Raw genomic sequence first — 57,671 nt, 5'->3', positions numbered from 1 at the left:
AGTTTTTCCATAATTGCATCTGCACCGATATGATCTATTTTTAAAAGTACGTGGTCTTTTTTAGGACCAACACCACGTCCAGCTAAAACTTCTTTAACCATTGAGCGGGAAACGATATCTCTTGGTGCAAGGTCTTTAATAGTTGGTGCATACTTTTCCATAAATCTTTCGCCGTTAGCGTTAAGAAGAATACCACCTTCACCTCTAACACCTTCTGTAATAAGGTTTCCAGCAATATAAATCCCTGTGGGGTGGAACTGTATAAATTCAGGGTCAGACCAGGAGAAACCCTTTCTCATTGCAAGAGTAAGACCATCACCGGTATTAATGTGTGCATTGGATGTGGTTTTATAAAATCTTGAACAACCACCGGTAGCAAATACAACAGATTTGGCATGAAAAAGATGGAATCCGCCATTTTGAATATCCCAGCATAATACACCATTTACGGCACCATCATTTACGAGAAGCTCTAATGCATAAAATTCACTAAAAAATTGAGTCTTTTGTGCAACAGCCTTCTCATAAAGAGTCTGAAGCATTACGTGACCTGTTCTGTCAGCTGCATAGCAAGCCCTCTTTACAGGTCTCTTACCGAACTCCGCAGTGTGGCCTCCAAATGGCCTTTGAGCAATTTTCCCATCAGGAGTTCTACTGAATGGAACACCTATGTGTTCAAGCTCAATTACATATTGTGGAGCAAGTTTAGTCATATACTCACATGAATCTTGGTCAGCAAGATAATCACTACCTTTTACAGTGTCATACATATGCCAATGCCAGTGATCCTCTTCCAAGTTACCAAGTGCAGCAGAAATACCGCCTTGTGCAGAAATGGTATGGCTACGTGTAGGATATACTTCTGAAATTACTGCAGTACTACAATATTGAGATGCTACTTGAGCTGCATTAAGTCCAGCCCCACCAGCACCAAGGACGACAACATCAAATTTATGATACTCTACTTTTACAGACATATCTTAACCTCTCTTTATTTTTTATAAACTTGAAACTACACTGAGAGCTAATACTGCAAGAGTAACTCCGACTATCCAATATATTGCAAGAATAATAGCTCTCCAAGTTGTGCTTGCTACATAATCGTCGGTAATCATTTTAAACCCGTTAAGGGTATGGAATATACCGAAAGCAAAAAGAGGTCCTAATACAATCTTTTTAAGCCCCCAATCACCAGACTTAATCATTGAGAAGAAGTGGATAAAAATAACTAATATTAAAATAACACCGGACACTCTCTGAAGCAGCCATTCAAAAACACCGCTATCACTTGAACCGTTAAACTTAAATTGTTTCATGTGGTCCCTCCTCTAAGAAAAAATTGGAAAAGCGCCAATAATAAGCACTACTACGGTTAAGAAAAGAACAACCATAAACTGTTTTGAGAATACTTCTTTTTCAGAACCTGTGGCAAAATCGATTAACACAATCCTGAAGCCATTAAAAGCATGGAAAGTAAAAGCTAAGAGAACAATTATCCTCGCAACAGGATTTGCCGTAAGAGAGGTAAACCACTCTGCAACCCCTGATTTCCCAAGTATGTGGAAAATCAAGTAAAGGCCTATGATTACTCCAGAGATTCTGTGAAGCAACCAGGCCACCATTCCTGTGTGTTTCCTGTAGGAAACTTTTTTTGGATAGGTGACTAAATCTTTTCTTGGCATCTTACACCTCGACTAATTTTATTGACAAACAAACAGCGTTAAAATTTAACTAATAAAGGGATAACACAAAATATTAGAACTGTCAATGATATTGTATACAATATACACAGGTAATAAATACTTGCCTTGTTCAGCCTATTAATTGCTGAAAAGTATAGTATTCGTAAACCGAATACTATACAAATAACGTAACTTATTTTTTGTAAACGCTGTTTTACAATGAATAGGTATTTACTTGTTTAGTTTAGTGCAAAGATAAAGTGAGTATTTTCTTTGGTTAAAATAATTTTTGCAACTAAAACCAAATTTTGACATATCATTAATATTACCTGCTTTTGTGACAACAAAGAGTGTTTTTTGAGTGTCTAAAAAATCTGAAAGTTCAGTCATATTTTTTATGTAATACTTTTTGTAACTATCGTCGTATTGAAATTGTGTTTCTCTCTCTTTTCCTAAAGCCGCAACAGTTATTTTTTGACGGTAGAAGGAGATGGAAGGGATAAATGTTTTATAGGTAAGCACTTCAAATCTTTTATCTTTGTCTAATTTGTTAATTTCTTCGGTCATTTCTTTGAAACCTTTTATTTCAGGACCTAATATCGGCAATGTTGAGTAGATACAAAAAGATATAAAAATAATATACACACTAAAGTTTAAAAGATTAAAACGTTTGTAAAGATTTATAAAAAGCAATAGTGTCAAAATAAAGAAAATCAGTATAGTTAGTAAGTAACCTTTAAGGACAGGATAAACAAATATTGCAGCAATAAAGGCAAACGGTAGTAATCCTGCGAAGATTAATGTTGGGATTCTAAAATATTTGGTGTTAAAAATCTTAGCGTCTATAGAGTCCGCCACAATGATGCCGGCGATAGGGTAAAAAGGCAAAATGTAAGTTGCAAGCTTACTTTTGGCAAGTGAGAAAATTATAAAGGGCACAATTACATAAAAATAAGGGGCCAATTTTTCAGTAACTGGTTTTACATGTTTGATTAAATCTTTGACAAAAATAATTATAAAAGGGAAAAAAGTCCCGGCAAATGTAAGTATAAAAAAGTAAAATGGTTTGTTGCGATGGAATCTGTTGGTTACAACTCTATCGACTGTTTGTACTTTTAAAAAGTAATTGAGCAGTTCAGGATTTTTAATAATTACGGCGATATACCAAGGCAGTGAAATAATTAGAAATGTCAAAATACCAAAAGCGATATCCTTTAAAGTAAAAACCTTTCTATGAGATTTGAAGAATACTTTTCCAACTAAAAAAGGGAGCAGTGTAAAAAGAAAAATTATCGGCCCTTTTGTTATAAAGCCAAACCCCAAAAATAAGCCATACCATACAGCATTCAATGATGATTTTTTTCCATAAATCTGGTTAAAAAGGAAGTACTGAGATAAGACTGTAAAAAGTGTCAGATATATGTCCGTAGAGACTATTCTTGAAACAGCTATAAACAAAAGTGAAGCTGAAAGTATATAAACGGAATTTTCAGCTTTGACTTTATCTTTTAATAAAATATTAGCTAATTTGTAAGTTATAAAGAGTATTAAAGCGGAAGCAAGCACTCCAAAGATTCTAACGCCAAAGCCGTTAACGCCAAATAGCTTTATCCCAAGCGCATTAATCCAGTAGGTAAAAGGTGGTTTATGAAAATGCTTTATCCCGTTAAAATGAGGCTCCAAATAATTTCCTGAAGCAGCCATCTCCCATGCAATTTCAGCATATCTGGCTTCGGTAGTTTCAAAAAGAGGTATGTTGTTAATTGGGAATGCCGCAATAATAAAATAAATAATGATGAACCAATAAATATTTTTATTACGCATTTAATTTTGCTCTTTCTTTTTTGATAAAATATAAGTTTCTGATATAAATTATAAATCCTGTGGATTGGCCAACTATAAAGACTATGTCCTTTCGCAAAATGGCATAAGTTAAAAGGCATACACTGCCGAGTAAGCTAAAATACCAAAAGGCTACCGGAATCACACTCTTTCTTTGTTTTTCAGAGTATATCCATTGCACAAAAAATCTCATGAAAAAGAAAAATTGTCCTGTAAAACCTATTACCAAAAGTGTTGTTTCCGTTAAATTCATCTCTCTTCCTTTATCTTAATATCAAGGTAACGTTTAATCATCCACCTTACTGCAATTAAATCGTAAAAACCTTCTATAGCTCTGTTAAGATTATTATATTTAGATACGCCGACTTCCCGTTTTCTGTGATTGACCGGGACTTCTACCACCTTAGCACCTTCAAGCCGCATAAGCGTTGGCAAAAACCTATGCAATCCTCTAAACATCTTAATTTTTTTCAAAATGCTTGCTTTCATAATCTTTAAAGCACAACCGGTATCGTGAATAGTTTCATTTGTCATTTTATTCCTGACAAAATTTCCTATTTTACTCCCAATCTTTTTTGAAATAGTATCCTGTCTGTTTTTTCTCCAGCCATTAACCATATCATATTGTCCATATAGCTTTATCATTTCAATCAAGTCTTTTGGATCATTTTGTAAGTCCGCATCCATTGTAATTATTACTTCTTTTTCGGCTTTTTGAAATCCTGCATAAAGTGCTGCAGATTGCCCTCTATTTTCTAGAAATGAAATATACTTTACACATTTGTCAACCAAAGCAATGTCTTTGATTTCATCGAAACTGTTATCAGTGCTGGCATCATCAACAAAAATTATCTCATATGAGGATGCAATGGTATCTGCAATATTTTTTACTTCCTTATAAAGAGGTTTGATATTTCCCTCTTCATTATAAACCGGTATAACAAATGATATCTCGTGCATTTTTACTCCAAAGTTTAAATTTTAACAGTAGGGAGCATTATTGTCACAGTTGTCCCTAAACCAACTTTTGACTCGATTTTAAGTTTACCATTATGCTGTTCAAGCAAATCTTTTGCAATAGGCAAACCAAGGCCTGTACCACTCTTTTTTGTTGTATAAAATTCGTTAAATATTTTATCTAATTGTTCATCAGGTATCCCTACACCGTCATCAATAATTTTAAACACAACATACTCATGGTCTGTGGAGCAAGATACATTAAGTATAATATTACCATGACTGTTTTCCGGTATACTTTCCATAGCATTTTTAAGAATATTTATAAAGACCTGTTCAATATTCGTTTTGTTTATGTTTAAAAGACAGTCACCTTTTTCTGAAGTCTTTTCCAACTTAAAATTAACCTTTTCGTAATCAAATAGTATTCTTTTTACATAAATATTTATACTTTCAAGGAATGAGTTGACAGATACTATCTGTTTCTGCTCCATGTTAAGCCTTGAAAAATTAAGAGTCTGGTCAATTATGTTTTTTATACGAAGTGTGTCATTAATGATGTTATCTATATGCTTTAACGTGTCATCAATATTTACAGATTTGCCGTTTTTAGCCATTTCGCACTTCATGGCAAGAAGGTCAGATGTTATCATAATTGAGTTTAAAGGATTTTTTATTTCATGGCTTAATGATGCAGTCAATTGACCAATTGTAGTTAATCTGTCTGAATGTATTAAGTTTTTGTGCATGTTGTCTATTGTCTCATTTACCAGTTTTAAAGATGATACCATATTGTTGAAATAGTTCGATATCAGCTCAAATTCATCTCTTGAGTTAATAGTTACTTTGCTGTTAAAGTCATTCTCACTTACCTTATGCATACCTTCTTCAAGCTTTTTCAGAGGGTTTACTACCAGTTTGTTTATTAAAATTGACAAGAGAATACTGACAATTAGTGAAGATATCAACATAATGATATTGACGGTCTTTATTTCACTGCTTAGCATTTCTGAAATACCCGCAGTGCTTACATTTATATTCAACACCCCTATAATATTGCCACTATCTGTATGACACTTTTTACATTCAGGTTTATTTTCATAAGGTCTGTAATAGGACAGCATTTTAACATCTTTAGTATTAATTTCCTGTAATTTTTCAGTAAGGCTAAAGTACTGGTATACAAGGTTGATATATTTTGAAGGTGCTTCAGTTTTAAAGTTGGAATAGTTGCACGAAATATCACCCGATGGATTGAAAATATGAATCCCTATAACATTTTCAACATTTGAAAGCTCCAATATGAGTTTTCTCACAATCTCCTTGTCACCGGCAGTCATAAAATTGTTGATAGAGCTGTCTATAATCGACGGTATAGTTTTGATGTATGATTTTGCCATTTCCATAGCCTTTTTTTCAGCATTGTATGTAAGATATCCTGAAACGATAAAGGATATGGAAATCATTACAGCAAATATAAGAATATTTATTTTTAATTTTAAACTAAAGTATTTAGGTTTTTTTCTGAGAAGATTTACCATTACTCTTTTATATCCTTGAGCTTAAGTATGGAAAAGATATCATTATTGTTACTTTTGTCAATAATTACTCCGATGCCAGATATCTCGCAACCGGCTTTTTCAATAAGCTTTTTTGCTGAGGCGGACGTGCTACCATTTGCATAAAAATCATCGACAAAAAGAAGTTTTTCCCCTTTTTCTACAACTGTTTTTGAAAGGAATAGCTCAGTTTCGGCTTGCTTGGTAAATGAGTAGCTCCTCTCACTGTAGTATTCATTCATTGTTAGAGGCTTTTTTTTCTTTAAAAAGATAAAGTCTTTTTGAGATTTAGCTGCAATAAAACTTGCTAAAATTATGCCACTTGACTCTACGGTCAATATTTTATCAAAAGAGTCGGTAGGGAAATGCTCGATAAAAGCATTCGCAATTTTATCATAAAGTAAATAAGATACCTTATGATTAATAAATCTTTCCACATTTATTACGCTTCCTTTAACACTCCCCTCATCTTTAATTAGCTTAAGGAGCATCTCTTTTGCTGTCATTTTATTTCCTGTCCTCTCTGTCATAAACAAGCCCCAAAGACTCAGGTTGACTTGAAGAACCTTTTTCTATTTTAATGGTCGCAATAATAAGTACAATTATTGTAAATATGTAGGGGAGCATTTGTAAAATATGAGCAGAAATGGTTGTCCCCATCGCTTGAAATCGTAGTTGAATGGCACTTATGCCGCCGAAGAAATAGGCTCCAAAAAGTGCCCTTTTACATGACCATGATGAAAATATTACTAATGCAACTGCAATCCAGCCACGCCCCGCTGTCATATTTTCTATCCATAAAGGGGTATATGCAAGTGAAAGGTAAGCACCCCCGAGCCCTGCAAGTCCTGAGCCTATAAAGGTAGCTACAAGGCGATATTTGTATGTGTCTATTCCTGACACATCAGCAGCATAAGGGTTTTCACCTACAGTTCTTAAGTTTAATCCCCATACTGTTCTGTAAAGAAAAAATGAGATTAAAAATACAAGAAGAATACTTAGGTATACTAAAATATCTTGGTTAAAAAGGGAGTTACCTATGATTGGTATTTTTGAAAGCACAGGTATTTCTATTCTCTTAAAACCAACAATGGTTTGCCCCACCATGCTTTTTCCTAAAACCGCCGTAATCCCGACTCCAAACATTGTGAGAGCAAGTCCACTTACTATTTGGTTACCTTTGAAATATGTGCAAAGTATACCATGAATTAGACCGGCAAGTCCTGCCGCAAATACAGCCGCAAAAACACCCAGAATAAGACTTTGAGTGGTGTAAGTAGTATAAAATCCGGCAAGGGCGCCTATTAACATAAGCCCTTCTATCCCTAAATTTATGATTCCTGAGCGCTCTATAATAATTTCACCGAGAGTAGCATAAAGTATGGAAGTTCCGGCTCTGATAGTTGCATCGATTATTATTGAAATCATTACTCTTTCACCATGACAATTTTATGTTCTTTAAAAAATTCAGCAACAATAAGGGAGAAAAGTATGAGCCCTTGAAATACACTTACCATTGCTACAGGCAACTGATAATATATTTGCATAGAGTCGCTGCCTACAAAAAGCATCCCCATAAGAAAGGAAACTATTACCACTCCAAAGGCACTCCTTTTTGCAAGCCATGCAATTATAATTGCCGTATAACCGTAGCCCGGAGAGATTGCATGCTGAAGCCTATGCTGTACCCCTGCAAGCTCAGAAAATCCTGCAATTGCACTTAACGCACCGCTTATAAACATTACCAGTATTATATTCTTTTTTATATTTATACCAGCATACATAGCGGCCTTTGGGTTACTCCCTATTACTTTAATTTCATAACCCCAGACAGTTTTTTCTATAATAATGAAAACCAGTAATGCACATAATAGAGCAAGGAAAAAACCTGAGTGCAGTCTTGAATCAAAATATTCACTCAATCTTGCTGCACTTGTAAATTCGGCTGAGATTGGGAAGTTAAACCCTTTGGGGTCTTTCCATGCTCCATAGATTAAAAAGTCCACCCACAAGATTGCAATATAATTCATTAAAAGCGTTACAATTGTTTCATTTACATTGTATATGGCTTTTAAAGCTCCGGGGATTAGTGCCCAAAGTCCGCCAAAAAATATTGCCGAAATAAACATCAATGTAATCATTACAAAATGGCTGTCGGTATTGAGGTGTAGTGCTACTAAAGATGCACCAAAAGCACCCATGTAAAGCTGCCCTTCAGCACCGATATTCCACAGATGCATTCTAAAAGCAACTGCTACACCAAGCCCGCAAAAAATAAGCGGTGTAGTTTTTACAAGGGTTTCGGTAATGCCGTAAACAGAGCCGACTGACTCTATAAGCATATCCTTGTAAGCACTAATAGGATTTATATCAGCAAATGTGAGAAAAATACCACTTATCAAAAGAGCTATGAATATAGATAGCAGGGTTGTTAAAATAGATTTTATGCCACTTACAGGCGATTTCTTAACTAATTTAAATTTCATCTTTTCCCACTCATCAAAAGTCCGATTTCTGTTTTAGATGTTTTGTCAGGTTCAAGATACCCCATATTTTTACCTCTAAACATAACTGCTATTCTGTCGGATATTTTTAACAGCTCATCTAAATCTTCAGATATAAGTATCGTGCTCATCCCTTTTTCCCGGGCGTCCAATAACACTTTATATACATACTCAGCAGAGCCTATATCAAGGCCCCTTGTGGGGTAAAGGGCAACCAATATGAGAGGATTTTCAGATAACTCCCTTGCTATGATTACTTTTTGTATATTACCTCCGGAAAGCAGTCTTACAGGTATCCCATCATAGCCAGTTTTTATGGAATATTTCTTTATTTGCTCTATTGCATTTTCCCTTATCTTTGATTTGCTGAGAAAGAACATATTGGTAAACTTATTGGATGAATAATTTTTAAGAATAAGATTTTCATCAATTGACAAATCAGGAGCAATCCCCATTGTTTTTCTGTCCTCAGGTATATGTGCAATCCCTGAGATATATTTTGACTTAGATGTCGAATAGGTTAAATCTTCACCTTTGACTAAAATTTTACCTGAATTAGGTTTTTTAAGCCCAGTCAGCACCTCAGCCAAAGCTTTCTGACCGTTCCCTGTAATCCCTGCGATGCCTAAAATTTCCCCTTCGTAAAGATTTAAGGAAAAGTCTGTTAAATCGGAAAGCCCTTTATCGTTTTTAACATTGAGATTTTGAATTTCAAGAATGTGATTATTAAAGACTTTATTTATTTTGTTAAGTTGAACGGGCTCAGTGCTGCTTATCATAAGTTCAGCAAGCTTTTGTTCGTCAAATTCCCCTTTTTTTAGGGTTGCTACTGTTCTCCCTTTTTTCAAAATGGTGACTTTATCAGATAGGCTCATAACCTCTTTCATTTTGTGTGAGATAAATATAATTGCTTTCCCTTGCTCTTTTAATTTGGACAAAAAAGTGAACAAAAACTCTGATTCCTGAGGGGTCAAAACCGCAGTTGGCTCATCAAGAATAAGAATTTGTGAATCTCTTACTAAAAGCTTTATTAGCTCTATCCACTGCTGCTGACCAATGGAAAGTTTCCAGACCGGTTGCTCTATATCAATATTCAACTCAAACTCTTCAATAAATTTTAGTACTTTTGATTTTAATGTGTTTTTATTAATAATAAATGAATCAAGCTTAATACTTAACAAAATATTTTCAAAAACAGAATGGTTGTTTACAAGCATAAAATGTTGATGAACCATCCCTATTTTGTAGTTTAGTGCATCTTTTGGTGATTTTATTGTGACTTTTTTATTGTCAATATAAATCTCACCGGAATCAGGTTTGTAAAGTCCCGTTAGAATATTCATCAGTGTGCTTTTGCCTGCACCATTTTCGCCTAAGATTGTATGTATTTCACCTTTGAATATTTCAAGAGATATATTCTCATTGGCAACAAACCCTGCGAAAGACTTAGAAATATTTTGGACTTTTAAAATACAGGATGACATATAACCTCAAAAAAAACACCCTGGATTTCCAGGGTGTTAAGATTTTTAATTGTTTAAGTTTCCTTGAACACCTTCTACAAAGAAGTTCATACCCAAAAGTTCGCTGTCTGTAAAGGTTTTTCCTTTCTCAAGGATAAGTTTACCTGACTGATCTTTTATAGGTCCGCTGAATATTTTAAATTTCCCCTGCACAATTTCATCCTTTACTTTCATAACCTTACTTTTTATTTCTGCAGGGACAGTATCACTAATAGGTGCAAGTGCAATAGCACCTTTATCCATACCCCACCAAATCTGCTCTGATTTCCATGTTCCGTTGTGCACATTTTCAGCAATATATTTATATATTGCACCCCAATTCCAAACGGGAGCTGTTAAAAATCCCTTCGGAGCATAGCTTCTCATGTCTGAGTTGTAACCAATAACATATTTTCCCCTATTTTCAGCAGCTTGAAGGGTAGCAGGTGTATCTTGGTGCATAGCAAGCACATCGGCACCAACATCAAGTAAACTTTCAGCAGCGTTTCGTTCTGTCCCCGGGTCAAACCAGGTTTGAGTCCATACTACCTTGACAACCGCATTTTTGTTTACAGATCTTACACCGAGTGTAAAGGCATTGATACCTCTGATAACTTCAGGAATAGGGAAAGCTGCAACATAGCCGATAATATTGCTTTTTGTCATACTGCCGGCAATGATACCGCTGAGGTATCTTGGTTCATACATCCTTCCAAAATATGTGCCAACATTTTCAGCTGTCTTATAACCTGAACAGTGCATAAAAATGACATCTTTAAATCTTTTTGCAACGTTGATAGTAGGGTCCATAAATCCAAAACTGGTAGTAAAAATAACATTATGCCCTTTTTTTACAAGATTAGTGATTACCCTTGCGGCATCGCTCCCTTCAGGGACTGACTCAATGTAGGTAGATGGCTTTACATAAGGGAGCTTTTCCATCTCTTTTCTACCTAAATCATGAGCATATGTCCAACCACCATCACCAACAGGACCAACATAGACGAAACCTGCTTTAATGTCCTTTGCAAAAACATTAAAGCTTAAACTTAAAAAAACTGCCATTACAAAAATAGTTAACAACCTTTTCATTTACTCCTCCAAACTTTTATTTAAGTTCAAAACGATTTTTACCGTTTTTCTTTGCCTTATACAGTCTGTCATCAGCTAAATGTATTATTTCTTCAAACGAAGTGCATTCCGTTGAATCAGCAATACCAATACTTACTGTAATAGGATTGTCTGTAAACTCATATTTGATATTTCTTGCGATATTTAAAATTTTTTCTGCAACAACAGAAGCCTGACCCTTGTCACTATTTGGCAACAGCATAATAAACTCTTCCCCGCCAAATCGTGCAAGGGTGTCAAATTTTCTTATACACTTTTTCAATTCATCAGCCAGACTAACAAGCACCTTATCACCATTTAAGTGTCCATATTTGTCATTAACAAGCTTAAAGTTATCAATATCAAACATCAAAATTGAATAAGGCTGTTTTGCCCTTTTTGCTCTATTGTCCTCTCTGATTAAAGTTTCCCAAAAGAAGCGTCTGTTAAAAAGTCCTGTTAATTCATCGGTAATGGCCTTAATAGATAGTAGCTTATTTTTAGCATCAAGCATATCCATCAGGCTTTTTATCCTTAGATGACTTCTTATTCTGAGGAAAAATTCGCTTGGGTCAAATGGCTTTTGAACAAAATCATTTACCCCTAACAGAAACAAATCGTATTTTTTATCTTTTTCCTCCAAAACTGTGGTTACAATTATAGGCACTTTATCATAAAATTTATTTTTTCTTATTTTTTCAATCAAGCCTTCGCAAGTTTGGTCATTAAGGTAATAGTCTACTATTATTAAGTCGATATTATTATCATTGGAGAAAAAGTCCAATGAACTTTTGACATCATTAAAAGATATAACACTTATATTTGCAAAGTCAAAAAGACTTTTTATATATTTACTTTGAAATTCGCTATCTTCTATGAGCACTACCGGGTTTGCGGAGCTTGTAATGATTTGTGCCATAGAAATTGTGGTTTTTAAAAATTTTCTTAGATTTCCTCCAACATAGTCTTTATGAAAATAGCTAAAAGCACCTGCATCAAAACTTGCTTTTTTAAGTAAATCATCATCTTCTGAAGATATTATGATGATTTGAGATTTATATAACTGATTGTTTTGTTTTAATTCTCTACAAAAATCAAGCCCGTTACCATCAGGGAGGTTAACATCCATTGTTATAAAGTCAAAATAGTTATCTTGTAAAAGTTTTTTGGCTTCTTTAATGTTAGATGCGACAAAAGGTTTAAGATTTAGATCTTCGAGCTCTTTTGTCAAAACTTCTTGAAAGAAATTACTATCCTCTACTACCAAAACTTTTTTCATGATTTATACTCTATTATATATAAAATATCTGTCCAGTTTGTTTTTAATTGCACCGTTTACAACCTTAAAAGGTCCCACAGGTATGTCTTTGTAATATAATACACCATTTTTAATGTTTTTAGAAATGTGATTTATATCATAACCATCCAAATATTCAATACTTTCTTTGTAATCAATCTCTAATCTGTAATTATCTTTTATTTTTGCTCCAAACTCCCATGATGCTTCAGTGGAAATAGAAAATTCTTTTAAATTTTGGCCCATAAAGAAGTCATTATTTTGAAATCTAATTTTTTTAAAAATTTTGTCGCCGAAGTTAGCGATAATGTCCATATATATTTTGCTATTTCTTTCGTAAAATTTATAATTTTTAAAATAATCATCTTGAAAGATATCGAGTTTAGTACCAAATAAATTTTTATTTTTAGTAATTAAATTATTGCTACACTCACCAACTTTTTGAATAAGTGCGATGAAGAAACCGTCATACTCCATTATGTGTGGTAATACTCTTATTACTCTATTGTCTATTGTTTTATTTCCAGATATTCCGGCAGGGAAATTACCATTGTTTATATCGACTAATCTGGCATCTGGATGTTTAGATAAAAAATCTTCTAAAACCATTTCGTTTTCTTCGATTGAAAAAGTGCATGTTGAATAGGCGATTAACCCTCCAGGCTTGATAAGATTAAAAGCATTATATAACAAGTCTTTTTGGATGCTTTGCATATTTAATATAAACTCTTCTGACCAAAAGTTTTTAACTGTGTCGTTTTTGAGAATTTTGTTTTCATTGCTGCAAGGGGCATCAAGCATGACAGCATCAAAAACTGCAGGTAACTTTTTAGAGGCAAGTCTGCCGTCCAAACTGACTGTCTTTACGTTGTAAGCGCCATATTTTGAAATATTAAAGTTGAGTGCCTTAAGCCTTTTTGAAGAGATTTCATTGGCAATAATTAGGCCCTTCCTGTCTAATAATTCACTTAGATATGTGGTTTTTCCGCCGGGTGCAGCACACATATCAAGTATTATAGGATTATCTTTATTTGTTAAATTGTCGTATAATATTTTGGGCGGAAAGAGGGAAGATATATTTTGAATGTAAAGTCCACCCGTTAAAAATCCGATAGACTTGACAATGTTTGTTTGGTTTTCATTGTATTGATATGCGTTGAAGTCCTTAACTTTTTCAATATTCGAACTTTCTTCAAATTCTTTAATATAGTTTACACCACGCGCTACATTCAGCCTAAAGTATTTTTTATCTGTCTTTTCAAGTGATTTAAAGAAAATATCGAAGTCTTTTTGGAAAATACTTTTATATTTTGATATAAAATCTTCTAACATCTCTATATCGTGTTAAATAGAGCAAGAGTATCTGTCTATTTTATCAACTTTTTCCAAATCTTCTTTTATGATTTTATCATCTTTTACTTTTTCGTAGAGGAAGTTAACGATTTCTCTTACATGTTTGTTTTCAGTCAGTTTGTACACTACCCATCTGCCATCTTTTGAGTCTTCAATTACGCCGGTATACTTTAAGTTTTTAAGATGAGCAGATATTGTAGATAAGGCGATATGAAGCACTTCATTAATTTCACATACACACAAGTCCCGCTTAAGAAGCATTATGGTAATTCGCAATCTGTTCTCTTCTGAGAGAGATTTTAATACTTTTGATACCTCTTTTAGGTTGTGCATTATCCCACCGTAATTAGTTTTTATTGTATGTAAATGTTATTATACAAACTAAAATTTATCAACCAAAATATGAGGTGCCGTCACACGATTTTTGGCATCTTTATATAAAAAGTTCAATGTTAGACGTTTAAGGTTCAAAGTTAGTATTAAGTGTTAAGTGCTAAGTTTATAAAACCTTAACAACCTATACAATCTTTATAGAAGTTATCATTTATCTACAATCCACCGCTTACAATTCACAAATTCCTTCTTACTCTGTGTGCTGTCAGGTAAAACATTTAAAATAAAACTAAACTCAATTATTTGTACTTTTTAAATATTCCCCATAAATAGCACTTGCACAAATAGTCAAAAACTTTGTCATATCACTGTCGCTTCTTGAGGTAAGTATTATTGGAACGGTAGCTCCCAAAACAATATTTGCGACTTCTGCTCCCATTGTCATTACCCACGCCTTATAAAGGAAGTTTCCACCTTCTATGTGAGGCACCACAATAATATCGGCTTTTCCTGCTACCGGGTTATCTGTTAACCCCTTCTTTTTAACTGCTTCCTCATAGAGTGCAAGGTCATATGAAAGTGGTCCGTAAACATCCGCATCTTCCCAATCCATTTTAGACAGTTTATCTTCATGCAGTGTGGTTGGTAATTTTGCTGAAGGGACTTCATTAGCATCAAGAAGTGCAACCTTTGGTCTTGTTACCCCCATAGATTTGGCAACATCAATGGCATTTTTAATGATTTCTATACTTGCATTTAAATCATTTTCTACAAAAAGTGTCGGGTTTATGCCGGGGTCCGTAAGGAATATCAGCCTGTTAACATTTGGCACTTCAAAAATGCTTACCAGCGACATCCTTCTCCCTGATGCAATGCCTCGCTCTTTATCCAAAATTGCTTTTACAAAGTTTGCAGTGTTGATTTTACCCTTCATTATCAAAGTCGCTTCTTTATTCTTAATTATTTCGACCCCTTTTCTGGCACAGTCTGTTTCATATATATCAGATTGGGGTATATCCACTAAAATTACCTTTTTTTCATTTATGCGGGTATCTTTCAAAAGGGCTTCTGATATTTTTTTATCCCCCACAAACACAACTTTATCTATTATATTCTCATCTATTGCCACCTTGCAGGCTCCGGCAGATGTCTTGTCAGGACAGATTAAACAAATAGATTGCTTCTTAAGTAATTTGGCTGCCTGAATTAAATCTCTCATTTTTGAACCTTTAGTTAGTTGCGACATTGAGCTGCTATTGTATATCGTAGCAAGTATTCTTGATTTTTCAGTTATGGAATTGATGCTATGTGCAACAGATGAGTCAAAATAGAGGCTATCTCCTTCATCAAGTATAAACTCTTCTTCACCCACTGTTATTTTTAGTTTTCCTGCTAAAACATAATGAAACTCTTCACCTGAATGGATGCTTATTTCGGGATTCTCCTTTTTTTCAATTTCTACAATAAACGGTTCAATATGTTTTCCGGGGTAAAGAGGGGCAAGACTTTCATAAGAGTAAGCATCTTTACGACTTATTTTTACTCTTGTAGCAGGTGTAGTTTTTTGAGCCTTTTTCCCTTCAAACTCTTGACCGTATATGAAGGAGTATATATCGGTATCAAGGCAAGATGCTATTTTCAACAGGTCTGATACGGAGGGGCTGGATTTTTCATTTATGTAATCTGATAGTTGATATACGTCGATTCCTGTAAATTTAGATAGGTTTTCAATTGTTATGTTTTTTTCGGATAAAACTTTTTTGATGTTATTACCAATACTCATAACTACCCCCGATACTCCTTTACTTGGATTTTATTTTGAAGAGCAAGTTTTGCACTCATCAAAAGTGATTCAATTTCATTTTCACCCGGCTCCACATATATTTTACCTAAAAAAGACACCCTTTTGGATATCAAGTCAATTAGGTATTTACTATGAGCAAGGCCACCTGTGAGAATTATTCCATCTATCTGTCCATTTACTGCAGCAGTAAGAGAGCAAATTTCTTTTGCAATTTGATACGCCATCGCACTAATAACTTCTTCCTTGTATTTATCAGAATTTTTTATATCTTCCTCTATTTTTATCATATCTACGCTACCGATGTAGGACATCAGCCCAGCTTGTTTTGACACAATTTTAGTGAGCTCACCAATAGATATATTGTTTTTTGAGAGATAATCCTTTATTCCAGATACAGGCAAGCCCCCGGCTCTTTCAGGGGAGAATGGACCGTCACCATCAAGCGCATTGTTTACGTCGATAACTTTCCCTTTGCTGTGAATACCAATTGATATACCGCCACCCAAATGAGCTACTATAAAGTTTACCTCTTCATAAGATTTGCCTATTTTTTCTGCAACTTTTCTTGCAGTTGCTTTATGGTTTAAAGCATGGAAAATACTTTTTCTTTCTATCCCTTTAAGTCCAGAATATTTTGCAAGAGGCATCATTTCATCAACCACTACCGGGTCAGCTATAAATGCCTCACAATTATATTGCTCAGCAAATTTTTTTGCTATTATTCCACCAAGGTTTGAGGCGTGTTGACCATTTATTCCGGCTTTCAAGTCTTCCAACATTTTATCATTAACCCTATAAACACCCCCTTCAACAGGGTGAATCAGTCCACCTCTGCCGATGACAGCGCTAAATGATAGGGAAGGGTGGTTGTTTTGTATAAAATGTTTAATAATATTAAACCTGTAATTAAGCTGGTCTATAATCGTTTTAAACTGTTCAATTTCACTTCTATCATGTTTAAAATTTTCTTTTATTAATTGGTTGTCATTAAATATTCCAACCTTAGTAGATGTGGAGCCAGGGTCTATTATTAATATGTTCATACTATACCCCCAAGTTTAGTAAAATTAAAATATTAGAAAATAGGCAAAAAATCAAATGTTTTTTAATTGCAAAACTTATGAGTGGGTTCAAAATGATGAAAGTTTAGTTTAATTTTTTGGAAGGTTTGTCAGAGTGGCGGATCAGGGACTTGAACCCCGGACACTGCGGATATGAGCCGCATGCTCTAACCACCTGAGCTAATCCGCCATTTATATTAACAAGATAAAAAGCAATTGGTTGCGGGGGCCGGATTTGAACCGACGACCTTCGGGTTATGAGCCCGACGAGCTACCAAGCTGCTCTACCCCGCGTCAGGAGTTAATGAATATATCTATAAAAAGTGAAAAGTCAAGCAAAAATTTTTAGATTGTATCCAATTTTTCATATGTTATTGTTATAAAAAGTTTATTTCTTTTTTTGACAACTTTTAAAGATTTTATCCAAAATTTTGCATTATGCCGATAAAACCTTCTCTAATGTATCTTACCGATATTGCAGCTAAAATAAGCCCGATAACTTTTGTAATTACATCAGTAATATCTTTACCCAGTATACTAAAAAGTTTTTTACCAAAATACAGCACAAGGTATGCAAGTAAAAAAGCAACTGCTCCGGCTATGAGTGTTTTAAAGATGCCTACTGTTCCGCTTAATACAATTGTTGCAGTTACTACCCCGGGGCCTACCATTAATGGGGTAGCAAAAGGGACGACACCGGGTTTTGAATTGCTTAAATCCTTTTCTTGGTTAGTAAAGACTATTTGAAGACTAACTATCAAAAGTAAAAAACCACCTGCTACCCTGAAATCATGTACATCTATACCAAAAAGCCATAAAATCGTACTGCCGAATATTGTAAAAATTATCAGTAATACAAATCCTACAACTATAGATTTGTTTAGAAGGCTAAGCCTTTCTTTTTCTGTCATCCCTTTTGTTATAGCAAGAAAAACAGGGATAAGTCCCGGCGGGTCTATAACAAGAAAGAAGGTAACTATTGCTTGTGTATAAATAAGTACCAAATCACTCAATCTATTTCCTCCATGTTGTAAGTATTACACCGATAATAATCAGAATTATACCTAATATATTTGTAAGGCTTATGTTAAGCTTTATAACATTCATAGGGTCAAATTTATCAAGAATAATACCTACTAAAAGCTGAACTCCAATGGTTATTGCAAGCGCTGTTGTTACCCCTGTAATGTGTATTGAATATGTTATGCTGTAAACAAAAATTGCTCCAAGTAAGCCCCCTGTAAGGTAAATTGCAGGTACTTCTGTTATATTTTTTAAATTGTTTTCCCCTTTGAAGAGCATGATTATTAAAAGTGTTAGGGTGCCTATAAAAAAAGATATAAATGCACTTTCTAAAAATCCGACATGCTTTGCAAGTCTGGCATTTATGCTTGCTTGAAGCGATACAAATGAACCAGCCAACACTAAAAGGAGTATTACAAAAAGTTTATGCATTATTCCCCTCAATGACAACAGCAAAAGGTGCTTTAGTGAGCAAATCCCTTTTCTTTTCTATCTCCTTGTAAAAGCCCCGTAAAAAAGTTTCTTCTTTGAATCCAATATTTTGATGTATGAAGATTCTATTTTTTACAACCTTAAGCTCATCAGTAATTTTTTTTATAGAATAGGGCCTTTCAAGGAAAATAGTCGTCATGTTATTTATTGGCAGATTTTTAAAAAAATTCTTTCTTTCATCCCCTTTTATCGGTGGAAAACCTGCATAAACAAACTTTTCAGCATAAAATCCGGAGGCGGATAATGCAGCCATTATTGATGATTCAAAGCAAAGAGTCTTTACTTTGATATTAAGGCTATAACAAAGGTCAATAAAGTCATATCCCGGGTCGCTTACACAAGGTGTCCCGGCGTCGCTGAAAAGCACAGCAGAATTTGACTCAGAAACTTTTTTTGCAAGCTTAAATTTTTCATCATAATCTGTATGCTCGTTAAGAAGGTAAAAATCTTTACCACGAAGGTCAATACCGGCAAGAAATCTTAATGTGTTTTTTCTTTCTTCTCCAATAACAAAATCAGAAGATTTTAATATATCTTTAACTTTCCTTCCTATAAACTCTAAATCTGAATTTATAGGATTTGGCATTAAAAAAATTGTTGCCATTTTATTTAATAATTTCTATTCCCATATAAGGTCTTAGCGCTTCGGGAATAACAACACTGCCGTCTTTTTGCTGATAATTTTCCAATATTGCCAAGAATGTCCTTCCTACTGCAAGACCGGAGCCGTTTAATGTATGGGCAAACTCAACCTTTTTGTTTTTATTTCTAAATTTAATATTTGCCCTTCTTGCTTGGAAGTCTTTAAAATTACTACAAGAGGATATCTCTCTGTAACAATTTTGTCCGGGTAGCCATACCTCTATGTCGTAAGTTTTGGCAGATGAAAAACCTAAATCCCCTGTGCAAAGTGTCATGACACGGTAATGTAGACCGAGCTTCTGCAATATTTTCTCTGCATCTTCAAGCAAAAGTTCCAATTCTTCCATAGAGTTTTCAGGGTGTGCTATTTTTACTATTTCTACTTTGTTAAATTGGTGTTGCCTTATAAGTCCCCTTACATCTTTTCCGTAACTGCCGGCCTCTCTTCTAAAGCAAGGGGTATAAGCAGTAACTTTTATGGGCAATTCTTCTTCATTAAGTATTGTGTCAGCATAAATATTTGTAAGAGGGACTTCTGCTGTAGGTATAAGATATAGCTCATCCCTTTCACATTTAAAAAGTTCTTCTTCAAATTTTGGTAATTGCCCGGTTCCTGTCATAGTCTTAGCGTTTACAAGAAGAGGTGGTATTATTTCTTTGTAACCGTTTTCAGATTGAACATCCAACATAAAATTAATAAGAGCTCTTTCGAGCTTTGCTCCAAGCCCAGTGTAAACTGAAAATCTTGATTTTGCAAGTGTAGCACCTTTTTCAAAGTCTACAAGTTGTAAGCTTTCAGCTATTTCCCAGTGTGGTTTTGGTTCAAAATCAAATGCTGGTTTCTGTCCACTTGATTTGTAGAAAACGTTGTTTTCTTCATTTGACCCGACAGGAGTAGTTTCATCCGGTAAATTTGGAATGGTTAGCAAAATATCTTTTATTTTTTCTTCGATTTCTTTAATAGCATTATCCATTTCAGAAATATCATCTGAAACTTTTTTCATCTTAGCGGAAATTTCAGTTATATCTCCGCCAGATTTTTTAATCTTACCTATCTCTTTTGAAGTGTCATTTCTTAGTTTTTTTAACTCTTCAACATTTTTTATTAAATTTCGTCTTTTTTCATCAAGCTCAAGAATTGAATCTATATCTATCTCGGCATTTCTCCTTTTTAAACCCTCTTTTACGAGCTCGGGGTTACCTGTAATAAGTTTCAAATCGAGCATTAATCTACCTCCTTAGCAGCTTCAACAAGATAAAGAAATGTATTTAATAATTTGTTGTTTTTGTTTAATTCAAACCCTTTTTTCCATGCAGAAATAGCAAAACCGATGTAGCCAATTTTGTAGTAAGTAATACCAAGTTGAACGTATGCATCTACAAAACTTTCCATTTCCATAATAATGTTTTCCAGAACAAATATTGCTCTTTCAAAATCACCATACTCACGCAGGGCTATTGCGTATTTTAGCCTGATATCCGGAAAGCCCGGATTAAGCTCAAGGGCCTTTTCATACTCATCTATTGCATTTTTGTAAAGAAAAAGGCTTACGTAAGCATCTGCAATCTCCGCATGCATATTGGAAATTTTCCCAAGGCAGTGTTTGTCCGCTATACCTTCAAGGTATGTAACACTTTTTAGTTGATTCATATATTTAAGTGCTTCGTCATTTTCCCCTACATATTGTAAAGAAGTGGCAAGATTTATTAATGCTTCCGTATACGAAGGGTTAATTTCTACAGCTTGCTTAAAAAAATCTATTGCTTTATGGTATTCATCTTTGACAAAATAGATGTAGCCTAACTTACAATAGACGTCAGCAAAGTTTTTGTTGTGCTCAATAAACTCTTCAAAATATTTTTTGGCTTCTTCATATTTTCCCGAATCAAAGGCGATTTTACCTTTTTCCATTAGATGAAAAATGCTTTCTCTTTGCATTTTAATACCTTATTAATTTACTTTTAATTCTTCTTGTAACTTGCCTAAAAGGTTGCTAACGCTTTTTAAATATTTCTTACCGTTTTCATTTTTTAGAGCTTGGGTAAGTATTGCTATAGCTTCAGTTTTGTTGTTTGAATGTTCAACAATATATTCTGCGTAATCAATTGCTGCTTTTGGGAATATCTCGGTGTCAGGGTATTTCTCAAGCACAGTTTTAAATCTCATTTCTGCCGCTCTAAACTTTTTAGTCCTCAAATAAAATTTTGCTACATAGTATTCCCTTTCCGCAAGCATCTCTCTCAGCTCTTTAATTTTAGCGTTGGTTTCTACCGTCTTTGCATATTCCGGGAATCTATCTTTAAGCTTTTGAAAATTTTCAAGGGCTTTGATTGTGTTTGTTTGATCTCTGTCTATTGTGTCAATCTGTTTGTAATAACAAAGTGCAAGTCTATATAAGGCCTGCTTAGCATATTCATTATCAGGATATATATCTAAATACTCCTCGTAAGATGGAATCGCTTCATCAAACTGATTTAGAAAAAAATATGAGTCAGCAAGGAAAAGCTGAGCCTGTGCGGCAATTTCCGGGTTGTCAGCCTCTAAAATAGACTGTTCGAAAGCCTCTGCTGCTTTCTTGTATTTCCCCTTCTCAAAATATGTTAAACCCTCTTTTAGCCAAACGTCTGCGGATTTATTGGGCTCCGGTTTTTTCCCGCAACCAACAATGATTAAAAGAGTCAATGCCATAACTAAAAAAATCTTATTCATAATTTCCCCTAAATTTCAGTTTATCTTTAAATTTGCCATTATAACAGTCAATTTAATATTTGACAATATATATCGGGATATACAATTTTTTTTATCTTACAAGTGTAGGGTCCTACACCTTTGTCTGCAATTCCATCAATAAAATATGCTTTCCCGTCAATTTCAGGTGCTTGAAAAAGAGCTCTGCCTTCCAAAATAAATTCAAAATCATCATTTGTTTTTTCAACATAACATTGGATTGTTCCTCTTTTCAGCTTTTTAAGCGTATTCATTGTATTCTTTTTTTGCAACTTTTTTATTCTTGAGAGTCTGTTGTTTACAACTCTTTTGCTATTTGGATTTTCCATGGTGGCAGCTTTTGTTCCATCTTCTTTATAGTATGGGAAAAAACCTGCAAAATCAGGTTTATAGTCTTCAATAAAATTATACAATTTTAGAAAATCCTCTTCTGTTTCCTGCGGAAAACCTATGATTGCAGTTGTCCTGATGATGGATGAGCTATCTTTATCCCTGATATATTCAAAAACCTGTTTTATCTTATTCGAGTCAGATTTTCTGTTCATAAGATTAAGGATTTTATCGCTAAAATGTTGTATCGGTATTTCAAAATAATTTAAAATTTTATCATTGCCTATAACAAAATCTATAAAAGAATTATCTATACCGTCAGGGTTAAGGTATAACAACCTGACTTTAAAGTCCCCTTCAATTTTTGTTATCTCGGTTAAAAGCTCTTTTATTTGAGGTTTTTTATAAATATCAATTCCATATTTGGTAGTGTCCTGTGATATTATGATAATTTCTTTTACATTATTTTTTATCAGATTTTTTGCTTCTTCTACAATTTCATTAAAGTTTCTGCTTGCAAGCCTCCCCCTTATGGAAGGGATTGTGCAGTAGGAGCAGTTATTGTTGCACCCTTCGGAGATTTTTAAAAAGGCGTAATATGGGGTATTGAGGAGCAATCTGTTATTGCTGTAAAATCTTTTCTCTTCACCCTTACTGTCTTTACTTTGAAGAAAATCTTTCACTTTATAAAGGGTTCCGACCCCTGTGAAAAAATCAACTTCCGGAAACTCTTTTGAAAATTCATCCTTGTATCTTTCTACCATGCACCCTGTTACAATCAACTTTGCATCTTTTTTCTTTTCTCTGCTTACTTGTAAAATATTTTCAATCGCTTCATTTACCGCAGGTTCAATGAATCCGCATGTGTTTACTATTACTGCATCGGCTTCAGGTATGCTGTTTGTTATTTCAAAACTTTCTTCCTTTAAATCCCCTACAAGATATTCGAGATCTGTTTGATTTTTAGGACATCCTAAACTAACTAAAGCTATTTTCATTTTAATTTAAAAAACTCCTTGGCAATTTTTACATCTTCGTCAATTTTCATTTTCAATTGGTTAAAAGAGTCAAACTTCATCTCTTCCCTTAAGTATTTGAGAAAGGATATTTTGACATTTTTACCATAAATATCTTTGTCAAAGTTAAGGATGTATGTTTCTATCCTTAGTTCGTTTTTATCCACGATTGTCGGCCTAATTCCTACATTTGTTAGAGAAGGGTATTCCTGCTGCCCGATAAATGTTTTTGTGATATAGACCCCATACTTGGGGATTATATAATTGTTATGATTGATATTTGCCGTTGGGTATCCTATTAGTTTTCCAAGATTGTCTCCATCGGTAACGACCCCTTCCATATCAAATTCTCTTCCGAGCATTTTATTGGCAAGCTCAATATTACCTTCCTTTATGAGCTTTCTGATATTGGTGCTTGAAACGGTTATGTTGTCTATTTCAACTTTATCGATTTTTATGGCGTTATAACCATATTTTGCCGAAAGCATATGAAGCAGGTTAAAATCGCCCTGTCTTTTTTTGCCAAATCTGTAATCGTATCCTACGACGATATATCTGGCTTTTAATTTCTTAACGAGCAGTTCTCTGACAAAAAGCTCCGCAGGCATGCTTGCAAATTCATCCGTAAAATCTATGCTTATAAGATGTTTTATCCCTTTATCAAAGATTAGCTGCATTTTTTTGCTTTCAGGCATAATCAGCTCTATATCTGCACCAAAATGGCTCATGGGATGATTGTTAAATGTAAACAACACAGGCTCAAAACTATATTTCTTAGAAAGCTCTACAACTTTACCGATAATTTTTTGATGGCCTATGTGGACACCGTCAAAGTTTCCTATGGTTATAACAGTATCTGTTGTAGTGTTAAATTTTTCAAGGTCTCTATACAGTTTCATCTTGCAGGAATATATTACAAAGACTATAAGTTTACAATAAAAAATTAAAATATAAGACAAGTGATATGATTATTTTAGCGGAAGAAGGTTTTGCGGAAATAGAAGTAAAAAAATCAAAGTTTTTGTCATATGCCGTTCATGTAGATTATTTTGAAAGTAAATTGAATTTATTAAAACAAGAGCATCCAAAAGCACGGCATATTGTGTGGGCATATAAAAAGACAGATGAATATGGCAATGTTGATCTTAAATCTACGGATGATGGAGAGCCGAAAGGGACAGCAGGCAAACCGACATTAAATGTGCTCAGTTATAGTGGAATAGACAATGTGGCAATTTTTACGGTTCGTTACTTCGGAGGGATTTTGCTTGGTACAGGGGGGCTAGTAAAGGCATACTCGGATGCAGCAAATCTTGCTTTGAAAAATTGTAAGGTGATTGATACCGCGGAAGTTTATAAAGCGACTATTGTTGTCCCTTTTTCTAAGACCCAACATATTTTTTATCTTATTGAAAAATTTGCTTTGACGGTTGTCAAACAGGACTATGTGCCAGATGGGGTAGTTTTGGAAATATTAGGCAAAGAGCAATTGGTAAAGGAGGTTAAAAGCGCTTGTGAAGCTTGTCATTGATGGTTACAATCTACTTTTTAAGATTTTTCATAAAGAACCATTTTCGATTCTTGAGGAGGAAAGGGACTATCTGGCTGAAATGCTCTTTAGTTATAAAAAGATAAAAAAACATAAAATCATGTTGGTTTTTGACGGAGAGCGGGCTGATAAGTTTCAGATAAAAGGGGTCAGTGTAGTTTTTACCGATGCAGGTGTCAGTGCTGATAGATATATTATGGACTATGCAACAAAAGATAGAGGTGTTGTAGTTGTGACTTCAGACAATGAAATTATAAATTACGTTTCTGCATTGGGCGTGACGGCCATCAGGTCGGAAAAGTTTGCAATGAAGCTTGAAGAAGCCCTTTACAGTGCGGTTAAAGGGGAAGAGATTTTAGAGTTTGATGATTATTCTCTTCCGGGTAAAAAATTAAAAAAGAGAAAACGAAAACAGAAGAGAATCGATAGAAAGCTTTAAGATTAGAATAAAATTATCTTTTTCTTTAAGTTGATTATATTCTCAAATAGGTATAAAATGTATTATGCTGTTATAGTCATTGGGAGCGATTATGTCAAAACTTAGAGAAAAAGCTGAGGCACTTTTAAGCAAATTCAATTCTGAAGGTGCTAAAAGTGAATACTTAGATAAAGATGTGTTTGAATTAATACATGAGATTATCGTACATCAAAAAGAGCTTGAAATACAAAACGAGGAATTAAAATTAAAACAGCAAGAGCTTGAAGATGCGAGAAATAAATATTTTGAGCTCTATGATAAAGCTCCCGCAGGTTATGTGACGCTAAATGACAAAGGTATTATCTTAGAGTATAATAGCACGTTTACAGATATCATAGAATATGCTCCTATCAGAAAAGGGTATACATCTTTTTTTAATTTTATCGATGAAGATAATAGAGATAAACTTGCTGCTATCTACAGAGACTACTTTAAAAAACCTTTTGTGACAAGGTTGGAGTTAAGATTAAAATCAAGTAAACTCAAATATATTTCCCTTTACGGTAAATCTACAACACTGCCTGATGGCAGTGAAGGGTTATGGTTAACGATAAACGATATTACAAACTGTTACTTAACCAATTTAAAATTAAAAACATATTATGATATTATAGAAAATGCTCAAGTAGCAGTTATTATTACAGATAAAGATAATAACATTGAATATGTTAATAGCTTTTTTAGTTAGTTAACAGGTTATGACAGAGAAGAAGTAGTAGGACTCAAGCCAAGTATACTTTTTTCATGTGAAACTCCTTCAGATAAATACAGGCAGGTGCGGGATAAACTTTTGGCAGGGGAAAGTTGGAATGGTGTCCTCATTAATAATACTAAAGATGGTAGGGTTTTTCATGCTGATGTTTATATTTTACCTGTTTTAGATAAAAATAGAAACGTGGTTAATTTTGTAGGTATAATGCTTGATATTACAAGTAAAATTGAACTTATTAAGAAAAAAGAGGAGAATGAAAGGCTAAAGTCATTAGTCCAATCTTACCGGCGGGATTGCACACAATATAAATAATTTTCTTACCCCAATTCTTGCCACTGCGGATTTTCTTGAGATGACAATTACTGATAAATCGTTAAAGAAAAATTTGGATATTCTATCAAAATCAGTTGAAAGGATAGCATCTTTGGTTTCAAATCTATTAAAATATACAAAAAACTATTGGATGTTTGAAAAAGAAATCAAATTTTATAATTTTTTTGAAGAAAATCGTCTTTATTTTAACGAGCTTACAGGAAATAATATTAAATTTGAAATTGACGATAGTTGTAAAGATATTATGCTTAATATCGATACAGCACTTATTGCTGAAGCGATTTCAAATATATTGAGTAATGCAAATAAAGCTGTAGCAAAAAAATATGATTTAAATATAAGTGATTATAAGGGCTCTATTATATTTAGGGTAACTAAGATAAATAATGATACTTTAAAAATTTCAATAATAGATAATGGTGTAGGGATGTCAAAAGATGTCCTTGCAAAAGCTTTTGAACCATTTTTTACAACAGAAGAGATGGCACATACTCAAGGATTAGGCCTTCCATGCGCTAAGGGTATAATTGAATCCCACAAAGGACGTATCGAGATTACATCTAAAGAAGGGGAAGGCACTACTGTAGATATTTATCTGCCAATCGTAAAGGGAGGTTTAGATGAAAAAAACGTATAGAGAGCCTGAATTTTATGTAGGTATTGGTGCATCTGCAGGTGGATTAGAGGCAATCGAGCAATTTATTATTAATCTTCCTGAGCCTGCAGAATGTAAATACGCTATTATTATAATCCAACACCTTTCCCCTGACTATAAAAGTATGATGACCGAAATTTTATCTAAAAAGACACAACTGCCTGTGCAAAAGGTAGAAGATGGCATGGTTGCTGAAGCAGGGAATATATATTTGAACACACCAAGAAAAAATTTGAAGATTGAAAATGGAAAATTTATGCTAACAGAGCCTGATTATTCTACGGGTATAAACTTTCCTATAGATATATTTTTAAGGTCTTTGGCAGATGACCAGGATAAAAATGCTGTAGGTATAATATTGTCAGGCACAGGCTCGGATGGCACAAGAGGTATCAGGGCTATTAAGCAGAATGGAGGAATAGTATTTGTTCAAGACCCTAAGTCAGCTAAATTTGATGGTATGCCAAATGCTGCTATTAATACAGGCATAGTTGATTTTATTATGCACCCTTCTGAAATGCCTTCTCAGCTTGAAGTGATTTTAAGACACCCTTCTACCAAAAAAGATTTAGATGGAATTGAGTTATCAGATACTATTTTAAATAAAATTTTTGACCACATTAAAAATAAACACGGTGTTGATTTTAAAAGAGTATAAGCCTTCAACTGTGGGCAGAAGAATTGCAAGACGACTTGCTGTTACAAAATGTGCTGATGTTGATGAATATTATAAGTATATTCTTAATAATCCAAGTGAAGTCCATATCCTTTTTAGAGAATTTTTAATAGGTGTTACAAATTTCTTCCGAGATGAAGAGGCTTTTGAGGTTTTAAAGACAGATATTATCCCTGAGCTTGTAAAACGCACGGAAAGTGATAGCGAAATAAGGGTATGGGTGCCCGGCTGCTCAACAGGAGAGGAAGCTTACAGTCTTTGCTTGTTAATAAATGATTACTTAGAGAAAAATAGCTTGGCAAAAAATATAAAGGTATTTGCTACTGGCATTGATAAGTCGGCTCTTCAGACTGCATCAAAGGGGCTTTTCCCTGAAAGTATTGTTTCTAATATCCCTAATTATTACTTAGGCAAATATTTTATTAAGCAAGGTAATCAGTATTTGATATCAAAAAAAATAAGGGAATCTATTGTATTTGCCGAGCATAACCTGTTAAATGACCCGCCTTTTACTAATCTTCATATGATAAGCTGTAGAAACCTTTTAATATACCTAAAACCTGATGCACAACGTAAAGTGTTTGATATTTTTCATTTTTCTTTAAAGGAAAGTGGCATCTTAGTATTAGGCACAAGTGAAAATGTAGGTGATGATAAAAGATTTAGACCTATTAATGCTAAGGTTAAGATATATGAAACTATTGGCCGTACTAAAATTTTAACAAGTGATAGATTAAAAGATAAGCCATCCAAAAATAGAGAAGTATCTGAAATGCAGCTTTACAATAATATAGATTATAGTAGAGAAATTGAAAGGTTGCCCGGGTATTCAGTTAAAAGTATTGTAGAAAATTATTTTAAATTACTTGCCATAGTAAACGAAAATTTTGATTTGATATATATAGAAGGTGATGCAATACCATACTTTAAATTCCCGTCAGGAAGTCCAAGTCTTAATTTATCTAATATTTTAAATAATCAATTTTCGGTGCATGTAATAAGTGCAATAAGAAAGGTTCTTAATACAAAGAAAAACTACAGGGTTAATACAATATTTACTCACGATAATAGTAAAATAAATATATCGATAGATTTTATTTACATGGAATCCCCTAAAAAAATACCTTATGTGATTATGGTAATAGTAGAGGGTGAAGAAAAGAAAGTAATAAATGCGAAAGAGATTGATTTGAGTTTAGAAAAAGAAACTTTTTACAAAGAGCTTGAGCAAGAATTGCAAATTACAAAGGAAAATCTTCAGGCTACGATAGAAGAGCTTGAAACTGCAAATGAAGAGCTACAAGCTGCAAATGAAGAACTTTTGGCAAGTAATGAAGAGCTTCAGTCTACTAACGAAGAATTGCAAAGCACAAATGAAGAGCTTTATACTGTAAATGCAGAGTTACAAGAAAAAATTTTAGAAAAGGCAGAAATTCAAACCTATCTTGAAAATCTTTTAAAGCATTCAGAAACAGGTTTGCTAATTTTAGATAATCAATTAACGATAAAAAGATATTCACCAAAGATAAAAGATATTTTTAAAATAATCGATTCAGATATTGGCAGAAGTATAGAGCATATAAATCATAATATTGTTGATTTGGATATTTATGAGATTTTTAGAAATATTATTAAAAATCAGGAAGATATTGAAATTGAAGTAAAAACTGAAGGTGGGAAATATTATAAAATAACCTCTTCTTTTATGGAATTAGGGTTATACGAAGTAAAACATGGAGTTATAATAAAATTTGAAGACATTACTGATATAAAAGAAGAAAAACATTTTCTTAAAGCAAAATACCATATACTTTCTTCAATCAGTGATAATTATAAAATTTCCGGTTGGTATTTTGATGTTTTAGAAAACCGTATATATTGGACAAAAGGGACTTACAATGTATTTGGTTTTAAGACAGCTAATTTTAGGGAAGATGCTTCAAAATATATGAATAAAGTTATAGAGAATGTAGATAAACCTGATTTATTTAAAACATCTTGGGACAAGGCTGTTAAAAAGGGCACACCTTTTGAATTGATTTTTAATTACAACACGCCAAAAGATGAGAAATTGACAATAAAAATTAAATGTAAAGCTATTAAAGAAAATAAAAAGGTTGTCGCGGTTGTAGGGACAGTTGCGCAGGTAGAAGCTGAAAGTAAGTGATTCTTGATAAGTTATTTTAGATAATTATCTCAATGGCCGGTATAAAATTTGTATCAGCCTTTGTAATTTATTTTAAAGGAATAAATATTTTTGCGGTTTGGGAGCTTTGTCTATAAAATTTAGCTATTTGAGTTAATATCGGAAAATTGTTAAAAAGCTAAAATAAAAATGCCTGAGGGGGGACTCGAACCCCCACAGGATATTACTCCCACAGGATCCTTAGTCCTGCGTGTCTACCAGTTCCACCACCCAGGCAACAACTTATTTTCAAGTGAAAGGACTTATATTTAAATTACACTGATTTGTCAAGAAAAAACTGTTGTGTATAGGCATAGTTTTTTATAAACAGGGTGATGTAACTGATTTAATATAAAGTCGATCATTATTGATTATTTTAGTATATGCTGTTGATTTATAAAAAAAGTAGCATTATATAGTTGAAAATTTTTTTGGAGAGTGTGTTTATGGTTTATAAATCTGTTAAAGAGTTTTTAAACTCTGAATCAAGTATAAATTCAATTGTGGTTAAAGGTTGGGTTAGGACTAAAAGGGATAATAAACATTTTTGTTTTCTTGAAATAAATGATGGTTCTTGTATAAAAAATTTACAGGTTGTAGCAGATGAGGGGATAGAAGGTTATGAAAATATCAAAAATATTAATACAGGTGCATCTGTTAATATATATGGAGATTTAATTGAATCTCTCGGGAAAGGGCAAAAGTGGGAGGTTAAGGCAAACAAAATTGTACTTATCGGAGAAGCTGATCCTGAAGTATACCCTCTTCAAAAAAAGCGTCATTCCGATGAATTTTTAAGGCAAATTGCGCACTTAAGACCAAGGACTAACAAATATGGTGCAATATTCAGGATACGCTCAGAAGCATCTTTTGCAGTTCATAATTTTTTTAGAGAAAGGGGCTTTTACTATATTCATACACCGATTATAACCGGCTCAGATTGTGAAGGTGCCGGAGAGATGTTTAGAGTAACGACGTTGAAAGAGGGGGAAAAAATAACTCCTGAAGGTTTAAAGGATGATTTCTTTGGTAAAGCTGCCTATTTGACAGTGTCAGGTCAGCTAAATGTTGAAAATTTTGCCTGTTCACTTGGAAAAGTATATACATTTGGGCCTACTTTTAGAGCTGAAAACTCTAATACTCCAAAACATGCTTCTGAATTTTGGATGATTGAGCCGGAAGTGGCTTTTGCAACTTTAAAGGAAAATATGGAATTGGCTGAAGATTTTGTCAAATACCTTATTTCTTATTTACTAAAATACAGCCGAGAAGATTTGGAGCTATTTTTTAACTTTGTTGATAAGGGATTAGAAGGCAAGCTTAATAACGTGTTAGATTCTTCATTTGAAAGGCTTGAATATAGAGATGCCATAAAAATACTTGAAAAATCAGGTAAAAAATTTGAGTTTGAAGTTGGATATGGTAAGGATTTGCAAACAGAGCATGAGAGATATTTAACGGAAGAGTATTTTAAAAAGCCAGTATTTGTGATTAACTATCCTAAGACTATTAAGCCTTTTTATATGTATCAAAATGATGACAAAAAAACTGTAGCTGCGATGGATTTACTTGTGCCGGGTGTTGGAGAATTGATTGGAGGCTCACAGCGTGAAGATAGGCTTGATTTGCTGAAAAAGGCTATTAATGATTTAGGTATGAATGAAGAAGATTATTGGTGGTATTTGGAGTTAAGGAAATATGGCACTGTGCCTCACTCAGGCTTTGGTTTAGGATTTGAGCGCTTTTTAATGTTTGTTACGGGTGTTTCTAATATTAGGGACGTAATACCTTTCCCAAGGACACCTAAAAATCTCGAATTTTGAAATGAAGATGCTTAAAAATAGATGTGTAGATGTTAATATTCGAATTAAATTTTAAGCATACCATACGAGGTAAAAGGGCTGCTGAAAATAATAGATACAATAATTTTATCCCTTGTTTTTTATTTCATTGTTAATTAATATACCTCTCGGTGAAAATATGGTTAAGTATCTAATTTTTTTGAGTATCGGTATACTTTTTGGTATTTTTGCTCCTGAGATTAATGGAGTCAAAAAAATAAAAAATATTTTAATGTCGATAAGTGTCCTATGCCTGCTTTTTTTTATGGGTGTTGGGATTGGGAAAGACCCTGACCTTAAATCAAAAATTGCAAATTTTGGGCTTAATGCTTTAGTTATTTCATCATTTAGTATTTTGTTTAGTATAATTGTTGTTTTTATAATGGTTAGAGCTTTTAGGAGACATTCAAAATAATGATTTTTTTAATGGTTATTTTTACTTTACTTGGTATTTTTACAGCACAGTTTGGAGTGTTGCCTGATAATTTAGTAGAGCAATCTGGTAGCATTACCGAGTATTCTTTGTATCTCTTGCTCCTTATTGTAGGCTATGATATTGGCAGGGATAAAGATGCTGTTATTAGACTAATAACTAAAGATAAATTTGCTTTCCTCGTCCCTTTTGGGACAGTAATAGGGACATTAATCGGTGGGCTTATCGCTTCGTTATTTATAAATTTAAGTGCAAATGACAGTTTGGCTGTATCAGCCGGTTTTGGATGGTATTCATTATCGGCAGTAATAATTACAAAAATGAAGAGTGCAGACCTTGGTAGCATTGCGTTTTTAGCAAATGTTTTTCGTGAGCTTTTAAGTATTCTCTTGATACCTATTATCGCAAAAAGGGTGGGTCCATACGTTTCAATTGTCCCTGGCGGTGCCACAACAATGGATACGACACTCCCTATAATCGAAAAATACGCAGGTGAGAGCGCTGCAATTGTTGCGTTTGCTCACGGATTTATTTTAAGTGCACTTGTCCCGGTTATTGTCCCGATTTTTTTATAAAGAGATTTTATACTAACCGAATTAATTTAGTAACATCTTGTCATCGACGATTTCTTCGCCCCTTACTTTTGAGAACATTTCAAGTAAGTCTTTGACTGTGAGCTTATCCCTTTCTGGAGATTTGATATCAAGTATTATTTCCCCTTCATGCATCATAATTGTTCTATTGCCAAGGCTTAAGGCTTGTTTCATATTGTGGGTGACCATAAGTGCGGTAAGATTATATTCGTCGACAAAATATTCCGTTAATTCAATGATTTTAGCAGCAGTCTTAGGGTCAAGAGCCGCTGTGTGTTCATCTAAAAGCAATATTTCAGGTTTTACAAGAGTTGCCATGAGTAGTGTCAAAGATTGTCTTTGCCCACCGGATAATAGACCTACCTTATCTTTTAATCTATTTTCAAGTCCCAATCCCAAAACTTGAAGAGATTTTTTAAACTCTTTCCTGTCACTATTTTTTACCCCTCTGCCAAACCATCTCTTTTTTCCCCTTTTTTGAGCAATTGCAAGATTTTCTTCGATAGTAAGATTACCCGCTGTGCCTGAAAGGGGGTCTTGAAAAACCTGACCTATAAAAGCTGCACGTTTGTAGTCAGGAATTTTTGTTACGTCTTTGTTATTAATAAAAATTTTGCCTTCATCAGGGATTAAATTACCTGCAATAATATTTAGCAGAGTTGATTTTCCTGCACCGTTACTTCCTATTACAGTTATAAAATCGCCTTTTTGAATATTAAGATTAATACCCTTTATAGCTTTATTTTCATTAATTGTATTTTTATGAAAAATTTTAACGATATTTTCAAGATTTATCATATTTTTAAACCTATTTTCTTTCTAATTCCGGGAAATACAAGTGCAATAGTAACAAGTGCTGAAGTCATTAAATTCAAATCAGAAGGTGTCATCTGTAATGCACCAATCTTAAATGAAAGTGCCACAGCTATGGCAATTCTATAAAGGACTGAGCCTAAAATAACTCCTACTACGGCTCTAAAAACAGTCCTATCCTGAATAATAGCTTCACCTAAGATTACAGATGCAAGGCCGGCAACGATTGTACCTATCCCCATATTTACATCTGCTGAGCCTTGGCTTTGAGCTACCAGAGCACCTGACAATGCTACAAGGCCGTTTGAAAATGCAACACCAAAAAGTATCATCCTGTTTGTGCTTACCCCTTGTGCTTTTACCATCTTCATATTGTTTCCCGTTGCACGCATTGCAAGTCCAATATCTGTATGCAAAAACCATACAAGAATTATAGCGATGACGATGAGTATTATTCCAAAAATTATGGGGGTTAAAATATATTTTTCTATTCCAAGTGCTTCAAACGGTGTAAATATTGTATCATATCCAAGCAGTGCTGTAGTTGGTTGCCCCATCACCCTTATATTTACAGAATAAAGGGCAATCATCATTAAAATACCTGCTAAAAGGTTTAAAATTTTAAGTTTGGTATTTAAAATAGCGGTAATACCTCCTGCTACCATACCTGCTAATGTGGCTATTGCCACGGTAACAAAAGGGTTTACCCCTTTTACTATTAATACTGCAGAAACTGCTGCACCGAGAGGGAAAGTCCCATCAACGGAAAGGTCAGGAAAATCAAGGACTCTGAAGGTGATATACACCCCCAGAGCCATTATTGCAAAAACAAATCCTTGTTCAAGTGAACCTAAAAAAGCGTATAAACTCATTTATTTAATTACCTTGGCAGCCTTTTTTGTCATTTCTTCAGGAATGTTTACACCTATTTTTTTGGCAGTTTTAAGGTTTATGAAAAGTTCTAAATCTTTCAATGTTTCTACCGGAGTTTCTGCAGGATTTGCACCATTTAATACTTTATATGCTATTTCACCGGTTTGAAGGCCAAGTTTGTAATAATTCATACCGAGTGATGCAAGTGAGCCCCTTTCAACAGAATCTGTATCGCCTGTGATGACAGGGATTTTATTGTCATAAGATACCTGAAGTACAGATTCAAGGGCTGAAACAACAGTATTATCAGTAGGGATATATATACCGTCAACTTTACCTACAAGTGATTTTGCAGCCAAAAGTACACCGCTGCTGTTTGTAACTGTTGCCTCAAAGATATCTATATTTAAATCTTTTGCAGCCTTTTTTGCCAGATTAACAAGTGTCCTGCTGTTAGCCTCACCTGCGTTGTAAATGATTCCTACACTTTTTACATTAAGTCCCAACTCTTTAAAAAGTGCAAGTTGCTCTTTTACCGGACTCATATCGGTTGTCCCTGTTACATTTGTGCCGGGCTTTTCAAGAGATTTAACAAGCTTTGCACCAACAGGGTCAGTTATAGCTGAAATTACTATCGGAATATGTTTTGTTGCGTTTGCAACTGCAAGTGCAGTAGGGGTTGCTATAGCTATAATGAGGTCTTTTTTGTCACCTACAAAGTTTTTAGCTATTTGATTTGCCGTAGCAACGTTACCTTGAGCAATCTGAATATCGTAGTGAATATTTTTACCTTCCTCATATCCTAATTCTTTTAACTTATCAATGATTCCCTGCCTGCATGCATCAAGAGCAGGGTGCTCTACAATTTGAGAAATCCCCACATTAATTGTCTTAGCAAAAGAAATAGTAGTTAAAAGCAAAAAAAGTAAAGCAATACTTAAAATTTTCTTCATATTCATCCTCCAATTTTAAACTATAGATTCTTAATGAATTTTTCTGAAAAATTCAAGCAAAAGGTTAAATAAAATTTAATTTTCTTGTTTAGTGCTTATATGCTAAAATAATAGATTAAGAGATAAAAAACGATAAAAACGGTAACCCAAATCATTGAGTTCCCTAAATGAACATCAGTTTTAACAGACCTAATGTCATTCAATTTAGATAAATTTTCTTCTAGTTTTATTGGGTTATCTTCAAAAACTTTGTAGTAAATAATATTGTATACAGTCTTAATGTAACCAGCAGGATTAGTGAAAAAGTATGATGCTTTTGACGGTATTTTGTCAAACAAATAGCTTTTTATATTACTTCCAATATAAATTACCACTTTGTCAACAAAAATTATAAACAGTTTTGCCCCTTTTCTATAAAACCAATCAGTATCAAGAGTAATAGTTTCAGTTCTTTTTAACATAGGTAACATAAAAAAGAATGCAGCAGCTGAAAACATGAGTATCTGTAGCTGCAATAATACATGAGAAGGAGTGTACGGCTCAAAGTTAACTTCATATGGTAGTATACTGTATAATAATTCTGGTTTTACTCCGAGAAGAATACAAAGAAAACTAACAAATCCCATGGCTATTAGCATATTAAAAGGTGCTTCCTTAGGTCTTAGTCCAGAATCTTTTTGAAAGAAAACAAAGTAAGGAAATTTAATACCGGCGTGTAAAAATACACCAGCAGAAGCTAAAAGTAGTATATGATATACTATAGTTTTATGTTCTTCTAAAGAAGCGGCGATTATAAGTGATTTTGATGTAAAGCCACTTGTTAGAGGGAAAGCAGAAATTGCAGCTGCTCCAATACAGCTGAAGATAAGGGTATATGGCATGGTTTTATAAAGTCCGCCAAGTCTTGAAGTTTTACTGATACCTGTCCTATATAATACTGCTCCTGCTCCCATCATTAAAAGAGCCTTATAAAGAATATGGGCAAATGCATGAGCTGCAGCACCGTTTATTGCCATTTGAGTCCCAATTCCCACTCCTGCAATCATAAATCCTACCTGGTTAATAATGCTGTAAGATAATACTCTTCTCATATCATTTTCTAATATAGCGTAAATTATTCCATATACTGTCATTATTGCACCAGCATAAAGAAGAATCTCTTCACCCGGAAAACTTCTAGCTAAAACATAAACAGCAGTTTTACTTGTGTATGCACTTAAAAAAACAGTACCAGTTACGGTAGATTCAGGGTAGGAGTCTGAAAGCCAAGCAGAGAAAGGAGGGATTGCAGCATTAACTGCAAAGCCAAGCATTATTAAGACGGATGCTATATTTTGAAGCCCTATATATCCAAAATCAAGACTGCCTGTCTTAAAGTAATATAGTATCATTCCTGCAAATAATAGCTGTCCACCAAAAGCGTGAACTAAAAGATATCTAAAACCTGCTTTTGTAGAAGTATCAGTTTTTCTGGCAAATATAATCATTGTAGAAAAAATAGCCATTAGTTCCCAGAAAATAAATAATGTCAGTAAGTTGCCTGCGAAGACAACACCATAGGAACTTCCAATATATAATGTAGCATATATGTTTTCTTTATAATCGTCATTGTGATATGCAAATATTGCGGACGAGAACGCCATAATGGCAAAAATATAACCCCACACTTTACTTAATTTATCAATAAATATAAATTTCAAGTTAAGTCCTAGAAAACTTCCGCCAAATTCAACATTTACAGGTGTGTATATTAGAGCTACAAAAGCAATAGCAGGAATAGCAATAAAAAGAGCCTTGTGCATTTTACCTTTGGTAAAGGCAAGTAAAATCGCACCTAAAAAGAAAAGTGTAAAAATCGGTAAACTACCTATCATAGTAATCCTCGGGTCTTTGTAAAAATAATTTTCCTAACAATTTTGATACAACAACAATCACTACACAGGCCATAAAGCCATAAATTGCATATGAACCAAAGAAATTTTCCCATGCATAATGGGGATGTTTGTGTACTACTAAATCCAACAACACTAAAACGACTAACACGATATAAAAAATAATTTTAAGTTTTTCTATATTTTCTTTTTTGTCAAAGAAATCAAATTCTTTTTTCAACTTATCCTCCAATTCCAAGTGCCATTTTAGCCAAGTTTAAAAACATATCAGGATAAAGAAAAATAGCAATTGTAAGTATCGAGGTAACCATTATTGGAATAAGCATCATTAATGGTGCTTCATGTAAGTGATGGTTATCAGTATGTTGTGCTGGCTTTAGGTAAGCGTTTATAAATATTGGCACAAAATATCCAGCATTTAAAAGGGCACTAATAACAAGTATCCCTATTACCCAAGCTTTTCCACCTTCAACTGCACCATTTGCAATAAACCATTTGCTGATAAGTCCAGCCATTGGAGGAAAACCTATCATAGAAAGCGCACCAACAGTAAAAGCAGCCATACTGTAAGGCATATACTTGGCTATACCATTAAGTTCACTTACTTTAGTCTTATGGTTGGCTACATAAACAGCACCTGCCCAGAAGAAAAGAGTTATCTTGGCAAAACCATGAGCAACAATATGCATTATAGCTCCTATTGCTCCAGTAATACTTAGAAGCGAAACAGATAGTACAATGTAGGATAATTGACTAATCGTTGAGTAAGCCAATCTTGCTTTAATATTGTCCTGTCTGAGGGCAACCATAGATGCAACTATAATCGTAAATGCAGCAAAAATGGTAACTAAATTTGACGTAGATATACCTTTTAAAAAGTCAATTCCATAAATATATACAAATACTCTTACAATAACAAATACTCCAGTTTTGACAACAGCTACTGCATGTAACAATGCACTGACAGGGGTAGGAGCAACCATAGCAGATGGTAGCCATAGATGAAAAGGCATCACAGCAGCTTTGGCCGAACCGAATACAAAAAATAATAACATAATACCTAACACTGACTTGTCTATATCATTCGCAGAGTTTAATACTCCTCCTAATGTGAAATCTAAATTTCCTGTCGTTGTATAGATATAAATTAACGCAGGTAGAAAAAACATAACAGATGTGAGTAACAAATAAGAAAGATACCTTCTTGCACCCTGTATCGCTTCTTTTGTCTGCTTGTGAGCAACAAGTGGATACGTTGCAAATGTAATTATTTCATAAAATAGATAAAGAGTAATTAAGTTGCCGGAAAAGGCAGCGCTGATAGCTGCAAACATTGAAATAGCAAAGAAAACAAAAAATCTGGTCTGATTTTTTTCGTTATTGCCACGCATATACCCAATTGAGTAAAATGTTGTTACAAACCATAAAAAAGATGCCATTAACGCAAAGAAGACACCGAATGCATCCACTTTAAATTTTAAGACAAGGCCAGGTAAAAACTCTATAAGCTGAAATTCAAGAATTTCTCCATTTTTTACTTTTAAGTAGATATTGAAAACAACTAAAAAGGTTGTAAATGCACCAGCTATACTAAAAAAATCACGAGTATTTGGGTTCTTTTTTGCTAACAGGATTGGTAATGTTATCAAAAGAGGAATAATAACTGCAATTAACGGAAGAGGAGAGTTCAGTGCTTCAGTCATTTAATTGTCTCCATAAGCAAATTTGCTGCTATTTCAGTATATTTAACAAGCTTGGCAGGAAATATTCCAAAATATATAGTTATAGCTACAAGCGTATATGTTGGTATTAACATGCTCAAAGGCTCTTTAATTCTGTTTACCTTATTATCGGAGTTGGTAAAAAAGATTCTGTCAACAATTCTCCAAAAATAGACAGCAGTTAATAGGGAGCTTATCAAAATAACTATAACACCCAACCATTTGCCAGAATTTATTGCTCCTAAAACAAGATACCATTTGCTTATAAACCCAGATGTAACAGGTATGCCTATCATAGATAATGCAAAAATAAGAAAAGCAAATGAAGTGAATGGCATTCTCTTATAAAGTCCATCTAGGTTTTCAATCTTAGTGCAAGTAGTAAAATAAAATATAATGCCTGCAACAAGGAAAAGCCCACCTTTAACTACAGCATGAGAAAGAAAATGGTACATAGAGCCAATAAGTCCATATGTACTTACTAATGTTGCTCCGAAAACAATATACCCGATTTGACCAACAGATGAGTATGCAAACATCATTTTTAAATCTTTTTGTCCTAGAGCTAAAAAAGAGCCTGCTAAAATAGCAATAAGAGAAATATAAAATAAAACTTCAGTTAATGGTATTGTTTTGGCAACAAAGTTAGGTGTAAGAATTGTGTAAAAAAACCTGATAAGTAAATATGCCATCACTTTGGTGCTGGTAGCAGACATAAAAGCGCTAATAGTTGACGGGGAGTGTGTATAAGCACCTGGTAACCAGGTATGAAGTGGAAAAAGTGCCATCTTCATACTTAAACCTACTACTATAAAGGCTGAGCCAACTATCACAACTTTAGAGCTATACATTGGCATAAGTCTTTGTTGCATATCCAAAAGGTTTAGTGTTCCTGTTGCCATGTAAAGATAACCTATCCCAAGTACAATAAAAGTAGCTCCAATTGTACCAAGTATCAAATAGTTAAAGCTTGCCCTGTAAGACTTTTTTGTCCCACCGATTGCAATAAGAGCATATGCGGTAATAGATGAAATTTCAGTAAAGACATAAATATTAAATAAGTCACCTGTAATGGTTATCCCTAAAAGCCCTGATGCAAAAAGCATTGTAACTGAGTAAAAGATATATTGTTTTGATTCCGGGATTTCTTTTTTAACACTTTTTGGAAAGTAGATGCTCATTATAAACAAGAGTACCGTTATTATGGTAATAAAAAAGATATTCGTATAGTCTACATAATACTCTATCCCAACAGGAGGCGCCCAATTGCCAAAAAAATATCGAATAGGGCCACTTTCATAAACCTTCAAAAATAACAAAATTGAAAGATATGCAGTTATAAGTGCGGTTACCTGAAACATTATTTGGACTATTTCTTTATAAAATACCCCGATAGCAACCATAAGCATCGCACTAAAAAATGGGAATACAACAACAAGTGCAGGTAAATTCATTTCTAAATTCATTTATTGTTCACCATATCTTTTTCATCTTCATCTATCTTGATTATTTCATCTTCTTCAATAGTTCCATAAGTTTCTTTAATCTTTAAAACTACAGATAATGCTACCGCTGTAATTGCTACCCCAACCACTATTGCAGTAAGCATTAAAACATGAGGCAAAGGGTTATCATATCTGACAACATCATTTGCGTATATAGGAGCTGAGCCATCAGTTACTTTTGAAATACTAATGTAAAAAAGAATGACAGATGTAGAAAGAATATTAAGACCGATTACCTTTTTTAAAAGATTGCCATTTACGATAACACTGTAAAGACCTATCAATATTAGTATGACTGTTGCCAGATAGTTGTATTTGTATATTAAAAAATCAATTATCATATTTTTTAGCTACCTCTATAAATAATAATATCATTACACTGAATACGGTAATGAAAACCCCTGTTTCGATAAAAAGCAGACCCATGGAGTTACCTGATTTCATATCAAGCCCTGGCAACTTTGCGTACTCCAAAAATTTACCACCATTTAACATGGTAATAAAACCTACACCGGTATAAACTGAAACACCAAGTGCCGTTAAGAAGATAACCATTCTTTTACTGATAATTTTATAAAACTTTTCAATTCCAAATACCATTGCATATAAGATAAGTCCGGCTGCAAATATTACTCCACCTTGGAATCCTCCACCGGGACTTATTTCTCCATGTGCTAATACATATAAAGAGAACATAAGAATAAAAGGAACAATTATCCTAGTAGTAGTTTTTAATATTGTATCATTATTCAACTCTCACCCCTGTTCAATATCAAATATGTACAAAGACCCGCTATAAATATAACAGCTGTTTCACCATTTGTATCAAACCCCCTGTAGCTTCCCAGTACGGCAGTAACAATATTATCAGCTCCTGTTTCTGTTTTAGCTCGTGCAATAAAATCAGGAATAAGGTAAGTATTGGTAACCCAGTTTGGATCACCAAAGTTTGGCATATCTGTAACACCAAGTATGAGAAGGTATCCTAGAAAAAATAGTATTCCAAGAGCGAGTATTTTTCTATCTTTTCTAACTAGAGATTTATCCTCGTATTCTACCTTTGTAAAAACCGCAAGAAATAACACTGTACTTATTCCAGCTCCTACAGCAGCTTCGGTAAAAGCTACATCAATTGCATTAAGGGTAGTCCACAGTACAGCCACATATAACGAATAAGCTCCTAATACAATAACAGAGTTAAGCAAATTTTTAAAATGTATAGATAAAAACGCAGCTAAAATTAAAAATGTTAAAAACATTATGTCAATTAGAATTGTCACTTTGTCTACTCCACCATTTTACACCCTTAATGTAAGCAGCTCTTGCTAATGCATGAGTTGCTGTAGGGTTTGCAATAAATATGAATGTCGTGAGAATAATTAACTTTAAAGATATAAGAGAAAAACCTTCATAAAGAATTAATCCAAAAATAATTAGCATTTGACCTAAAGTATCTGTCTTGCCGGCAGCGTGTATTCTTGTGTAAAACCCTGGCATCCTTATAAGACCTATTGTTGATACCAGAATAAGCAACGAACCTAAAATTATAAAAAAACCAGTAATGAAGTTCAATCCAGCTTCCCCTTTTCCTTAAGTTTTAAAATGGCAATAGTGCCAATAAAGTTTATTAGAGCATAAGAAATTGAAATGTCAACAAATTCTGGTCTATTGTATAAGAAATCTATCAGTACTAAAAGAACAACGACTTTAGTACCTATTAAATTTACTGTTAATACTCTGTCAAAAAAAGTAGGGCCTTTTACTAATCTGTAAATTGCTGTAAATGATGCTAGAAGTATTATTATAATACTTAATTTAAAAATCATATGGCTTTCTCTACCTCTTCAACCTTTTCTTGCAATGAGTATATCCCTGACTCAAAGCCTTTATCGATTGCATGCACTAAAAACTGCTTATCGGATGCAAATATTGTAACAGTCCCAGGGGTAAGTGTTATTGAATTGCCAAGCAAAGTAACCCCAATGTCAGACTTAACTTTAGGTTCAAATTCAACCATTATAGGGTTAATTGTATTTCTAATATCTTTTCTTAAGAGTATTTTTAAGATTTGAATATTAGATAATATGATTTCTTTTAGCAATAAAGGTACATATAAAAATATTTTCACTATTAATTTTAGATTAACTTTTTTGTTAGGAAAAAACATATCGTTAGTTAAATAGACTACAATTAGAGAGGACAAAAGAGCAAGAACTATTAAAAGTGTATGAAAGTGTCCAGATAAAACCAGCCAAAAACTAAGAAGCACTAAAAAACTAAATATATAACTCAACACCCCAGCCACCTCCATTTCTGTGCATATGAAACAATGTTCTAGACAAATACCTCAAATTAAATCTTTTTGTCAAGAAGTTATTATCCTTCAGTCTCTTTTTTTATGTTATAGATAATAAAAAATTATATATGATAAAAAAATATCACTTTTTTTGAGATTTCTTTTGATTTTCTTAAGTAAAAGACTTGGTTAGTCCTTATGTATTAATGGGATATCCTGATAAAATGAGGGGGATAACAGTTATAAGTAAAGTAGTTTAGTTAAGAAAGCATGAAGACTTTATTAGAGCAAATTATATTGATTTATTAAAATTGTTCTAATATAATTTTATTGATAAATATAATTTAACGAGATTTTTGTTATGGAAAATTCTGACATAATCAGCCTGCTAAGTGAATTAGATGTTATTATTTACAAGGGCAATCCTGACTGGTCAGTGGATGTAATAAGTGGTAGTGAAAAGATATCAGGATATGCGTTAGAAGAGTTTAAAAGTGGTAAGATAAATTGGATAGATATAATTCATAAAGATGACGTAGAAAGAGTCTTGAAAGAATCTGAAATACTTTCTGAAAAACCGATACAGATAACTCAGTATTACAGAATTATTACTAAAAGTGGTGAAGTAAGATATGTCGTTGACCAGAAAAAATCTGTTTTTGATAATGGTAAATTCTTATATGTTGCAGGTAGTGTTAGAGATATTACCGAAAAAAGGGTAGCAAACTCTCATAAATCTTCTGATATATTTTCTATTTTGACAGATTTTATAGATGCCGCAGTTTTTATATTTTCCGGTGAAAATTTTGCCTATGTAAATAAAAAGATGGTTGATACCTTTGGATATTTTGAGGATGAGTTTTATAATAAATTAAAATTTTGGGATATCATTCATCCTGATTATCGTGAAATAGTTAAAGTTAGAGGCTTTGCAAGACAGAAAGGGGAAGATGTTCCTGCAAAGTATGAGGTAAAGCTTTTAACAAGAGATGGACGTGTGTTGTGGTCAGAATATATGGGTAAGCCCGTAATTTATAACGGTAAGCCTTCAGTGATAGGGACAGCTTTTGATATTACAGAAAGAAAAGAGTTAGAGTTTAAGTTAAAAGAAACAGTAGATATGTTAAACAGAGCTGAAGTGGTTGCTAAATTTGGCTGTTGGGAATTAAACCTTTCTACCGGAAAGATTTATGGCTCAGTGGGGGCAAGGCGTATTTACGGTATTGAGGGGGAAGAGTTTGAGTATGAGTATGTAAAATATATTCCTTTATTGGAATATAGACCTACTTTGGATAGGGCTTTGAAAAACCTTATTGAAAACGGTGAGAAGTATGAGGTTAATTTTAAGATAAAAGATGCTTCAAACGGTGAGATTAAAGATGTATTTTCTATTGCAACTTATGATGCAGAAAGAAATACGGTTTTTGGGATATTGGTTGATGTTACCGAGCATATGACTGATAAAAGGACGTTAGAAGAGAGTGAAGCAAAATTTAGGGCTCTTACTAACACTACATCTGCTGCTATCTTTGTATATTCGGGTGATAAATTTATCTTTGCAAACAATGAGTTTGAAGAGGTCACAGGCTATAGCCCTGAGGAAATTGTTGGTGCTCAATTTTGGAGTATTGTGCATCCGGAATATATGGAAATGATTAGAGATAGAGGGCTTAGAAGACAGCGTGGAGAAAATATCCCTAATCGTTATGAATTTAAGATTATTACAAAAAATGGCGAAGAAAGGTGGGTAGATTTTACCGCTGATAGAATTATGTGGGATGGTAAACCCGCAGCTTTGGGGACTGCCATTGACATTACAGAGAAAAAACTGATTGAAGAAAAGCTAAGACATAGTCAAAAACTTGAGGCTCTGGGAAGGCTTGCTGGCGGTGTTGCTCATGAATACAACAATATGATGACAATTATTTTAAACTATATAGAATTATCCATTTTAAAAACAGCTCCTGAAAGTGAGCTAAAAGAGTATTTAATGCGAATTAGAAGGGCAGCGGAGCATGCAGCTGATATTACCAGGCAACTTTTGAGCTTTGCAAGAAAACAGCCAATAAGGCCTGTTGTAATAGATTTAAAAGATTTTTTTGATAATCATATAAAGATGTTTAAGGTTTTGGTTGGTGAAAATATTGATGTGATATTTAAAAGTGAAGAAAATATAAATAATATTAAAGCTGATGCTACACAGTTGAATCAAGTAATGACAAATTTGCTTATAAATGCAAAAGATGCAATTAAAGGTATAGGAAAGATTGAAATTAAACTTAAAAATATCGAAATAAACGATTATTACCTTCCAAGTTATCCTGGCCTTCAAGAAGGTCAGTATGTGCTTATATCAGTTTCAGATACCGGAGAAGGGATAAAAAAAGAATTGTTAGATAAAATATTTGAGCCTTTTTTTACTACAAAGGATGTGGGAAAGGGGACAGGGCTTGGACTTGCGACAGTATTTGGTATTGTAAAGCAAAACAAGGGGAATATTTATGTGGAAAGTGAAGAGGGTGTAGGGACGACTTTTAAAATATTTTTGCCGGCGCATTTTGAAGGTAACGAGTTTAAATCTCAAGTAAAAAATACTGAATTTGTCCAGGGGCAAGGGGAAGGTTTACTGTTGGTAGAGGATGAAGAGAGTGTTTTAGATAGCGTGAAATCGATACTTGAAATGTTAAACTATAAAGTGTTTCACTCTGCCAGTCCGTTAAGTGCCTTAGAGCTTTTACAAACTCATAAGGATGAAATAAAGTTAATTATAACTGATATGGTAATGCCTGAAATGGACGGTTTAGAGTTTGCAAAAAGGGCAAGAGAAATTAACCCTGATATAAAAATTATATTTTCTTCAGGTCACAGTGAGAAAATGTTGGAAGATATGAAGATAGGAATTGTTAACGGAAGTTTTATACAAAAACCTTATGACATAAGAGATTTAACTTTAAAGATTTATAATGAATTGTATGGCAAGTAATCTATCTTGCTTATCTTTTTGTTAAACAGTTTTAAAATTGCCAAAATTTTTCTTTTTAAAATTTAAAAATTATATTAACCTATTTTAGCATTAGTAAATTTATGAGGTTAGCTTATTACTGATTTAAATATTTCCCCCTTTAAACTAACAAATATCAAGATGTTTATTATATTACGGGTGCTTTATAATGCCCGTTTTTATTATCCGGTATTTACTGTTTTATTTTTAGATTACGGTTTAACGATTGAACAATTTGCGATGCTTAATGTGGTGTGGGCAATTACCATAGTATTAGTGGAAGTGCCGTCAGGTGCCTTAGCTGATATTTTAGGTCGAAAAAAACTCTTGGTAAGTACTTGTGTAATAATGATTATTGAGCTTATGCTTATAAGTTTTGTCCCTCTTGGAAATGGAAACCTTATATTTGCAGTATTTTTGATTAACAGAATTTTAAGCGGTATTGCCGAGGCGATGGCAAGTGGAGCGGATGAAGCTATTGCCTATGATACACTTGTGCTTACAGGGCAGACTGATGAATGGGGGCGAGTGTTGGAAATCCAGATGAAATTGCAGTCTGTGGGATTTATTGTAGCTATGACTTTAGGTTCTTTTATTTATGATCCAAATATGGTGAATAAAGTGTTGGACTTTTTAGGTTTTAATATTGTCTTAACTCAACAGCAAACGATGAGATTTCCACTTTATCTGACATTGATGTCTTCATTGATAGCTTTTACGGCTGTTTTAAGAATGAAAGAACCTGAACTTGATAATAAAGAAAAATTACAGGTGAGTGGATTTTTTAAAACATCTATTGCTACATTAAAACACACAATGTCTACAGGTAAATGGGTTATAAAAAGTCCGTTTGTTTTTTCTGTTATACTTTTTGGAATGTTATTTGATCATAGTATAAGGATGGTTGTTACTCTTACAAGCCAGTATTATCGTCTTATTATGATTCCTGAAGCGCTGTTTGGAGTGATAGGCTCTGCTATTTCTGTAATTGGCCTGTTTATTCCAAAAATATCCAGAGTGATGACTGAAAAATTTACCCCTTTAAAAAATATGATTATACTTACCGTTATGACTATTGTTGGATTTTACGGAATCTCACTTTTTGTCCCATTTTATGGTATTGCTCCTATGGTGGTTTTATTTGCAGCCTTTATGATGAACGGTTTTTTCTTGAGCCACTATTTGAATAATGAAACTTCTTCGGACAAAAGGGCTACAGTGCTTAGTTTTAAAGGTTTAAGTTTTAACTTATCTTACGGTCTTATTGGCTTTTTTTACTCAATCTTTTTTGGAATATATCGTGATATATTGAAACTTGTAAACCCTGAAATATCTCATAAAATTGCAGAAAATAAAGCATTTATGGCTTCAATTGGCTGGTTTAATTGGTATTTTATAATTTTATTTACAATTATTTTAATCGCTACATTTAAAATTTTAAAAGGTACAAGTGATATTAAAAAGGTTGGGAAGCTAAGTTAAAAACCGTATTTATAATTTAATATTTTTGAATAGTCATCATTGGTAGTTAATATAATGCTGAAAGGGGCTTCCCTTTTGATATTTAAGCTCTTCAAGGTAAACATAAATCTTAAATCTGAAATTTTATAAGTGTTTTTACCTATTTTTTGAATGATAGGATACTTAGTAAACCAGTAGTAAGTTTTTAAAAAACCATCTACAGTAAATAGAGTAGATAAATTGTTGGTTTTTAATGAAGTGTATTTTTGAAAATCATTTAAGTTTGTATCAGCGAATAATGTCTTTGTGGCAACATAATATGAAGAATTATCTTCCATTATCACTTTCCAAAAAATCGGTGTAAAAGGTGAGGGGCTTAAATAAACCTTTTTATCAGGGTATCTTGATTCTAACATATTTGTATAAATAGCTTTAAGTGCTAAATTTGACAGAGGATAAACAAAGATAAAGCTAAACAATATTAATCTAATTTTTTTAGAAGTAAGTTTTTTTGAAATGAAAAAGAATATCAATATAGTGACTGTAAAAATAGGATCTATTATAAATGTGCACTCAAGAGTATATCTTTCATTTGTAAATGGGAGAGCTATCTGTGTGCCGTAACTTGTAATTAAATCCAAAAATATGTGAACAAAGCTGAAAAATGTAAATATTAAAAATATCTTTTTAAAATCTGTTTTGCGAAAAAAAATATATTTTAATAAGAGTGCTGAAATGAATGAAAGTAGAATAGCACCTAAAAAAGAGTGAGTTATCCCGCGATGATGAATAAGATAAAGCTGAGGATTATTAGCAAGTCCAATGATATTATCAATATCCGGCAAAAGTGCGCCTATCACTGAAATTATGTATATACTTTTGTCACTTTTTTTATCTTTTAAATATGAGCCGCCTAAAAGTCCGCTTCCAATATGAGTAACAGGATCCATTTTCACCTCTTTTAAGTAAAATATATATAAAAAAATTAAAGTCTATAAAAATCTAATTTAAAATCATTACAAGTTTATTTTTTAATATAATTATGGTAAGTTATAAATATGAAAATACTATTAACCGGTGTGACAGGATTTGTAGGCAGAAGACTTGCTGAAGAGCTATTTAACGAAAACATTGAAATTAATCTTTTAGTAAGAAACTCCAATAAATTAGAAGAAAAGTTTAAAAGCAGATGTAATGTATTTGAAGGGGATACCTTTAATACTGAGATTCTTGAAAAAGCTTTGGAAGGTGTTGATACGGCGGTTTATCTTATTCATATGATGGGTAGTGATAAGGATTATTTGGAGGCTGAAAAAAAGAGTGCTGAAAATTTTATCAAGATTTGTGAAAAGCTATCTGTTAAAAGAATTATTTATATGGGTGGTCTTGGCAATAAAGAAAATTTAAGCGTTCATCTAAAAAGCAGATATATTACAGGTGAGATTTTAAGCAGCTCACCTAAAGTTTCATGTATATGGTTTAGGGCTGGGGTAATAATTGGCTCAGGAAGTGCAAGTTTTGAAATAATTCGAAGTCTTGTAGAAAAATTGCCTGTAATGGTTGCACCAAAATGGGTAAATACACTTACATCACCAGTATATATTGGTGATGTAATTAAATATTTAAAATCTGCAATTTTGTCTGATTATTATAAAACAGCCCAGATTGATATAGGTATGCCGCCTATGACTTTCAAAGATATGGTGTTAAAGACTGCAAAAGTATTGGGGCTTAAAAGGTATATTGTCTCTGTCCCATTATTAACTCCGAGATTATCATCATACTGGTTAATACTTTTTTCTCCTGTAAATTTTGATATAGCAAAAGAGCTTGTAATGGGGCTCAAACATGAAAGTATTATTGAAAATAGTAATGCAAAAGAGATTTTCCCTGATGTAAAGGTTACAGAATTTGAAGAAGCTGTAAGGCTATCCATAGAAGAGATTAAAAAAAATCAGGTGATTAGCAGATGGTGTGACAGTAGCAAATCACAAGTTTGCGATGTCCCTTTTGTGCCGGAAGTGTCAATGGCAATTTATGCGGACAGATATTTCACAAAAATAGATGAAGAAAAGGCTTATAACCTTTTTCAGGTGTGCAAATCAGCAGGTGGCGAAAATGGATGGTTTGCATTGAATTTTCTTTGGGGGATTAGAGGTTTGATTGATAAACTTGTTGGCGGGTATGGGCTTAATAGAGGAAGAAGAAAAGGGGACTTGCGAATAGGGGATAGTATAGATTTTTGGAAGGTAATAGATATTGTTGAAAATAAAAGGCTTTTACTTGAAGCACAGATGAAGTTACCCGGCAAGGCGTGGTTAGAATTTTCAATTTTAGATGATGATTTTACAATTACAGCATATTTTTATCCAAAGGGGCTTGCGGGAAGAATCTACTGGTATTTAATGCTCCCATTTCATAAAATTATATTCAAACTTATGCAAAAAGATATAATCAGGCAGGCGAATGAATTATCTTGAAAGGGTTACTTGTGTAAAAAAATCATCCAAAAAAGGGTATTATATACTTTATTGGATGCAGGGTGCTTTCAGAGTAGAATATAACCACAGCCTTGAGTTTGCAAAATATTTGGCAATAAATAAAAATTTGCCGTTGAAAGTTTTGGTAGTGGTCGATTTTAACTATAAAGATGCCAATTACAGGCATTTTAAATTTTTTATCGACGGTATTTTGGAGCTTGTAGAAAAATTTAATGATTTAAAGATATCTTTCCATGTTAAAGTAGGCCCTTTTACAGAAATTCTGCCTCAATATCTAAACGATGCCAACACGCTTATAACAGATAAGGCATACATAAAATGGCTTAAAGATGTGAGAAATAAAATTTATAAAAATAATGATGTTAATATTTATGAGGTTGATACAAATCTTGTGGTGCCTGTACAGGTTGCAAGCTCAAAGTGTGAATACGGAGCATATACGATAAGACCTAAAATTAATAAATTAAAAGAAAAAATTTTAAACGATTTTGTGTTTTTTGATTATAGGGATAATAATTTTGTGTTGGAAAATGATTTAGATAGCTTGATTATTGATGAAAAATTAAAATCAGTTCATTACATCAAAACAGTTGATTTCAAAGGTGGAGAAAGTGAGGCAGATAAGCTGCTGAGAGATTTTTTAAATGAAAAGTATGATAACTTTGCAGAAAAAAGAGGAGATCCAGCCTTTGATTTTGAGTCAAATTTGAGTTTTTATCTACATTTTGGATTTATCAGTCCTATTAAAATCTTAAAAGAAGCTTTAAAAATAGAAACTAATCCTGAAAATTATGAAACCCTATTTGAGCAGCTTGTTGTAAGAAGGGAATTAGCCCACAACTTTACTTACTATACTGATGATATTCATAATCTTTACACATTTTTACCTGAGTGGTCTAAAAATACATTAAAAACCCATGAAAAAGATAAAAGAGAATATATTTATACTTTAAATGAGTTAGAAGGTTGTAAAACTCATGATAAGTTTTGGAATGCAGCCCAATATGAGCTTATAAATAAAGGTAAAATTCATAATTATATGCGTATGTATTGGGGCAAAAAAGTTATAGAGTGGTCTGAGTCGTTGAAGTCTGCTTACGAAAATCTAATCTTTTTAAATGACAAATATGCTCTTGATGGAAGAGATTCAAACGGTTATGCAGGTATTGCATGGTGTTTTGGAATGCATGACAGAGCATTTAAAGAGAGAGAAATTTTTGGTAAAATAAGATATATGTCAGAAAATGGCCTTAAAAGGAAATTTGATATGAATAGATATCTTATGAGGGTTGGTGCTTGAGAATAGTTATTTTGATATTACTTTTGTTTACAAATTTTGCTTTTGCGTCAGACTTTGTAAAATTAAAGGCAACTGACCGTGTAAATCTGCCTAATGACCTTTATTATAAAGATAATTTTGTAAGTCAGTGGTGGTATTTTACAGGGCATTTGAATTCAAACGATGGAAAAAAATTTGGCTATGAGCTTACAATATTTGTAGTAAATGTGAATAAGAAAAATTATAAAAGCAAATTTGGGCTAAACAGGATTTATATTTCTCATTTTGCAATAACAGATATAAACAATCAAAAGTATTACTTTGAAGATGATACATCAAGAGGAGCTTATAATGAAGCTGCAGCAAGTGATAATAAATTGTATGTAAAGGTTTTTGATGATTTGGTTACCGGTAGTATTGAACAATTTGACATAAAAGCAAAAGCTGAAAATTTTAGTATTGATATTAACTTGATACCTACCAAAAATCCTATTTTAAACGGGGAAAACGGTTATTCAAATAAGATTTACGGATGTGAAGAATGTGCTTCATTATATTTTTCAATTACAAGGATGAAAACGACCGGATATTTACAGATTGATGAGAAAAAATATTCAGTTTCGGGGGAAAGCTGGTTTGACAGAGAAATTAATTCAGATTACAGCACCGATAAATTAAAAGGTTGGGACTGGTTTTCAATTATGCTTGATGATGGCAGAGAGATTATCATTTATCAAATTAAAGATAAAGATGGTAAAATTGACAAAAGCTCATACGCGGCAATTATTGATAAAAATGGTAATAAAATTAATCTTGATTTTGATAAAGTAAAACTAAAACCTTTAGAATTTTACAAATCTAAAATAACTTCTGCAAAATATCCTATAAAATGGGAAATTAAGATAAACAATAAAAAGATTTTTGTGGAATCCCTTGTTAAGAATCAAGAGTTTGTAGCTTCAAAATCAACTTTTAATTATTATTATGAAGGTGCTTGTAAGGTTTATGGGGATTTGAATGGAAAAGCCTATATGGAGCTTACGGGATATTGAAATATAGTAAAAATGCTGGAGAAATAGATGATAGCTCTTAAAAATGTATATAAAAGTTATGGTGAAACAAAAGTTTTAAAAGATATCAATTTACATATCAAAGAAGGAGAATTTTTGTCAATAATGGGTCCATCTGGCTCAGGCAAATCCACACTTTTAAATATAATAGGTGCAATGGATAAACCTGATACTGGAGAAGTTATAATTAATGGTATAAATATTACAAATTTTAATGAAGAAGAATTAACTGAATTTAGAAAAAAGTATATAGGTTTTATTTTTCAGTTTTTTAATTTATTCAACAATCTTACAGTTTATGAAAATGTCTTAATCCCACTTTTGATAAATGGTATTAATAAAGAAGATGAGATAGAAAAAATATTAGATATTCTTGATATTAAACATAAAATAAACAATTTTGCACATCAACTATCAGGTGGTGAGCAGCAAAGAGTTGCAATAGCACGCACAATAATAAAAAGGCCTAAAATTATTTTGGCTGATGAGCCAACAGGAAGCCTTGATACACTCACTGGTGAAAAAATCTTAAACATTTTAAAGAGTTTAAATGAAAAATATAATACTACAATTGTTATGGTTACTCACAACGAAGAGATTGCAAAATTTACCGATAGAGTAATCTGTATTAAAGATGGCCATATTAGAGATGAGATAAGTGATTAACAGTTTAAGACTTATATTTATTTTTGCCTTGAGAAATCTAAAAGAGGAAAAGCTCTTTAGCCTTATATCCATTTTTGGTGTAGCTCTTGGAGTGGGTTTGTTTTTATCTATTTTGAATTCCACCCAAAGTGCAATAAAAAGTATGTCAAGTGATATTGAAAAATTAAATCCAATAGCAAATTATGAGATAAATGACAAATTTGGCAAACCTTTTGACGAAAGTATAATTAAAATTTTAAATGGTAAACAGATAAGAAATTACCCACTCATTAAAATAAATGCTCAATCAGAAAGAGAAAGATTAGTTATCCCTATATTTGCAATAGATTCACTTAAAGTAATAAAAAACAGTAATATTAACATAACAGAATCAAATTTAGATTTGCAGAGTTTTTTTCAAAAACAAAATGCAGTATTTATAACTGATGATATTGCTAAAAGACTAAAAGTAAAAATAGGTGATGGACTTTACTTAACTGCTGGCGGTATAAAAAAATTTTATGTTGCAGGGATTTTAAATTCCGACCAAGTCCCGTCAGGCCTTTATCAGGATATTGGAAATTTTCAAGAAAAGTTTAATTTTTTGGGCAAAGTGTCAAGGATAGATGTAAACTTAACAGATAAACAAGTTGATGAAATTAAACCATTGTTGCCGGAAAATCTGCTTTTGCAAAAGAAATCTGTCCTTATAAAAAATCAGGGGGAAATCTTAAAATCGTTCAAGATGAACCTTTATTTTATAAGCTCTATAGCTTTTTTAGTAGGATTCTTTATGCTATTTAATACTATTTTTATTACCGTTGTCAAAAAAAGGGAGCAAATTGGCACTTTGAGGGCGTTAGGGAGTTCAAAATCTCAGATTTTATTTCTATTTATCTTTCAATCATTTCTTCTTGGCGCTTTAGGTTCAATTTTGGGGCTATTATTGGGACAGATTTTGAGTATTTATTCCTCTGCAGTAGTCGAAGATACAATAAGCACTATTTTTAAACCTGTGTATATAAAAAGTATTTTTGTTTTTAATTCATATTCTTTTTACGCAGTTTTTTTAGGTATTTGTATATCTTTGCTATCTTCTATTTTTCCTGCAATTGAAGCAAGTAAGGTAAATCCTGTGGAAACTGTAAGGCGGGGGACTTTTGAGCTCAAATTTAAAAAATATTATTTGATTTGGTTTTTTGTTGGGCTTTTCTTTATTGGATTAGGAATACTGTTTAGCTTTTTTGATTATTACTACAATGTTTCTGAGTATCCTTATCTATCCTATGTAGGAGTTTTTTTTATACTTATTGGTTTTTGTGCTGCTGCCTTTTTGTATCTTGAGAGGCTTATCCTTATTGTGGAAAAAATAATGAAAAAAATTTTTAAGACGGCTGGCTTCATATCTTTTGCAGATATTTTCAGCAGTTCATACAGGTTTGCCATCGCTTTAATAAGCGTAGCCATTTCAACGGCGCTTGTTATCAGCATGGTTACTTTAATAGATTCCTTTAAAATTTCACTCACAAAATGGATAGATAACAACCTTAGAGCAGATATTTTTATCAAGTCCGCAAGTTGTTCGTCCAATTTTTGTTTTGAGCCCCTTGATGAAAATATTTTATATGAAATCAAAACTGTTGATGGGGTTGAAGCTGTTAGCACTTTTCGTGCTATGCCGGGGACTTTTAAAGGGAAAGAGATTCTTTTAGGTTTTGGAGAGGAAAAGGTTGTTAAAAAGTATCATAACGGTATCGATAATTTTGAAGTAACAAAAAGTATCGCTGTTTCAGAGTATTTTAAAATTAGATACGGTTTAAAAGTAGGGGATTTTATAGAAATTGATACGCCAAAGGGGAAGGGAAAATTTAAAATCAGAGAAATTTTTACAAGTTATTCTACTGTAAATGGATTTATAATCTTTGATAACTCTTTTCAAAAAAGGTATTGGGACGAATTAAAATTTACTCAGGTCAGTATTTATCTCAAAAAAGGGGTTGATTCAGATAGTGTTATCAGCAAATTAGAAAGCTTAATTAATCAAGATGGAAGTTTAGATATTTTCAATAACGATGTTATCAGGAAAAAGGTTATCAAAATCTTTGATAAGAGCTTTGCTATTACATATGCTATTCAGGGGATAGCTCTTATTGTATCACTGCTTGGTGTGGGGAATATGCTCTATGCAGTAGCCCTTGAGAGAAGAAAAGAGATTAGCATTTTAAAATATTTAGGTGCAAATAACAGACTTTTATCTAAAATCTACACACTGTCTGCAGCTGTAATCGGTTTTTTTGGTGTTTTTTACGGAGTCTTACTTGGAAGTGTTTTAAGTGTAATAATCATCAAAGTGGTAAATACAAAATCTTTTGGCTGGTCAATTGAGTATCATGTCAGTTTTTTAAAAACATCACTTTTACTCTTAGTCCTTGTGCTGTTTGTAATTTTTGCGGGGCTATTGCCTATCAAAACTATTAAACAACTCGACCCTAAAAAATTTGCAAGTTTTGAATAAGTTTTTTTGCAGCCGGCTATATTATGTGCTATAATTTTAAATGGAAAGACTATTTAAGCTTTTCGAATTAGCAGAATTGCTTTCTGATGCTGTGTTTATCCATGATTTTGAAAAGTTTATCTATGTCAATGAAGTTGCCTGCAAATATTTAGGTTATAGTAAAGATGAAATTATTGGCCATAAAGTATCAAAAATCGTTCATAGTAATAAACCTGGATTTATTGAAGACATAATTAGAAAAATCAAAGAAGAAGGGCAACTGAAATTTTTGTCAAAACATTTATCAAAATTCGGTGAAATTATTGATGTTGAAGTAAGTGTTAAGGTTATAGAATTAGATAAAAAAGAGTATGCTATTAGTCTTGTAAGGAATATATCTAATAAAATAATGCGGGAGCAAACAAATCTTCTAAGGTTAAATTTATATCTTTATGCAAAAGAGCATACAATAAATGAGATTCTAACTTTTGCCCTTGATGCAATTGAAAAGATTTTAAACAGTAAAATATCTTTTTTGCATTTTGTTGAATCAGACCAGAAAACCTTGTCGTTTCAGGCGTGGTCAACTGCAACTAAAGAGAAATTTTGTAATGCTCTACCTGAAAATTATCATTATGATGTAGATAAGGCAGGGATTTGGGCAGATTGTGTTCGTTATAAAAAATCTTTCATTCATAATGATTATCAAAATATAGAAAATAAAAAAGGGCTCCCATATGGGCATGCTGAGGTAGTCAGAGAGCTTGTAAGCCCTGTTATAAGAGGGGATAATGTTGTTGCGATAATTGGTGTAGGTAATAAACCTTTTGACTATACTGATTCTGATGTAAGGACTTTGGAATATCTTGCAGACATTGTTTGGGAGGTAATCGAAAAGAAGAGATTAGAAGAAAGGTTACAGATTTTTAATGAAGTTATTGAGCAAAATGTCGCAGGCGTATTAATTACTAATGTAGATGGTGAAATGGAATATGTAAATCCTGTTTACTGTAAAATGACGGGGTATGAAAGGGAAGAGTTAATAGGTAATAACCCAAGAATTTTAAAGTCAGGTAAGGAAGACCAAAAATTTTATGAAGATATGTGGAATACTTTGCTTTCTGGCAAAAGTTTTACTTCTGAGATAGTAAATAAGAAAAAAATGGCGAGTTATATTTTGAGAATGCAATAATTACCCCTATTGTTGATAAACATGGTAAGGTGTTTAAAATAGTTGCAGTAAAAGAAGATATTACCGAAAAGAAACAACTGCAAGAGCAGCTAAATCAGACTCAAAAGCTTGACTCTATAGGGCAGTTGGCAGGCGGTGTTGCTCACGATTTTAATAATATTTTATCAGCAATAATGGGTTATGTGGAGCTTGCAAAATTGCAGATTGATAATAAAAATGCTTTACCTGCATATCTTGATAATATTATGGCTGCCACAGAAAGAGCAGCTAATCTTACCGAAAAGTTGCTGATTTTTGCACGTAAAAAGCCAACAGTTGTTGAAAATATTAATATTGCAGATGTGATTAATTCTTTTGAAAATATGCTTAAAAGGCTTATAGGTGAAGAGATAGAGCTTATTATTAATAAAGGTGAAAATATTTCTTTTGTTAAAGGGAATAAGGGGCAGATAGAGCAAATTTTGCTTAATTTATGTATTAATGCAAAAGATGCCATAAATGGAATAGGGAAAATTATTATCAATGTAGAAAATGTATTTATAGATGAACAATATTGTAAAACACACTCAGGTTTTACTCCTGGAAATTTTGTATGTTTGTCAGTTACTGACAATGGCTGTGGGATGGATAAGGCATTAATAAAAAACATATTTGAACCATTTTTTACTACCAAGGAGGTTGGGAAAGGGACAGGGCTTGGGCTGTCAACTGTTTATGGTATTGTTAAACAGCATAACGGCTTTATTAATGTTTATAGTGAGTTAGGAGTGGGTACGACATTTAGAATTTATTTTCCGGCTATTGAGAAAGAGGGGGAAGAAAATAAACAAAAACACACAGAGAAATTTGTTTTTGGTATGAAAGCTGAAAAAGCTGCAAATATACTCCTTGTGGAAGACGATGAGATTTTAAATGAAGCATTTAAGGATACTCTGAATAAAATAGGTTATAATGTTTTTCCAGCAACATCCCCTGAAGATGCTCTTGATATTGTAAGGGAGAATGGTAAAAATATTGACTTGATAATTACTGATGTGATAATGCCTGGTATGAGTGGGAGAGCACTTGTAGATACTATCAGGGATTATTTGCCTGATATAAAAGTCATTTTTATGTCGGGCTATAATGAAGAACTTGTTAGCGAAAGAGGGATTTTTGTTGAAGAAGTAAAATTTTTGCAAAAGCCTTTTACTTTAAATCAATTAGTTTCGATTATTTTTGAAACTTTATCAGATAGTTATCGAGAAACGAATTTTTTCATTTTTCAAACAAAAAAAATAAAAAA

57 protein-coding genes, 3 tRNA genes and 1 pseudogene (1 of these 61 running past the window's edge) are annotated in these 57,671 nt (G+C 33.0%); 19 read left to right on the top strand and 42 right to left on the bottom strand.

Features of this window, described 5'->3' with window-relative positions; translation table 11 throughout:
* The 27 genes from sdhA to LF845_RS02350 all read right to left on the bottom strand — a co-directional run.
* On the bottom strand, positions 1 to 977 hold the 5' portion of the coding sequence (gene sdhA / locus LF845_RS02480) for a succinate dehydrogenase flavoprotein subunit (protein ID WP_242819412.1). It extends 793 nt beyond the left edge of the window; 977 of the gene's 1,770 nt are visible here — the first part of the coding sequence; it begins with the start codon at positions 975 to 977; its stop codon lies off the left edge, out of view.
* Positions 978 to 998: 21 nt separating this feature from the next.
* Entirely contained in the window at positions 999 to 1,316 is a 318-nt protein-coding gene (locus LF845_RS02475) for a succinate dehydrogenase, hydrophobic membrane anchor protein (protein ID WP_242819411.1), read from the bottom strand.
* 12 nt (positions 1,317 to 1,328) lie between these two features.
* Positions 1,329 to 1,682, bottom strand: coding sequence for a succinate dehydrogenase, cytochrome b556 subunit (locus LF845_RS02470; protein ID WP_242819410.1), 354 nt, complete (start codon positions 1,680 to 1,682; stop codon positions 1,329 to 1,331).
* Positions 1,683 to 1,913: 231 nt separating this feature from the next.
* Entirely contained in the window at positions 1,914 to 3,506 is a 1,593-nt protein-coding gene (locus tag LF845_RS02465) for an ArnT family glycosyltransferase (RefSeq protein ID WP_242819409.1), read from the bottom strand.
* Positions 3,499 to 3,777 (bottom strand): lipid-A-disaccharide synthase N-terminal domain-containing protein, encoded by a 279-nt coding sequence (locus LF845_RS02460; protein WP_242819408.1) that lies wholly within the window; start codon positions 3,775 to 3,777, stop codon positions 3,499 to 3,501. Before LF845_RS02460 ends, LF845_RS02465 begins: the two co-directional genes overlap by 8 nt.
* Entirely contained in the window at positions 3,774 to 4,484 is a 711-nt protein-coding gene (locus LF845_RS02455) for a glycosyltransferase family 2 protein (RefSeq protein WP_242819407.1), read from the bottom strand. Before LF845_RS02455 ends, LF845_RS02460 begins: the two co-directional genes overlap by 4 nt.
* A 14-nt stretch (positions 4,485 to 4,498) precedes the next feature.
* Positions 4,499 to 6,022 (bottom strand): sensor histidine kinase, encoded by a 1,524-nt coding sequence (locus LF845_RS02450; protein ID WP_242819406.1) that lies wholly within the window; start codon positions 6,020 to 6,022, stop codon positions 4,499 to 4,501.
* The gene (locus LF845_RS02445) at positions 6,022 to 6,570 is read right to left on the bottom strand and encodes a phosphoribosyltransferase family protein (RefSeq protein ID WP_242819405.1); all 549 of its coding nucleotides are present in this window, start codon (positions 6,568 to 6,570) and stop codon (positions 6,022 to 6,024) included. The genes LF845_RS02450 and LF845_RS02445 overlap by 1 nt, the downstream gene beginning before the upstream one ends.
* On the bottom strand, positions 6,548 to 7,468 hold the full coding sequence (locus LF845_RS02440; protein ID WP_242819404.1) for an ABC transporter permease: 921 nt from the start codon (positions 7,466 to 7,468) through the stop codon (positions 6,548 to 6,550). The genes LF845_RS02445 and LF845_RS02440 overlap by 23 nt, the downstream gene beginning before the upstream one ends.
* Positions 7,468 to 8,526 (bottom strand): ABC transporter permease, encoded by a 1,059-nt coding sequence (locus LF845_RS02435; protein ID WP_242819403.1) that lies wholly within the window; start codon positions 8,524 to 8,526, stop codon positions 7,468 to 7,470. The genes LF845_RS02440 and LF845_RS02435 overlap by 1 nt, the downstream gene beginning before the upstream one ends.
* Complete coding sequence (locus tag LF845_RS02430) at positions 8,523 to 10,028, bottom strand: ABC transporter ATP-binding protein (protein ID WP_242819402.1); 1,506 nt, start codon at positions 10,026 to 10,028, stop codon at positions 8,523 to 8,525. The genes LF845_RS02435 and LF845_RS02430 overlap by 4 nt, the downstream gene beginning before the upstream one ends.
* A 45-nt stretch (positions 10,029 to 10,073) precedes the next feature.
* Positions 10,074 to 11,138 carry a BMP family ABC transporter substrate-binding protein gene (locus LF845_RS02425; protein WP_242819401.1) on the bottom strand — a complete coding sequence of 355 codons (1,065 nt, stop codon included), beginning with the start codon at positions 11,136 to 11,138 and terminating at the stop codon, positions 10,074 to 10,076.
* A gap of 16 nt (positions 11,139 to 11,154) precedes the next feature.
* A complete protein-coding gene (locus LF845_RS02420) occupies positions 11,155 to 12,435 on the bottom strand; it encodes a GGDEF domain-containing response regulator (protein WP_242819400.1) in 1,281 nt (426 codons plus the stop codon).
* A gap of 3 nt (positions 12,436 to 12,438) precedes the next feature.
* Entirely contained in the window at positions 12,439 to 13,785 is a 1,347-nt protein-coding gene (locus LF845_RS02415) for an RsmB/NOP family class I SAM-dependent RNA methyltransferase (RefSeq protein ID WP_242819399.1), read from the bottom strand.
* A gap of 12 nt (positions 13,786 to 13,797) precedes the next feature.
* Positions 13,798 to 14,139, bottom strand: coding sequence for an ArsR/SmtB family transcription factor (locus LF845_RS02410; protein WP_242819398.1), 342 nt, complete (start codon positions 14,137 to 14,139; stop codon positions 13,798 to 13,800).
* A 295-nt stretch (positions 14,140 to 14,434) separates the two neighbouring features.
* A complete protein-coding gene (locus tag LF845_RS02405) occupies positions 14,435 to 15,922 on the bottom strand; it encodes a phosphate acyltransferase (RefSeq protein ID WP_242819397.1) in 1,488 nt (495 codons plus the stop codon).
* Positions 15,923 to 15,924: 2 nt separating this feature from the next.
* On the bottom strand, positions 15,925 to 16,986 hold the full coding sequence (buk, locus tag LF845_RS02400) for a butyrate kinase (protein ID WP_242819396.1): 1,062 nt from the start codon (positions 16,984 to 16,986) through the stop codon (positions 15,925 to 15,927).
* Between the two features lie 134 nt (positions 16,987 to 17,120).
* A tRNA-Met gene (locus tag LF845_RS02395) sits at positions 17,121 to 17,194 on the bottom strand.
* Positions 17,195 to 17,221: 27 nt separating this feature from the next.
* Positions 17,222 to 17,298: transfer RNA gene (locus tag LF845_RS02390), tRNA-Met, on the bottom strand.
* 125 nt (positions 17,299 to 17,423) lie between these two features.
* On the bottom strand, positions 17,424 to 18,017 hold the full coding sequence (locus LF845_RS02385; RefSeq protein WP_242819395.1) for a MarC family protein: 594 nt from the start codon (positions 18,015 to 18,017) through the stop codon (positions 17,424 to 17,426).
* Between the two features lies 1 nt (position 18,018).
* On the bottom strand, positions 18,019 to 18,459 hold the full coding sequence (locus LF845_RS02380; RefSeq protein ID WP_242819394.1) for a DMT family transporter: 441 nt from the start codon (positions 18,457 to 18,459) through the stop codon (positions 18,019 to 18,021).
* The gene (locus LF845_RS02375; protein WP_242819393.1) at positions 18,452 to 19,123 is read right to left on the bottom strand and encodes an SAM-dependent methyltransferase; all 672 of its coding nucleotides are present in this window, start codon (positions 19,121 to 19,123) and stop codon (positions 18,452 to 18,454) included. The genes LF845_RS02380 and LF845_RS02375 overlap by 8 nt, the downstream gene beginning before the upstream one ends.
* A gap of 1 nt (position 19,124) precedes the next feature.
* Positions 19,125 to 20,387: a serine--tRNA ligase gene (serS, locus tag LF845_RS02370; protein ID WP_242819392.1), complete on the bottom strand. Its 1,263-nt coding sequence runs from the start codon at positions 20,385 to 20,387 to the stop codon at positions 19,125 to 19,127.
* Complete coding sequence (locus tag LF845_RS02365; protein WP_242819391.1) at positions 20,387 to 21,100, bottom strand: tetratricopeptide repeat protein; 714 nt, start codon at positions 21,098 to 21,100, stop codon at positions 20,387 to 20,389. The genes serS and LF845_RS02365 overlap by 1 nt, the downstream gene beginning before the upstream one ends.
* Positions 21,101 to 21,112: 12 nt before the next feature.
* A complete protein-coding gene (locus LF845_RS02360; protein WP_242819390.1) occupies positions 21,113 to 21,871 on the bottom strand; it encodes an outer membrane protein assembly factor BamD in 759 nt (252 codons plus the stop codon).
* A 47-nt stretch (positions 21,872 to 21,918) separates the two neighbouring features.
* Positions 21,919 to 23,217 (bottom strand): 30S ribosomal protein S12 methylthiotransferase RimO, encoded by a 1,299-nt coding sequence (gene rimO / locus LF845_RS02355; protein ID WP_242819389.1) that lies wholly within the window; start codon positions 23,215 to 23,217, stop codon positions 21,919 to 21,921.
* On the bottom strand, positions 23,214 to 24,134 hold the full coding sequence (locus LF845_RS02350) for a bifunctional riboflavin kinase/FAD synthetase (protein WP_242819388.1): 921 nt from the start codon (positions 24,132 to 24,134) through the stop codon (positions 23,214 to 23,216). The genes rimO and LF845_RS02350 overlap by 4 nt, the downstream gene beginning before the upstream one ends.
* Positions 24,135 to 24,199: 65 nt before the next feature.
* Between LF845_RS02350 and LF845_RS02345 the strand changes: the two genes are divergently transcribed.
* The 7 genes and pseudogenes from LF845_RS02345 (at position 24,200) to LF845_RS02315 (ending at position 29,805) form a co-directional block, all read left to right on the top strand.
* Complete coding sequence (locus tag LF845_RS02345) at positions 24,200 to 24,766, top strand: YigZ family protein (protein ID WP_242819387.1); 567 nt, start codon at positions 24,200 to 24,202, stop codon at positions 24,764 to 24,766.
* Positions 24,750 to 25,223: an NYN domain-containing protein gene (locus LF845_RS02340; protein WP_242819386.1), complete on the top strand. Its 474-nt coding sequence runs from the start codon at positions 24,750 to 24,752 to the stop codon at positions 25,221 to 25,223. Before LF845_RS02345 ends, LF845_RS02340 begins: the two co-directional genes overlap by 17 nt.
* 91 nt (positions 25,224 to 25,314) lie before the next feature.
* The gene (locus LF845_RS02335) at positions 25,315 to 25,950 is read left to right on the top strand and encodes a PAS domain-containing protein (RefSeq protein WP_242819385.1); all 636 of its coding nucleotides are present in this window, start codon (positions 25,315 to 25,317) and stop codon (positions 25,948 to 25,950) included.
* Positions 25,951 to 25,962: 12 nt separating this feature from the next.
* Positions 25,963 to 26,286 (top strand): annotated as a pseudogene (locus LF845_RS02330) (PAS domain-containing protein); the annotation flags it as partial.
* On the top strand, positions 26,267 to 26,944 hold the full coding sequence (locus tag LF845_RS12000) for a sensor histidine kinase (RefSeq protein ID WP_341352888.1): 678 nt from the start codon (positions 26,267 to 26,269) through the stop codon (positions 26,942 to 26,944). The pseudogene LF845_RS02330 and the gene LF845_RS12000, both read left to right, overlap by 20 nt.
* Positions 26,928 to 27,620: a chemotaxis protein CheB gene (locus tag LF845_RS02320; protein ID WP_242819384.1), complete on the top strand. Its 693-nt coding sequence runs from the start codon at positions 26,928 to 26,930 to the stop codon at positions 27,618 to 27,620. The genes LF845_RS12000 and LF845_RS02320 overlap by 17 nt, the downstream gene beginning before the upstream one ends.
* Positions 27,621 to 27,630: 10 nt before the next feature.
* A complete protein-coding gene (locus tag LF845_RS02315; protein WP_242819383.1) occupies positions 27,631 to 29,805 on the top strand; it encodes a CheR family methyltransferase in 2,175 nt (724 codons plus the stop codon).
* Between the two features lie 169 nt (positions 29,806 to 29,974).
* Here the strand turns inward: LF845_RS02315 and LF845_RS02310 are convergent.
* Positions 29,975 to 30,060: transfer RNA gene (locus LF845_RS02310), tRNA-Leu, on the bottom strand.
* 209 nt (positions 30,061 to 30,269) lie between these two features.
* On the opposite strand from LF845_RS02310, the gene asnS reads away from it, so the two are divergent.
* The 3 genes from asnS (at position 30,270) to LF845_RS02295 (ending at position 32,672) form a co-directional block, all read left to right on the top strand.
* Positions 30,270 to 31,646 (top strand): asparagine--tRNA ligase, encoded by a 1,377-nt coding sequence (asnS, locus tag LF845_RS02305; protein ID WP_242819382.1) that lies wholly within the window; start codon positions 30,270 to 30,272, stop codon positions 31,644 to 31,646.
* A 157-nt stretch (positions 31,647 to 31,803) separates the two neighbouring features.
* Positions 31,804 to 32,079 (top strand): LysO family transporter, encoded by a 276-nt coding sequence (locus LF845_RS02300; RefSeq protein WP_242819381.1) that lies wholly within the window; start codon positions 31,804 to 31,806, stop codon positions 32,077 to 32,079.
* On the top strand, positions 32,079 to 32,672 hold the full coding sequence (locus tag LF845_RS02295; protein WP_242819380.1) for a LysO family transporter: 594 nt from the start codon (positions 32,079 to 32,081) through the stop codon (positions 32,670 to 32,672). Before LF845_RS02300 ends, LF845_RS02295 begins: the two co-directional genes overlap by 1 nt.
* Before the next feature lie 21 nt (positions 32,673 to 32,693).
* Here the strand turns inward: LF845_RS02295 and LF845_RS02290 are convergent, their stop codons facing one another.
* From LF845_RS02290 to LF845_RS02230, 13 genes are all read right to left on the bottom strand, one after another.
* Entirely contained in the window at positions 32,694 to 33,488 is a 795-nt protein-coding gene (locus LF845_RS02290) for an ABC transporter ATP-binding protein (protein ID WP_242819379.1), read from the bottom strand.
* Positions 33,485 to 34,375 (bottom strand): ABC transporter permease, encoded by an 891-nt coding sequence (locus LF845_RS02285; RefSeq protein WP_242819378.1) that lies wholly within the window; start codon positions 34,373 to 34,375, stop codon positions 33,485 to 33,487. The genes LF845_RS02290 and LF845_RS02285 overlap by 4 nt, the downstream gene beginning before the upstream one ends.
* Positions 34,376 to 35,329, bottom strand: coding sequence for an ABC transporter substrate-binding protein (locus LF845_RS02280; RefSeq protein ID WP_242819377.1), 954 nt, complete (start codon positions 35,327 to 35,329; stop codon positions 34,376 to 34,378).
* A gap of 95 nt (positions 35,330 to 35,424) precedes the next feature.
* Positions 35,425 to 37,203: a Na(+)/H(+) antiporter subunit D gene (locus LF845_RS02275; protein WP_242819376.1), complete on the bottom strand. Its 1,779-nt coding sequence runs from the start codon at positions 37,201 to 37,203 to the stop codon at positions 35,425 to 35,427.
* The gene (locus LF845_RS02270) at positions 37,193 to 37,441 is read right to left on the bottom strand and encodes a hypothetical protein (RefSeq protein ID WP_242819375.1); all 249 of its coding nucleotides are present in this window, start codon (positions 37,439 to 37,441) and stop codon (positions 37,193 to 37,195) included. Before LF845_RS02270 ends, LF845_RS02275 begins: the two co-directional genes overlap by 11 nt.
* Position 37,442: 1 nt before the next feature.
* Positions 37,443 to 38,924, bottom strand: coding sequence for a monovalent cation/H+ antiporter subunit D family protein (locus tag LF845_RS02265; protein WP_242819374.1), 1,482 nt, complete (start codon positions 38,922 to 38,924; stop codon positions 37,443 to 37,445).
* Positions 38,921 to 40,408 (bottom strand): monovalent cation/H+ antiporter subunit D family protein, encoded by a 1,488-nt coding sequence (locus LF845_RS02260; RefSeq protein WP_242819373.1) that lies wholly within the window; start codon positions 40,406 to 40,408, stop codon positions 38,921 to 38,923. Before LF845_RS02260 ends, LF845_RS02265 begins: the two co-directional genes overlap by 4 nt.
* On the bottom strand, positions 40,405 to 40,788 hold the full coding sequence (locus tag LF845_RS02255; protein ID WP_242819372.1) for a cation:proton antiporter subunit C: 384 nt from the start codon (positions 40,786 to 40,788) through the stop codon (positions 40,405 to 40,407). The genes LF845_RS02260 and LF845_RS02255 overlap by 4 nt, the downstream gene beginning before the upstream one ends.
* Positions 40,778 to 41,200: a Na(+)/H(+) antiporter subunit B gene (locus LF845_RS02250; protein WP_242819371.1), complete on the bottom strand. Its 423-nt coding sequence runs from the start codon at positions 41,198 to 41,200 to the stop codon at positions 40,778 to 40,780. Before LF845_RS02250 ends, LF845_RS02255 begins: the two co-directional genes overlap by 11 nt.
* Complete coding sequence (locus tag LF845_RS02245) at positions 41,197 to 41,727, bottom strand: DUF4040 domain-containing protein (RefSeq protein ID WP_242819370.1); 531 nt, start codon at positions 41,725 to 41,727, stop codon at positions 41,197 to 41,199. Before LF845_RS02245 ends, LF845_RS02250 begins: the two co-directional genes overlap by 4 nt.
* Positions 41,711 to 42,019, bottom strand: coding sequence for a monovalent cation/H(+) antiporter subunit G (gene mnhG / locus LF845_RS02240; protein WP_278252134.1), 309 nt, complete (start codon positions 42,017 to 42,019; stop codon positions 41,711 to 41,713). Before mnhG ends, LF845_RS02245 begins: the two co-directional genes overlap by 17 nt.
* Positions 42,016 to 42,273, bottom strand: coding sequence for an MrpF/PhaF family protein (locus LF845_RS02235; protein ID WP_242819368.1), 258 nt, complete (start codon positions 42,271 to 42,273; stop codon positions 42,016 to 42,018). The genes mnhG and LF845_RS02235 overlap by 4 nt, the downstream gene beginning before the upstream one ends.
* Positions 42,270 to 42,743 carry a Na+/H+ antiporter subunit E gene (locus LF845_RS02230; protein ID WP_242819367.1) on the bottom strand — a complete coding sequence of 158 codons (474 nt, stop codon included), beginning with the start codon at positions 42,741 to 42,743 and terminating at the stop codon, positions 42,270 to 42,272. Before LF845_RS02230 ends, LF845_RS02235 begins: the two co-directional genes overlap by 4 nt.
* Positions 42,744 to 43,104: 361 nt before the next feature.
* Between LF845_RS02230 and LF845_RS02225 the strand changes: the two genes are divergently transcribed.
* A complete protein-coding gene (locus LF845_RS02225; RefSeq protein ID WP_242819366.1) occupies positions 43,105 to 45,726 on the top strand; it encodes a hybrid sensor histidine kinase/response regulator in 2,622 nt (873 codons plus the stop codon).
* Between the two features lie 159 nt (positions 45,727 to 45,885).
* Complete coding sequence (locus LF845_RS02220; protein WP_242819365.1) at positions 45,886 to 47,226, top strand: MFS transporter; 1,341 nt, start codon at positions 45,886 to 45,888, stop codon at positions 47,224 to 47,226.
* On the opposite strand, the gene LF845_RS02215 is transcribed toward LF845_RS02220, so the two are convergent.
* Entirely contained in the window at positions 47,223 to 48,155 is a 933-nt protein-coding gene (locus LF845_RS02215) for a metal-dependent hydrolase (protein ID WP_242819364.1), read from the bottom strand. The two genes, LF845_RS02220 and LF845_RS02215, sit on opposite strands and share 4 nt — an antisense overlap.
* A 108-nt stretch (positions 48,156 to 48,263) precedes the next feature.
* On the opposite strand from LF845_RS02215, the gene LF845_RS02210 reads away from it, so the two are divergent.
* The 7 genes from LF845_RS02210 to LF845_RS02180 all read left to right on the top strand — a co-directional run.
* Entirely contained in the window at positions 48,264 to 49,685 is a 1,422-nt protein-coding gene (locus LF845_RS02210; protein ID WP_242819363.1) for an SDR family oxidoreductase, read from the top strand.
* Complete coding sequence (locus tag LF845_RS02205; protein ID WP_242819362.1) at positions 49,672 to 51,006, top strand: deoxyribodipyrimidine photo-lyase; 1,335 nt, start codon at positions 49,672 to 49,674, stop codon at positions 51,004 to 51,006. The genes LF845_RS02210 and LF845_RS02205 overlap by 14 nt, the downstream gene beginning before the upstream one ends.
* Complete coding sequence (locus LF845_RS02200; protein ID WP_242819361.1) at positions 51,003 to 52,037, top strand: lipocalin-like domain-containing protein; 1,035 nt, start codon at positions 51,003 to 51,005, stop codon at positions 52,035 to 52,037. The genes LF845_RS02205 and LF845_RS02200 overlap by 4 nt, the downstream gene beginning before the upstream one ends.
* A 27-nt stretch (positions 52,038 to 52,064) precedes the next feature.
* Positions 52,065 to 52,721 carry an ABC transporter ATP-binding protein gene (locus LF845_RS02195; RefSeq protein ID WP_242819360.1) on the top strand — a complete coding sequence of 219 codons (657 nt, stop codon included), beginning with the start codon at positions 52,065 to 52,067 and terminating at the stop codon, positions 52,719 to 52,721.
* Entirely contained in the window at positions 52,714 to 55,215 is a 2,502-nt protein-coding gene (locus LF845_RS02190) for an ABC transporter permease (protein ID WP_242819359.1), read from the top strand. Before LF845_RS02195 ends, LF845_RS02190 begins: the two co-directional genes overlap by 8 nt.
* A gap of 40 nt (positions 55,216 to 55,255) precedes the next feature.
* Positions 55,256 to 56,386, top strand: coding sequence for a PAS domain S-box protein (locus tag LF845_RS02185; RefSeq protein ID WP_242819358.1), 1,131 nt, complete (start codon positions 55,256 to 55,258; stop codon positions 56,384 to 56,386).
* 29 nt (positions 56,387 to 56,415) lie between these two features.
* Positions 56,416 to 57,671: ATP-binding protein (locus tag LF845_RS02180; protein WP_242819357.1), on the top strand; the 1,256-nt coding region annotated here is incomplete at its 3' end.

This window comes from Deferrivibrio essentukiensis, assembly GCF_020480685.1.
Classification (GTDB): domain Bacteria; phylum Chrysiogenota; class Deferribacteres; order Deferribacterales; family Deferrivibrionaceae; genus Deferrivibrio; species Deferrivibrio essentukiensis.
This window is presented reverse-complemented; position numbering and strand designations above follow the sequence as displayed.

Bases quoted from the DNA above. Each gene is read 5' to 3' on its own strand.
- LF845_RS02475 (WP_242819411.1), bottom strand. From the start codon at position 1,316: ATGAAACAATTTAAGTTTAACGGTTCAAGTGATAGCGGTGTTTTTGAA.
- LF845_RS02470 (WP_242819410.1), bottom strand. From the start codon at position 1,682: ATGCCAAGAAAAGATTTAGTCACCTATCCAAAAAAAGTTTCCTACAGG.
- LF845_RS02465 (WP_242819409.1), bottom strand. From the start codon at position 3,506: ATGCGTAATAAAAATATTTATTGGTTCATCATTATTTATTTTATTATT.
- LF845_RS02460 (WP_242819408.1), bottom strand. From the start codon at position 3,777: ATGAATTTAACGGAAACAACACTTTTGGTAATAGGTTTTACAGGACAA.
- LF845_RS02455 (WP_242819407.1), bottom strand. From the start codon at position 4,484: ATGCACGAGATATCATTTGTTATACCGGTTTATAATGAAGAGGGAAAT.
- LF845_RS02450 (WP_242819406.1), bottom strand. From the start codon at position 6,022: ATGGTAAATCTTCTCAGAAAAAAACCTAAATACTTTAGTTTAAAATTA.
- LF845_RS02445 (WP_242819405.1), bottom strand. From the start codon at position 6,570: ATGACAGAGAGGACAGGAAATAAAATGACAGCAAAAGAGATGCTCCTT.
- LF845_RS02440 (WP_242819404.1), bottom strand. From the start codon at position 7,468: ATGATTTCAATAATAATCGATGCAACTATCAGAGCCGGAACTTCCATA.
- LF845_RS02435 (WP_242819403.1), bottom strand. From the start codon at position 8,526: ATGAAATTTAAATTAGTTAAGAAATCGCCTGTAAGTGGCATAAAATCT.
- LF845_RS02430 (WP_242819402.1), bottom strand. From the start codon at position 10,028: ATGTCATCCTGTATTTTAAAAGTCCAAAATATTTCTAAGTCTTTCGCA.
- LF845_RS02425 (WP_242819401.1), bottom strand. From the start codon at position 11,138: ATGAAAAGGTTGTTAACTATTTTTGTAATGGCAGTTTTTTTAAGTTTA.
- LF845_RS02420 (WP_242819400.1), bottom strand. From the start codon at position 12,435: ATGAAAAAAGTTTTGGTAGTAGAGGATAGTAATTTCTTTCAAGAAGTT.
- LF845_RS02415 (WP_242819399.1), bottom strand. From the start codon at position 13,785: ATGTTAGAAGATTTTATATCAAAATATAAAAGTATTTTCCAAAAAGAC.
- LF845_RS02410 (WP_242819398.1), bottom strand. From the start codon at position 14,139: ATGCACAACCTAAAAGAGGTATCAAAAGTATTAAAATCTCTCTCAGAA.
- LF845_RS02405 (WP_242819397.1), bottom strand. From the start codon at position 15,922: ATGAGTATTGGTAATAACATCAAAAAAGTTTTATCCGAAAAAAACATA.
- buk (WP_242819396.1), bottom strand. From the start codon at position 16,986: ATGAACATATTAATAATAGACCCTGGCTCCACATCTACTAAGGTTGGA.
- LF845_RS02380 (WP_242819394.1), bottom strand. From the start codon at position 18,459: ATGCATAAACTTTTTGTAATACTCCTTTTAGTGTTGGCTGGTTCATTT.
- LF845_RS02375 (WP_242819393.1), bottom strand. From the start codon at position 19,123: ATGGCAACAATTTTTTTAATGCCAAATCCTATAAATTCAGATTTAGAG.
- serS (WP_242819392.1), bottom strand. From the start codon at position 20,387: ATGCTCGATTTGAAACTTATTACAGGTAACCCCGAGCTCGTAAAAGAG.
- LF845_RS02365 (WP_242819391.1), bottom strand. From the start codon at position 21,100: ATGCAAAGAGAAAGCATTTTTCATCTAATGGAAAAAGGTAAAATCGCC.
- LF845_RS02360 (WP_242819390.1), bottom strand. From the start codon at position 21,871: ATGAATAAGATTTTTTTAGTTATGGCATTGACTCTTTTAATCATTGTT.
- rimO (WP_242819389.1), bottom strand. From the start codon at position 23,217: ATGAAAATAGCTTTAGTTAGTTTAGGATGTCCTAAAAATCAAACAGAT.
- LF845_RS02350 (WP_242819388.1), bottom strand. From the start codon at position 24,134: ATGAAACTGTATAGAGACCTTGAAAAATTTAACACTACAACAGATACT.
- LF845_RS02345 (WP_242819387.1), top strand. From the start codon at position 24,200: ATGATTATTTTAGCGGAAGAAGGTTTTGCGGAAATAGAAGTAAAAAAA.
- LF845_RS02335 (WP_242819385.1), top strand. From the start codon at position 25,315: ATGTCAAAACTTAGAGAAAAAGCTGAGGCACTTTTAAGCAAATTCAAT.
- LF845_RS02320 (WP_242819384.1), top strand. From the start codon at position 26,928: ATGAAAAAAACGTATAGAGAGCCTGAATTTTATGTAGGTATTGGTGCA.
- asnS (WP_242819382.1), top strand. From the start codon at position 30,270: ATGGTTTATAAATCTGTTAAAGAGTTTTTAAACTCTGAATCAAGTATA.
- LF845_RS02300 (WP_242819381.1), top strand. From the start codon at position 31,804: ATGGTTAAGTATCTAATTTTTTTGAGTATCGGTATACTTTTTGGTATT.
- LF845_RS02295 (WP_242819380.1), top strand. From the start codon at position 32,079: ATGATTTTTTTAATGGTTATTTTTACTTTACTTGGTATTTTTACAGCA.
- LF845_RS02290 (WP_242819379.1), bottom strand. From the start codon at position 33,488: ATGATAAATCTTGAAAATATCGTTAAAATTTTTCATAAAAATACAATT.
- LF845_RS02285 (WP_242819378.1), bottom strand. From the start codon at position 34,375: ATGAGTTTATACGCTTTTTTAGGTTCACTTGAACAAGGATTTGTTTTT.
- LF845_RS02280 (WP_242819377.1), bottom strand. From the start codon at position 35,329: ATGAAGAAAATTTTAAGTATTGCTTTACTTTTTTTGCTTTTAACTACT.
- LF845_RS02275 (WP_242819376.1), bottom strand. From the start codon at position 37,203: ATGATAGGTAGTTTACCGATTTTTACACTTTTCTTTTTAGGTGCGATT.
- LF845_RS02265 (WP_242819374.1), bottom strand. From the start codon at position 38,924: ATGACTGAAGCACTGAACTCTCCTCTTCCGTTAATTGCAGTTATTATT.
- LF845_RS02260 (WP_242819373.1), bottom strand. From the start codon at position 40,408: ATGAATTTAGAAATGAATTTACCTGCACTTGTTGTTGTATTCCCATTT.
- LF845_RS02255 (WP_242819372.1), bottom strand. From the start codon at position 40,788: ATGATAATTGATTTTTTAATATACAAATACAACTATCTGGCAACAGTC.
- LF845_RS02235 (WP_242819368.1), bottom strand. From the start codon at position 42,273: ATGATTTTTAAATTAAGTATTATAATAATACTTCTAGCATCATTTACA.
- LF845_RS02225 (WP_242819366.1), top strand. From the start codon at position 43,105: ATGGAAAATTCTGACATAATCAGCCTGCTAAGTGAATTAGATGTTATT.
- LF845_RS02220 (WP_242819365.1), top strand. From the start codon at position 45,886: ATGTTTATTATATTACGGGTGCTTTATAATGCCCGTTTTTATTATCCG.
- LF845_RS02215 (WP_242819364.1), bottom strand. From the start codon at position 48,155: ATGGATCCTGTTACTCATATTGGAAGCGGACTTTTAGGCGGCTCATAT.
- LF845_RS02210 (WP_242819363.1), top strand. From the start codon at position 48,264: ATGAAAATACTATTAACCGGTGTGACAGGATTTGTAGGCAGAAGACTT.
- LF845_RS02205 (WP_242819362.1), top strand. From the start codon at position 49,672: ATGAATTATCTTGAAAGGGTTACTTGTGTAAAAAAATCATCCAAAAAA.
- LF845_RS02195 (WP_242819360.1), top strand. From the start codon at position 52,065: ATGATAGCTCTTAAAAATGTATATAAAAGTTATGGTGAAACAAAAGTT.
- LF845_RS02185 (WP_242819358.1), top strand. From the start codon at position 55,256: ATGGAAAGACTATTTAAGCTTTTCGAATTAGCAGAATTGCTTTCTGAT.